We start from the raw sequence: 44143 nt of genomic DNA, 5'->3' as shown, positions 1-44143 counted from the left end.
ACGGATGGGCTTTTTTTATATCTGATAGTTTTGCATTGACCTCACCTGAACATGGCAACACCCCATGTGACATTTTTGTCAGGAACAAAAATGGACAGCGATAGCTGCCCGAAGGGTGAAGTGCAGGGAGGCACTTCATCAAAGTAGTTCACCGATAACGGCTCCTGCGTTATCGGCATACATGACATCCATGTAAATAACGGCCAGGCATTGAATTACCTGCTGTTTAAAAGATGATCTACATGAATAGGTGACAGTTAATACCACCTGCTTTGCCAGAATGCTGTCCATCCATTCCATTGATATAACAAATAAGTTGGGTGTTTTTATGGACGACCATCCGGAGCCTCTTCTGACGCTTGAAGGTTTATTTGACCGTAGCGACGCATCACAAAACTGCACAATAACGGCTCATTTGTTGGTTCTAAAGCTGCCTAGTAAACTGTGAATAGTATGTTCTATAGATGAAGTCAATGATGTCACTTGTCGTTGTTAAGTGATTTGCTCTTAGCTCTGCAAACAAGGTAGTTATCTCAAAAATAGGTAACTTAGCACTTAGATATACTTATCCTGTGCTAGCTCCAGATTTTTATCAAAGCATCATGTTCGGATTTATGAATTTATTATTCAAACAAAGCTTAGAAATAATAATAGTGTCTGTTATATCTTCTATATAGCCAAAATACATCTTAGTCATTAACCAGTCTGTCACTAAATTGAAGTAAAATATGCTTTTTATAATATTGAAATCAAGCAAGGCGATTGATGTACAAAACACTGATTTACTTTTTTATCGCCTGCTTAATAACAGCATGCTCAGACGATAGCCAAGAGCTAGAATTCAATAGTACTCTTCCCCTTCCACTCGCAACAGATGTTGATTACGCTTCTGATATTAAACCAATCATTGAGGAAAAATGCGTCGTTTGTCACGGCTGTTTTGATGCGCCCTGTCAATTGAAAATGGAATCAACAGAGGGGTTCCTACGTGGTGCAACAAAATTAAATGCTTATGACGGAACAAGGCAAGAGCCTATAGTTCCGACAAGGCTGTTTACAGACGCCAATTCAGAAGAAGAATGGCGTAACGCTGGTTTCTATTCAATACTTTCTGGTCAAAATGCTCAGGCGTCATTGTTATATCGAATGCTAGCTTTGGGTAAAACTCATCAATTTAAAGACAATAGTAAATTACCAGAAGAACTTGATATTAGTATTCGTCGCGAAAACCAATGCCCTACCGTCGATAACATTTCTGAGTATGAAAAAAGTTATCCTCTTACAGGCATGCCCTTTGCAGTATCAGGTTTGACAGATGATCAGTTTTCAACAATCAGCGGATGGTTATATCAAGGTGCTAAGGTTTCTGAGGATCAGGTTGAGTTAAATAAAAATGAGATTTCGTCCATAGAAGAATGGGAATCGTATCTTAATCAAACATCAAATCAACGTAAACTGGTTAGTCGGTGGTTATATGAGCATTTATTTTTGGCTCATCTCTACTTTGATGGTAAGCAAGACAACACACATTTCTTTGAACTGGTCAGATCCTATTCACCGCCTGGTGAACCAATTTCTATCGTAAAAACGCGTCTACCAAACTCTGAGCCTGAACATCCGATTTATTATCGACTGAGATTAGTCAAAGGTATTACTGTTCATAAACGGCATATAACACTTTTGTTTGATGACAAGCTCAAGAAGCATATAGAAAAACTTTTTTTCACTGATAAATGGGATGTCGATATATTACCTGGCTACGACTACGAAGCTCGAGCTAATCCCTTTGTTACTTTTTCCGCTATACCAGCAAAAGCACGCTATCAATTCTTACTTGATCATGCTGAATATTTCACACGTACTTTTATCCGCGGTCCTGTATGTCGAGGTCAAATAGCAACAGATGTCATTCGTGATCAATTTTGGGTCATGTATCAAGATCCGGCCAAGGATCTTTTCATCACAGATGCTAAATACAGAAAAAAAGTAGAGCCACTCCTTGGCTTGCCTGGACAAGATGATAACCTGACAGAAACGAAAGAAAACTGGGATAAATATAAAGATAAACGCAATGCCTATTTATCTTTACGAGATCAGCATTATCAAGATGCACCGTTAAACTGGACTTCGACTAAAGCGATTTGGGATGGGGACGGGGATAATACCAATGCTTTTTTAACTGTGTTCAGACACTTCGATAATGCCAGTGTTGTCAGAGGCATGGTCGGGCAGGTTCCTCAAACACTTTGGTGGATGGATTTTCCGCTGTTTGAACGAACATATTATGAATTAGTTGTTAATTTTGATTTGTTTGGCAATGTAGCTCATCAGCTTCAAACACGGCTTTACTTTGACCTAATCCGTAATGGGGCAGAGCATAACTTTCTTCGACTATTACCACGAGACAAACGCAAATCGGTCTTAAATGATTGGTATCAGGGAATGGGGGCGGTAAAGACTTACTTCACATACGCGCCGCTTGATATTGATATCAGAACGGAAGAGACATTTTCCTCTGATGATACTAAAAACGAACTGGCTAATAGACTCTTGACACAGTTTAGTCAGGTTAATGCGGCTGAAAATGATCCTATCAATCGTTGTCAAAATCAGCATTGTTTCAGGATGTCTCAGACAGATTGGAAACAAAAGGCTGATTCATGGTTAAGTCGATTAACGAACGCTTCATTTGTGGAGACGTCGGGGCTTCAGTTCTTACCTGAACTGACTTTTATACGAGTGAAGCATGGTGGTGAAAGAACAGTATATTCTTTAATTCGTAATCGTTACCACAGTAATGTGGCCTTTCTTTTTGGTGAGTCATTACGCTATAAGCCTGAAAAAGACAGTCTAACGGTCTATCCTGGTATTGCTGGTAGTTATCCTAATTTTATCTTTGATATTGAAACAGATGAATTGGAAGTCTTTGAGAAATCGTTAATGGAAGCGAAATCTGAAGAAGCATTTGATGCCTTAGTTCAGAATTGGGGTGTGCGTAGAACACATCCAAAGTTTTGGCAAATCTTTCATGATTTCACTCAATGGCAACGAGAGCAAAATCCAATTGATGCCGGTGTGTTCGATGCAAACCGCTATGAGAATCTGTAAATAAGATCTTAGTGACGTTTCAAATAGTTTTTTGACAGACTAAATAATAAAACTTTAAGTTGTGTTGTGCGAGTCAACCTTGGTCGACTCAAAATGTTGTCATCATTTTGAGCCATTAATGTGTTTAATGTTTCTATTCCTCCTAAAGTCATTGCTCTGATTTCCCAGCCCAATCGTCCCTGAATAGCATTACCAAGCTCAATACCTTCATTCATGGTATTCATAGTTTGTTGAAATAGGTGACGAAGCAGGGGAGCTAATTTCCGGCTATTTGTGGAAGTAATGTCATCCTCAGTCAGTCCTGCTTCGACAAGCATTTGTTGAGGAAGATATATTCTGTCGTTCTCTGCTTTATCTTGCAGAATATCCTGATAAAAATTAACTAGCTGCAAAGATGTGCAAATTGCATCAGATTCACTCAACTGCTGTTGAGTGGGCTGACCATTCAAATGCAGTAATAAACGACCAACTGGGTTAGCAGAGCGTTGACAGTAATCCAGAACATCATCCATCGTTTGATAGCGTTTTTTGACAACGTCCTGCATAAAAGCTGACAGTAAGTCATTAAATAAATAGATGGGTAACTGAAACTTCGTGATGACATCATCAAGCGCGATAAAGATTGGATCATTGCCGGTATATTTTCTGTGATCTATTGCAGTCAGATTTGTGCGATAGCTTTGTAGATTCGCTATCCGTTCAGCTTTGGTGAGATGGCCTTCATCAGCAAAATCATCTGCAGTGCGTGCAAAAGCATAAATAACAGCAATGGGGTTTCTTAGGCGCTTGGGAAGCAAAACTGAGGCGACCGGGAAATTCTCGTAGTGAGACTTTGCAAGTGTTAAGCAAAAATCATACGCTGCAACCAAGTCTTTATTCGATGCCATAACGTGAGAGTTAAATCCAGTTCAGGATTTCTTCCGGTTTATAAACCGTGCCTTTGGCCTGCCAGCTTTCAGGTCGATCAGTACTTTTTAAGTAGCCATAATGGGCGATGAGCGTGTCCATATTCACAACATTGCCTGCCTCAATATCGCGCTGAGCATCACCGATATATAAACAGTTTTCAGGCTTAACCTTAGCTACATTACATGCAAATAGCATCGGATCTGGGTGAGGTTTGCTATGGGCTGTGGTATCTCCACTGACAATACAACTTGCCCGCCCACTTAGGCTTAATGCTTGCATCAAAGGGTCGGTGAGAAATGCAGGTTTGTTAGTAATCACTCCCCATTTTGAACCTGTCTTTTCGATCGTTTGAATAACGTTATCCATGCCATTAAAGAGCTTGGATTCACGAGTGATATGCAAACGATACAGTTCAATAAATCGTGCTTGTATTGACTGATATTCAGGAGCGTCAGGTGTTAGGCCAAAAGCTAGCTTAATCAGTCCTGGACTTCCATCACTCGCGACTGGACGGATGGTTTCCAATGAAAGCGAGAGGGCTTGATGTTCAGCTAGTACCTGATTAAGTGCATAAGCTAAATCTGGGGCGGTATCGACCAGCGTGCCATCCAGGTCAAAAAACACAGCATCGTATTTTGGCATATTAGATTTTTTTGCAGTGGATGAGGTAATTGACCTTTACGTCGCTGCCAAGACTAAACTGTCGAGTCAGAGGATTGTAATTCATTCCAGTGATATCTTTGGTCTTGAGCCCAGCTTGTCGGCACCAAGCAGATAATTCAGCTGGGCGAATAAAGCGTTTGTAGTCATGTGTGCCTTTCGGCAACATTTTCATAACGTATTCAGCTCCTAATACCGCCAGAAGATAGGCTTTAGGGTGACGGTTTAATGTCGAAAAGAAGACATCACCACCGGGTTTCACCATATCGGCACATGCTTGAATAATAGAGGCTGGATCTGGGACATGCTCCAGCATTTCAAGACAGGTGACGACATCATAATGTTCAGGCTGCTGGCTAGCCATTTCTTCAGCTGTGATATGTTGATAGTTAACGGTCAGCCCGGCTTCCAATGCATGGAGTTTGGCGATATTCAACGGCATCTCACCCATGTCGATACCGGTCACATTGGCCCCACTTTTTGCCAGAGCTTCAGAAAGGATGCCGCCACCGCAGCCCACATCGATAACATTGGCATCTGACAATGTTGTTCGTTTTGCAATGTAAGCTAAACGAATTGGATTCAGATCATGCAACGGTTTTGATTGACCTTCCAGGTCCCACCAACTTGATGCTAAAGCATCAAATTTTGCTACTTCATTTAAGTCGACATTTGCTTGAGTTTGGCTCATTGACTCTGTGATCCTATTTTGATTGCCCATTGTTGGGCGTCTTGAATAACTTTTGTTTCATTCAATGTCAGAAGTTGGCGTGAGTTTAATAATTGTTTACCAGCCACCCAGACATCAGTGACTTTATCACGGCTGCTGGCATACACCAGCTGAGATACCACATCATAAACCGGCTGTGTTTCGATATCTGATAACTGAACAGCAACGATATCAGCTTGTTTGCCTACTTCGAGTGAGCCAATTTCTTGCTCCATTCCCAATGATTTTGCTGCATTTATCGTCGCCATTTCTAAGGCCGCGTGTGCTGGTACGGCTGCTGCATCACCCGCCACGGCTTTAGCCAATAAAGCGGTTTGTCGCATTTCTGCAAACATATCCAGATCATTGTTAGATGCTGCACCATCTGTTCCAATAGTGACATTGATGTCATTTTTATGCAGCTCAGCTACCGGACAAAATCCACTAGCCAATTTTAAATTTGATTCAGGGCAATGAGCGATGTGAACACCCGCTTCAGCGCACCACTTTATTTCATCGGAGGTTAGCTGTGTCATATGAACAGCAAGCAGCCTTGGAGAAAGTAGTCCGATGTGTTGCAAACGCTCGAGCGGCCTTACGCCATATTCCTTCAAACTGTGGGCAACTTCATCGGCAGTCTCATGAATATGCATACTGATGGGCATATCCATTTCTTCGGCATTGGTAATGATCTGTTCCAGAGTTTTGTTTGCCACAGTGTAAGGCGCATGCGGCGAATAAATGGTGTTGATTCGAGGGTGGTGACGATAGTGATCGTGTAGTTGATGCCCCTTATGCAAATATTCTTCTACTGAGCTGGCCCAGTTTGTAGGAAACTCAATGACAACAATGCCCAGACTGGCGCGAATACCTGATTTATCCACGATTCTAGCCGTAGCATCGGGGAAAAAATACATATCATTAAAATAGGTCGTGCCTCCACGTATCATCTCCGCGATGGCGAGTGCACTACCTGCTTCAACAAAGGCATCACTGACAAAGGCATTTTCTGCCGGCCAGATATGCTCATTGAGCCAGGTCATCAACGGTAAGTCGTCCGCTAAGCCTCTAAACAATGACATGGGTGTATGCGCATGGTTATTGATTAAACCGGGAATCAAACAATGCTCACTGAGATCATGGATAACATTTGCAGAATAAAGCTGTTTTGCCTGTTCTTGTGGCAGAAGCGCTACAATACGTGCATCCTTGACAATGATGGCGTGGTTTTCTAACACGGTTTGGTCTTTTGTTACTGGAACTACCCAGCGTGCATTGATGATCAGATCGACATTTTCCATAGACTTCGATTATACCGTTGAGCTGAATGAAAACCTATTCTAAACATTTATCATGACAAACTAATCACAACAAAGATTCATCAAGCATGACAGGAGCTTGTTTTGACCAGATTATTACAGACAATTGAACCCATCTTATGGCGTGATGAACAACTCCATTTGCTTGATCAGCGTGTATTACCCCATACCGAGAACTGGTTGACTTACCATGATTCTGATGCCGTGGCAGAAGCCATTAAATTAATGGTGGTGCGGGGAGCGCCGGCTATTGGTGTCACTGCGGCTTATGCTGTGGTATTAGCGGCAAGAGAAGCCTGGTTCAGTGCAGGTGAAAACTGGCAAGAAGCTGTGGAACCAGCACTAAAAAGACTGGCAAGCTCAAGGCCGACGGCGGTGAACTTATCTTGGGCGATTGAGCGTATGAAACAAGCCTGCGCTACATTGTCTAAATATGAATCACCTGAACCAGTTTTGTTGGCGCTGGCCGATCGCATACACCAAGAAGACATTAAAGCAAATAGAACCATGGGGCAGTATGGTGCTGATTTGCTGGATAATGACAGTATCGTGTTAACGCACTGTAATGCGGGGGCTCTTGCCACGGCGGGTTTTGGCACAGCATTAGGCGTTATTCGTCAGGGCTTCCTGGATGGCAAAATTGAGCATGTCTATGTCGATGAAACTCGGCCATGGTTGCAAGGTAGTCGGTTAACGGCATGGGAGCTCATGCAAGAAGGCATTCCGATGACCTTGCAAGCTGATGTGGCTGCTGGCGCATTGATGGCTAGTGGCCGCTTGGACTGGGTTATTGTCGGTGCTGATAGGATTGCTTCAAATGGTGATACAGCCAATAAAATCGGTACATATTCGTTAGCTGTTTTAGCGAAATATCATGGTGTGAAAGTGATGGTGGTCGCCCCGACGACAACAATTGACTGGTCGCTCGAAAACGGTAACCTGATTCCGATTGAACAACGCATGAGTTCTGAAGTCTCAGAAATAGGTGGGCATGCCATTGCGCCGGTAGAGGTGCCTGTTTCGAATCCGGCATTTGATGTCACGCCAGCATCGTTAATTGATGCCATTGTGACGGAAGAGGGCGTGGTCAGTAATCCATCAAAAGAAAAAATGCAGCAACTAAAAAAGGAGGACAAATAATGACGCAAACAGCACTAGTGACAGGAAGTAACCGCGGGATTGGATTGGAACTCTGCCGTCAGCTTAAAGAAAAAGGGATGCATGTTATTGCAACCTGCCGCAAAGCTTCATCTGAATTAAACGCCTTAAATGTCGAAGTCATTGAGGATGTGGAAGTGAGTCAGCCCAAAAGCTTGGCTAAACTGGCTGAGTCATTAGGAAGTAGAAAAATAGATTGGCTAATCAATAATGCTGGTATTGCCGGTGGGATTGGGCTCGGACAAATCGATGAAGAGGCGATTGATGACTTTGTCAGAATGTATCGTGTGAATAGTCTTGGCCCCTTACTGACCACACAAGCACTACTTAAGCATTTGGGACAAGGGAGTAAAGTCGGCATTATTACTAGTCGTATGGGCTCGATTGATGATAATGATTCAGGCGGAAGTTATGCCTACCGCATGTCTAAATCAGCCGTGAACGCTGCCGGGAAATCTCTGTCGATTGACTTGAAACCCAAGGGCATTGCTGTAGCTATTTTACATCCAGGCTGGGTACGTACCGATATGACCGGCCATGGTGGTTTGATTGATCCCGATGAATCAGCAGCAGGTCTAATCCAACGTATGGAAGAATTATCACTCGAAACCAGTGGCACCTTCTGGCACACGAATGGTGAAATATTGCCTTGGTAAAGTTGTGTTGTTAGATGTATTTCTACCCTGAACTGAGCCGACAGCAGCAAGCGAGTCTGCCGGAGTTACTTGCGCCGGCAGTCGCCTTGGAAGCACAATTTCCTGATAGTACCCATCAGTTGTGGCAGTGTGACACCGCGGATGGCAAGATGATCTTAAAGGTCTGCCATCAGCAACGAGTGCAAGACTCCATGTTTTGGCTGGGAATAAACCATCTGTTTCAGCTCGATTTTCCAAACTCTTTAGGGCGCACGCAATCTATCAGTCAGTTTCTGCAACGCGAGGGCTGGTTTGCCGTTCCTGAGGTGGTAGCTGAACAGGCTGGGCATTATGTCTTGGTTCGTTATCTTGAAGGTGTGGATCTGAGTGCAAATCAGATCGATAACACTACTGTAACTCAGCTTGCCCATCACTGGGGCAAATTACATCAACACCTATCTACAAAATGGGGCAGCATTGAAAAGCCCATATTTAGTGCAAATGATTGGCCTATAAGGCTGGAACAGACCATTCAGTTATTATCAGATCGCAATGGTATTCCGATCCCAGCTGACATACTAAAAATGAGTTATGGACAATGTCGAACACTGTCACCAGAGCAGTTTGTGCCGATCATGCCAGACTTTCGCTGGGATCAACTGCGTCAGTGTGATGATGGGACCATAGCCGTCTTGGATTTAGATGCCTTTGTCAGAGCGCCGCGTGAACTCGAGTGGGTGTTACTGGAATATTTACTCAGCCCACAACATGCCAAGCTTTTTGTCGAAATATACACACAGTATCAACCCATTCCTGACCTTTCAGCTTGTCGTCTGAGTTACCGCGTATTGTTATTTTTGATGAATGTTTTGGGTGAGTGCAATCTGTACCAATGGTTAGAGCAGCCACCGTTGTTTGATTTATTTAGCGATAATGTTAGCTAAATAAATCATGCAGTTCTTCGAGTGCCAGCCCATTCAAGCTTTCCAGCTTTAATACGGCGGCATCATAGTGTGGTAAGTGATAATTGGCTGCTGAAGGTACAACAACAGTACGGATGCCTGCGCCTATTGCGGCCGTCATACCCGTGACAGAGTCTTCAAATGCGAGGGTGTGATCAGCTTTTGCGTTGATGCGCTGTAGCGCTAGTTGATAAATGGCGGGATGGGGTTTGCCCTGTTCAACATCATCATCGGCGACATAATTATCAAAAAATGCCGTGATATCTAGCCGCTCTAATACGACGGGAACGAGACGTGCCGGAGCGTTAGTGGCCAGACCAATTTTTAGTCGGTGTTGTTTGAGTTCTTCCAGCAAGTTATGTACACCGGGTAGAGCCTGACCTTTGGTAGCGGTTAATGAGGCAACTTCATCGATCACATCATTTTCGACTTGTTCCATTGAATCCTGACTTAGCGACAAGCCTGCATGTTCAAGCCAGAACTCAGTGGCTTCACGCGTCGTCATGCCCATTGTTTTGGCAGACAGTGCATCGGTGATTTCAACACCTATGGCTGAAAATACACGTCTCTCAGCTTGTTTCCAAAAGGGCTCTGAGTCAATCAGCAGCCCATCCATATCAAAAATAACCGCTTGCATTTAGTGAGTCTGAGCTAGTGGATGTTGACGATATAGCTTGATCCAGTTGGCGAAACCAACGGTAGCAAGCACAGTGTAGATTGAGAACAAGACAACCGTTGCATAATAACCCGTCTGGTAATACAACACGACGGAAGCAGCATCAATAATGATCCAATAAAACCAGTTTTGCAGGACTTTTCTGGCCATCAACCAGGTATTCATCACAGAAAATACGGTGATGCCAGCATCCAGGTACGGACGCTGTGATGCTTGGTTGATATCCAGGTAATAAGCTACTAAAAAGCTAATCACGACGCCTGCTACGATGAATTGTAAATTGGCATTCAATGACCAGCTATGAATGACTAACTCATCATTGTTTTGCTGATGTTGTCGCCATAAAACGAAGCCATAAATCGCCATACCCATGTAATAGAAGTTGAGCAGGGCTTGCATGGGAAGCTGACCCTCCCAAAATAACACGGTGTAGATGAGTGTACTGATAAACGCCATTGGCCAGCACCACTGTGATTCACGCGCCGCCAGAATGACATAAGCCATACCGAGTAATGCGGCGGTCACTTCCCAAGCGGATAAGGCCAGCAGACCATTGATTGCGGCATCTATCATCAGAGAACTCGTTTAATCTTCTACGTGGTAACGATCGTTTCCGATCATTTTCAACACAAACACACTGTGCGGTAATTGTTCAAACACCGCTTCAATTTCACTATCCATGGCATCCATCACATCACGGTATTCACCAAAGATTTGTGTGCTTAGGTTATTCCGTGAAATATTTAGTTTTGGGTTATCTTCCAGCTTTTTGATGAAAGCCAGAATCGGTTCGACAAATTGTTCAGTCAGAGGGTATAAACTGATATCAACTGAGACGCGCATATCTTCTTCCTTAAGTAGTAAAAAAGAGGGCTTTAAAGCCCTCTTTAGATATTAATAGTCGTAACTTAATGTTAAGCCAACAACACGTGGATCACCGTATTGAGTGTAGGTGTGATCGGCATAACCATCTTTAGGATCATTGCCGAAATAAAAACCTCGAGTGTAGTAGTCTTTATCGAACAAATTGCGTCCCCATAATGTGACTTTCCAGTTCTCTTTTTGATATTGTAAGCTGGCGTTATAAATGACATATGAGCTTGATTTGGAGTCGTGGCTATTGGAGTAATAAAACTCATCTTTGCCTTCCATTCCCGCCCGTAGAGTCCAGTTAGTAGCTAACTGAATATCCGTACCTAGACTAAATTGATATTTTGGCGCATGAGCCATCTGGCGACCTTCAGGATTATAGCTACCTAAATCTGGATTATCGTATTCATCAAACACAGCTCTTAATAGGCCTAAAGAAGCGAAGATGCCCACTCTGTCATTAACCTGCCAGTCTGCATCTGCCTCAATGCCCATATTTCTGCCTCTAGCAGCATTGGCAATTGAGTCTTCAAATTCACCCCCACCAACAAACACAGAACTCTTCACTTGAGCATCACGACGGAGTGAATAAAAGGCTGAAACATTAGTAATCAGGTCACCTTCTAGCCAATAAGATTTCAAACCGGCTTCAAGGCTCCACATATATTCGGCATCGAATTTAAGCTGGTTTGTAGGCAGACTATCATTATTATTCACGCCACCCGACTTGTAGCCTCTAGATAAAGAGGTATAAACCATATGGTCGCTATTAATCTCATAATTCAGGCCTAATTTGCCGCCAAATAAATTATCGCTACTGTGAAGGTCAATCGCATTAGTGTCTTTATAGTCCGCTTCAAAATGTTCGATACGTAATCCACTTATAAAAGTCAGTTTGTCTGTTAGATGAGTGTCTAACTGACCAAATAAGGCTGTATTTTTGGTTTCATATTCATTTTTAAGTAAACCTGTATAGTCTGAGACTAAGTGCAAATCTTCATCTTGTGACAGAAAATAGGCGCCGATCGCCCAGTCTGTTGAATTATTAAAGATGCGACCATCTTCATTAGAAAGCGCTTTTAACTCAACAGAATAATTCTCACGCTTACGATTAAAATCCTCTGTCGCAGTAAATACACCAGGATCATACGCTGGGTTAGCCCAGTCCCCATCGTAACTATAAGTAACATCTGAGTTTACGTAAGTTAGATTACTTTGCAGCTGTACTTTACTGTTAGCGCGATAATCAGTTTTGAGTGAAATAGCGTTCGTGTTTTGAGTATCTTTACCGGGTTGATCTGAAATACTGTTGCGACTGTTATCAAGAGTAAACGCGTCATAACCATTATCAATACTGAGATGCAGGAAGTTCAAATCAAATGTGAGATTATCTGTCGCTAGCCATTTTAGGTGACCACGAGCCGTAACTTCATCCTGATTTTGTGTGTCATCTTTACCTAAATAATCATTGTCCATATAGCCATCTGACTGGTGGCTATAAATCGAAAAACGCCCTAACAGCGTATTGTCAATAAGTGGACCACCAACAGCAAGACCAACATTACGGGTGTTATATTCAGCGATACCTGTTTCAAAATGTAAGTCAAACTCATCAGTCGGCTCGGTACTTTGCATATTGATGACACCCGCTAATGCGTTTGTCCCAAACTTGGTACCTTGTGGCCCTCTGAGAATTTCTACGGACTCGATATCAAACAATGTGGCTGCACCACCTGTACGGCTGAAATCAATACCATCAATTAACAAACCAACAGAGGGATTTAATGGCGCCGAGAATTGACTACGCTCACCTATGCCGCGTATCTGAAAAAATTGTCCGCGTGAGGCGCCACTAGAGACATTAACATTAGGTGCGAGATTGAGCACATCTTCGATATGTTGAGCACCACGAGAATCAATAGTGTCTTTATTAATCGTGGTTAAACTCACCGGAGTGTCATGAGCATCGTTCGGACGAAAGTCAGCACTGACGATCATGGAGGGTAAGTCAGCAGGCGTCACTTCAGCCCATATCATGGGAGATGTCATAGCCGTTGTTATGGCTATAGCCAGTGTTTTTGCTTTCATGGTTATCCTTTTTTGAATCAAAAAGGACAGGGGAATAAATCGAGAGACACCAATTCGGTGTAGAGAAAGATCTATTTCAGCCTGTCCCTACGCCAGTATTAACTGGATCAGGTTCGTCGGGTCCGCTTTATGAGAAGCATCTCAGGCTTTCGCCACCCCGAGGCAAATTCACATCACAATTGCTGCTAGTGAGATAGCGTTATTTTAAAAGAGTGCGGCAATTATTACCAGCTTCAGTGGTATTTAATTCAAACGTTTCAAACTACTTCGGCACTCGGTACAAATCCGGAGTTTGCTGTTGATTCGTTGTGTCAACACTTTGCGTTGTTGATTATCAAAACACTGTGGACAATAAAAGCCGTTATCCCCTTCAAATTGATAACAACCCGTAGTTTTATCGATGATAGGCTGAGGCTCATCGTTCTGAGAGCCAGACAGAGTCTGACTGAGAGTGGATAATTCTTTGAACACTTCATCAATCAGATGGTGTTGAGAGGGAGGAAGCTCTGCTAGGGTTTGCTGAAGTAGCGATTTGATCTTTTCAATGGAGGCATTCACGGCTGTTATCTTTTTTAGTCTGTATCAGCATAGTTTAGAGAATGCAGCGCATACAAAAAAGGCATCCGAAGATGCCTTTTTTTTCACTTATTTTTCTAACTTAGTTTTCAAGTCAGCGAGTGTGGATTGATATAAACCCGTTACAGCTTTCTTGGCCGTATCGTCATCCAGCTCTTTGGGTGGGTGTCCATTACCGTGATAAGCGCGGAAAAACTTACCTAACCAAGTGACTTTTGAACCACCATCAGTCGCTTCAACACTGACCCATGATTTATATTTGCTCACAGGAAACGCTGGTACTTCATGCATTTCACCATGGTCATCAACTTCTCCAGCACTACTGATATCGGTAATTTGATACATAAAGCTCATTTTTTCATCATCATACTTTTTGAGCTTTTCAGAAATCGTGGCGCCACCTTTTAATGTGAGAGTGCGAGTCGCTCCTGGTGCATTACCACCCTCAGATTCTGTTGATTCAACAACGGGAATCCAGGCTTCTGCTTTACCGAAATCGTTGATGGCTTGCCAGACAGTCGCTGGGGCAGCATTGATGACAATGCTCTCTTCAACTTGGAGGCGAGGCGCACCGTGTGCAAACACAAGTGCAGGCAAAAACGCCAGTGAAACAACTATTAAATTTAACCATTTTTTCATTCTATTATCCTGATATTTCTCTTAAGTTATTTTGATTGCTGTTTTCAGCAAGGTGCTAAGTTAGCATGGTGTTTGCCTTGAGGGAATGTGAATTTATCCTTGATGGTTAATGGCTTTATCCACCGCTGCTCGATTGAGGTGTGAAGCAAAGAACTCGATAAAGGCGTACATATAGCTTCTAAGATAGCTGCCTTTGCGAATACCCATATGTGTAACGCTCGGTGGAAATAGATGTTTGGCATCCAATGCCTGAAGCGGGGAGTCTTTATCCGGATCAAATGCCATACTGGCGATAATGCCAATACCCATCTCCAGCTCGACATAGGTTTTAATCACATCTGCATCGGTAGCAGTGAAAATGACATTGGGATGAAGACCTTTTTCAATAAAAGCCTGATCCTGTTTGGCGCGACCGGTAAAACCCATCACATAAGTCAGAATTTCATATTGGGCGATATCTTCCAGTCGCAATTTTTTCACTGATAATAAGGGGTGTTCTGGCGGAACAACAACGCAACGATTCCATTCATAACATGGCAAAATAGCGAGCGACTCGAATTGAGCCAGGCCTTCCGTGGCTATTGCCAGATCAACCTTTCCGGTAGCCGCCATTTCACCTACCTCAGTCGGCGTGCCCTGCACCATGTTCAAATGTATATTCGGGTAGCGTTCAGAGAACTTTTTTATCGCACTAGGTAGGGCATAACGAGCTTGAGTATGTGTGGTGCCTATAGACAAGGTGCCAGATTGTTCTGTTTTACTGTCTGCCACTAACTGACGGATATTTTCCACATCCTGCAAAACGCGCTCTGCCATCTCGATAACTGATTGACCAATAGGCGTAATGCCAGTCAAGCGTTTGCCGTGACGCTCGAAGATTTGTAAACCCAGCTCCTCTTCCAACTGCTGCACCTGATTGCTGACACCGGGTTGTGATGCATGTAATGCATTCGCTGCTGACGAGATACTGAGGCCTCTACGTACAATTTCACGTACATACTTTAATTGCTGAATTTTCATCTATATATGTTTTTCTTATAAAGATAGTAAATAATATTCATTGATAGAATATTCTCCTTTGGTAAACTTGTCAGCATTTTCGTAACATACAAGGCGTAAAACAGATGGAATGGGGCTTTCTTCTTGCTGGACTGTTTGTCGGCATCATGGTCGGCATGACCGGTGTAGGAGGCGGGTCTTTAATGACGCCCATCCTCATTTTTATCTTTCATGTACAACCCGCTATTGCGGTTGGTACGGATTTATTATTTGCTGCTATCACCAAAGCGGGTGGTATTTGGTCTTATTGGCGACATGGGGTCGTAAAGTGGTATGTGGTCTGGCGCCTCGCTGCGGGGAGTATTCCGGCAACATTAGCTACTCTATGGTTTATGAATGCCACAGGGATGCATGATGGCAATCATAATGAATTGATTACTAAAGTGCTCGGTGTAGCACTGATCCTGACATCCAGTGCTTTATTATTAAAAGCACCTTTAGGAAGATTATTACGCTCCAAGGAAAACCACCCCGTTGTGAGTGTGCTTTACGATATTCGTGAAAACGAACTAAATAAAGCAATGATTACGGTCATAACAGGTGCGCTTTTAGGTGTCATGGTGACATTATCATCTGTAGGAGCTGGTGCGCTAGGTGCTGTCATTCTATTGTTTTTATATCCTCGTCTGAGAGGGGTAGAAATTGTCGCTACAGATATTGCTCATGCTGTGCCACTTACCTTTGTTGCAGGCCTCGGGCATTCAGCTGTTGGTACAGTAGACTGGACATTATTGATGTATTTATTAGCCGGCTCATTACCTGGCATTTTTATCGGCACCCATCTTGGGGTGCGTATTTCAGACCAGGTAATGCGTCCATTATTAGCGGTAATACTGGTATTGGTGGGCATAAAATGTCTGATATAACGTTGGTGGATTTGACCCTGTTTGGCTGTCCTATGCATTACATCAAAGCCCGTGAAGCATTAAAACACATTGACATAGAGGAATCGGTAGATTTGCTTGTCAATACGGGGGATGCGGTTGATGAAGTATTTAATAGTCTGTCTCAGGATGGACAGGAGTGTGCGATCACCTCTTCAGAGGGATTAACCACAACAATTCGTGTGAGAAGAAAACAATGAGTGAAATAAAACCGGCTTTAGCCGCCAAAATTGATGCTGTGATTGCAGTGTTAAAAGACATTGAGCAGAACTATTTGCCTGCAACGCTGGCGACCAGCTTTGGTGCAGAAGATATGGTTCTGATGGATTTAATCTGTAAGCATGCGCCAGGCATCGACATATTCACTCTGGATACTGGCCGTTTGCCCAAAGAAACCTATGAGCTCATGCAAACATTAAACAGCCACTACGATAAAAAAGTAGAGGTGTATTTCCCTAACACGGCGGATGTTGAGTCGTTTGTGACTCATAATGGACCAAACGCCTTTTACGATAGTGTCGAATTAAGAAAACAATGTTGTGGTATTAGAAAGGTCGTGCCGTTAAACAGAGCTCTATCTGGCAAAAAAGCCTGGATAACGGGTATGCGTCGTTCACAATCTGTAACACGATCAGAACTGCCTGTATCAGAGTGGGATGATGATCACGGATTACAAAAGTTTAGTCCATTGACCGATTGGTCGAATGGTAACGTTTGGGCGTATTTGAGAGCTTACGACGTGCCTTATAACAGCTTACACGATGAGGGGTACGCCAGTATTGGTTGTGCGCCTTGTACACGAGCCATCACCATGGGCGAAGATATTCGTGCCGGACGCTGGTGGTGGGAAGATCCTGAAAATAAAGAATGCGGCTTGCATGTCAAATCTAACTAACCGAGAAAGATAATGACTGAAAAACAATTAACACACTTAAAGCAATTGGAGGCTGAAAGCATCCATATTATGCGTGAGGTGGCAGCAGAGTTTGAGAATCCAGTAATGCTGTATTCGATTGGTAAAGACTCCGCCGTCATGTTGCACTTGGCTATGAAAGCTTTTGCGCCTGGTAAACCCCCATTTCCATTGATGCATATCGATACCACTTGGAAATTTAAGGAAATGATCAAGTTTCGTGATGAAAAGGCTAAAGAGCTGGGTCTCGAACTGATTGTACATACCAACCAAGAAGGCAAAGAAGCGGGTATCAACCCATTCGATCACCCTCGCTATACGGATATTATGAAAACCGATGCCTTGAAAGAGGCGTTGACGAAATACGGTTTTGATGCCGCTTTTGGTGGAGCACGTCGTGACGAAGAAAAATCGCGTGCAAAAGAACGTGTGTATTCCTTCCGTGATAAGAACCATCGCTGGGATCCAAAAGCACAGCGACCGGAACTCTGGAACATCTATAACAGTAAAGTGAATAAAGGCGAAAGCATCCGTGTCTTCCCATTATCCAACTGGACTGAGCTTGATATCTGGCAATACATTTATCTGGAACAGATTCCAATTGTGCCACTTTATTATGCAGCAGAACGTCCGGTTGTTGACTACAACGGCTTGACCATCATGGTCGATGACGATCGTATGCGTATACCTGAAGGCCAAGAGCCGCGCATGGAAAAAGTCCGTTTCCGTACCTTGGGTTGTTACCCACTAACAGGTGCCGTGAAATCGTCTGCAGATACTTTGCCTGAAATCATCCAGGAAATGTTGCTGACAACGACATCTGAACGTCAAGGCCGTGCTATCGATCACGATCAAGCGGGTTCTATGGAGAAGAAAAAACAAGAGGGTTACTTCTAGATGACTACTGAATCAAGTTCATATCAATCAGATAGCCTGATTGCCACAGACATCGAAGCGTATCTGAAGCAGCATGAAAATAAAGAGATGTTGCGATTTTTAACTTGCGGTAACGTGGACGATGGTAAAAGTACGCTGATAGGCCGCCTTCTGCATGACTCGAAAATGATCTACGAAGATCAATTGGAAGCCGTGACGCGTGACAGTGCCAAGTCTGGTACTACCGGCGAACAGGTTGACTTAGCGTTGTTGGTTGATGGTTTGCAAGCCGAGCGCGAGCAGGGAATCACAATCGATGTGGCTTACCGTTATTTCTCTACGACGAAACGTAAGTTCATCATTGCCGATACACCAGGACATGAGCAGTACACACGTAACATGGCGACAGGTGCATCCAGTTGTCAGTTAGCGGTTATCCTGATTGATGCCCGTTATGGCGTACAAACACAAACTCGCAGACACAGTTTTATTGCCTCTTTATTAGGCATTAAACACGTAGTTGTGGCTATCAATAAAATGGATCTGATGGATTATAGTCAGGAAGTGTTTGATAATATTCGCCATGATTACACTGAATTCTCACGAGAATTAGAACTGGAAGATATTCACTTTGTGCCTATGTCAGCGTTGGTGGGCGATAACGTGGTTAATCGCAGTGAGAAAATGGGTTGGTATCAAGGGCAAACCCTGATGGAAATCCTGGAAACCGTCGATGTAGATAAAGATCCGAACTTCGATGATATGCGTTTCCCGGTTCAGTTTGTGAATCGTCCTAATCTGAACTTCCGTGGTTACTGCGGTACTTTGGCATCGGGTATCTTAAAACCGGGTGATGACATCACCGTATTGCCATCGGGTAAAGAGAGTAAAGTGAAGGCGCTTGTCACTTACGATGGTGACTTGGATCATGCCGTGCCTGGCGAAGCGATTACCGTCACATTAGAAAATGAAATCGATGTCAGTCGTGGTGACATGCTTGTACATAGTAATCATCACCAACCACATGTCTCAAGCCAGTTTAAAGCGATGGTCGTGTGGATGACAGAACAACCCTTGGTGCCAAACAAGCAATACAGCATCAAAGTGGGTGTCAATGATGCAGGTGGTGCGTTAACGGGCATTGATTATCAAATTGATGTCAACACGCTTGAGCACAATAAAGCCAGTGAATTGAAACTGAATGAAATCGGCTTATGTGAGTTTTCATTAAACAAGCCCGTTGTGTTTGATTCGTACAAACGCAACCGGACTACAGGGGCCTTCATCATCATTGATCGCCTGACCAATGTCACGATTGGTGCTGGCATGATTACTGATGCGGTATCAAGTAATCACGAAGTGGTCGCTGAAGGTGAATTCTCTGCCTTTGAAATGGAGTTGAATGCACTCATTCGTAAACATTTCCCTCATTGGGATGCGAAAGATTTGAGTCAACTTCTCAAATAATTCACAAAAAGTGGTTCAAGAAAGCCAGTCAGTATTTGCTGACTGGCTTTTTTTATGTCTAAGCGACAGTGAAATGAGTTTCAGACTGACGTGTCATTAATTATATAAATCGATTTTATCAATCAATAATTAAATAATAAACAATTATACAAATCTATTGAAAATCCATAGACTCTGTTGTGTGCAATTGATTTGCCTAACATGATTTGCAGCAGAAAGGATAGAACGATGACCAAAACAATTTTAACGACATCTGCCGGCGCCCCAGTCGCTGATGATGATAATAGTATCAGTGTCGGACCAAGAGGACCTTTGACTTATGACAATCACTACACCTTCGAAAAATTGGCTCACTTCAACCGTGAGAGAATTCCTGAACGCGTGGTCCATGCACGTGGTACCGGGGCTTACGGAACCTTTACCCTCACAAAAAGCTTAAAAGATCTCACTATTGCGGATTTCTTACAGAATGAAGGTAAGAGAACAGAGGTCTTTGTTCGCTTCTCAACCGTAGGTGGTGGCCAGGACTCACATGATTATGCCCGTGACCCACGAGGTTTCGCTGTGAAGTTTTATACTAAGCAGGGCAATTACGACATGGTAGGCAATAATACGCCGGTGTTTTTCCTCCGTGATCCGAGTAAGTTTCCAGACTTTATTCATTCACAAAAAAAGAATCCGCGTACTAATGTGCCTGACCCAAGAATGGCTTATGAGTTTTGGGCTAATTACCCACAAGCATTACATCAGGTGACTATTTTGATGTCTGACCGCGGGATTCCTGCTTCATACCGCAATATGAATGGTTATAGCTCACATACCTATAGTTTCTGGAATGATAAGGGCGAACGGTTTTGGTTTAAATGGCACTTTAAAACTAATCAAGGCATCAAAACACTGAGAGCCGAGGAAGCTGCAGTGGCTGATCCTCATGGAGCACAGCAGGATTTAGTGGAAGCTATTGATCGCGGTGATTTCCCGAGCTGGACAGCCAAAATACAGATTATGACGGAGCAACAAGCGCGGGATGCTGAGATCAATCCGTTTGATTTAACCAAAGTATGGCCACATGATGAATTTCCTTTGGTTGAGGTCGGGCAACTGGAGCTTAACCGCAATGTAGACAATTATTTTGCTGAAACAGAGCAAGCCGCTTTTGCACCGAGTAACTTTGTACCCGGTATCAGTTCATCACCTGACAAAATGTTGCAAGGACGGCTGATAGCTTATCAGGATGCCCACCGTTATCGGGTTGGCGTGAACTACAATCAGTTACCTGTTAATGCGGCAAAATGTCCGGTTAATCATTATCAGCGTGATGGGGCGATGGCGGGGTTAAGTCCTGCTGGCGGTAATCATCATCAGACGAGTGGGGCTAACTACTTCCCTAATGATCGTGATAATGCGCCTAAGCCAGATACAAGTGTAGCGGAACCTGCTATGCCAGTTGAGGCTGGTGCTTGGTTAGATCGGTTTGATACAGATCAAGATGATCATTACACGCAGGCGGGTAATTTGTTTCGTATTATGAGTGAGGATCAGAAACAGCAATTAGCAGACAATATTGCTGGTGGTCTTGGACAGTGTGATGCATCTATTCAGCAGCGTATGTTGGCTCAATTTGAAAAAGCAGACCCGGACTATGCTGCCAGAGTAGCAGCTGCACTAAAGGCTTAATCTAGTCTGAAATGAAAGGGGCGTGAAACACGCCCCTTTTCTATTGATTAGTCTTTTTTACACTACTTAGCTGTTCAAGCCATATGGTTTGTTTTTCTTCTAATGACAAAGCTGCATGGGCTGGGCTGGTGGATGGCAAGCGCTCTGTTGGTATTTTTTGCCATATTTTATCTAACGTTGGCAGAACAGATTTCATATAAATTTGCTCAGCTTTGCCACCATTAAAAAATACAGAATGAATATTCGGGTGTTGCCGAAAAAAGGCATTAAAGTCGTTAGCTTCAATGGAATCCGGTGCAATATTACTGTCCAGACTGCCTGGCCTTTCACAGGCTTTTAATACATCCCATACCGCTATGTGTTGGTGGGTGAGTTGTTCGCAGCGTTGTTGATACGGTAATGATGTCGAGATAGCAAACAGACTTTCCATAATTGGCCAGAAGCCATTACGAGGGTGGGCGTAATATTGCTGCTGACGCAATGATTCTGCACCTGGCATGGACCCGAGGATCAGGATTTTTGCAGACGTTGCTGCAATGGGCGGAAAGCTATAACAGCGCGTTAGATTCTCAGACATTATTGATATAGCTGACCTTTATGGCGAATCCAGCCATGAGGGTGTTTGTTGGCAGGATCATGATGCGTCCAGTGAATGACGCCACCTTTGTCATTCCATTCGTATTCACCAAAAATATGTACTTCATCACCCACGTTCAGAGAGTCAATGCGAGGTGCAAGATCGATGTTATGAGCAATCAATACCGTGAGTTTATCCGGCAAGGTAATGATAAAACGTTGATGACGACTGCCTTTATTATCATCAGTTAGAATCCGACTTACCGTCCCTTTTACTTCAACTAAAACGTCACTTTTCTGTTGTTGATAAAGTGATGAGATCGATGCTGTATCAACTTTATTAACGTTTTGCTGGTGAGGCTGATAATGACTGGCCCCCCAAATTAAAAAACCGAAAGCGATAACCAGCCATAAACGCTGTTTTTGTCGGCTTGCTTTAGACATGCCAAGAACCCTGTTTAGCGATAAATGCGTCAGTATAACGATTTTTATCAATGACAAAGAGCCCACTCTGATAACACTTAAGCATCTGACTAGAAGTCTCAAGATGAAATCAAATGGAATACTGAAAATGACGCGCACAATGAAAAAGTCATCAACAATGCCACACAATAACCGTATATTTCATGGTTGCATTAAATGATAGTAATGACGCGGTATTAATGAATTTATCAATATAGATATTGGTATTTATAATTTCCTGTTATATACCGCGGCGGTTATAATAGCGGGTCCGGTATTTAGAGTTTAGAGAGCTTAAATGTATCAATACGATAAGTATGATCAAACGATGGTTGAGCAGCGGGTAGAGCAGTACCGTGATCAAACACGTCGTTTCTTGGCGGGTGAGCTGACTGAAGAACAGTTCCGTCCTTTACGACTGATGAACGGGCTGTATATCCAAATACATGCACCCATGTTACGTGTTGCCATTCCTTATGGACTGATGTCTTCACAACAAGTTCGTAAAATTGCAGACGTTTCACGCCGTTACGATAAAGGGTTTGTGCATTTCACGACGCGCCAGAATTTCCAAATGAACTGGCCGAAGTTAGAGGATGTGCCAGATATTCTTGCTGAACTGGCCACTGTACAAATGCACGCTATTCAAAGTAGTGGTAACTGCATTCGTAATACGACCTCTGATCAGTTTGCAGGTATCAATGCCAATGAAATAGAAGATCCACGCCCGTGGGCTGAAATTATTCGCCAATGGTCAACCTTCCACCCTGAGTTTGCCTATCTACCACGTAAGTTCAAAATTGCCGTTATTGGTTCTGAAGAAGACCGTGCAGCCACTAAATTGCATGATATCGGCTTACATCTGGTTAAAAATCACGAAGGTGAAGTCGGTTTTGAAGTGCTTGTCGGTGGTGGTTTAGGTCGTACGCCAATCATTGGTCAACAAATCAGACCTTTCCTTGAGAAAAAGGATTTGCTCTCCTATCTGGAAGCGATTCTGCGTGTTTATAACCGCCTGGGTCGTCGTGATAACAAATACAAAGCACGTATTAAAATCACGGTTCGTGAGCACGGTATCAATCATATCCGTGAACTGGTTGAAGCTGAATGGGTACAAATTCGTGATCAACTCGTTTTAGATCAAAAAGAAATTGATCGTGTGAAAGCGTATTTCACAGAGCCTGAATACGATGCTGATGCAGCAGCGGATGACAGTTTTGATAAAGCCTTGGCTGAAGATAATGCTTTTGCACGCTGGGCGAAACAGAATACGTTTGCTCATAAACAGCCCGGTTATCGTGCGGTTTATGTATCACTTAAAGCGCCAGGTGTTGCGCCGGGGGATGTGACCTCTGATCAGCTTGATGTCATTGCTGATCTGGCTGATGAGTTCAGCTTAGGTGAAGTGCGTTCAACGCACACTCAAAACCTGGTGTTTGCGGATGTGAAGCAGGCTGATTTATATGCCTTATGGTTGAGACTTGAGGCTGACAACCTGGCTACACCAAATGTGAATACATTAACCGATATTATTTGCTGTCCTGGACTGGATTATTGTGGTCTGGCTAATGCTAAATCTATTCCTCTGTCTAAACAGATTGCGGAACGGTTTGGTGATCTTGACTATCTTTATGACTTAGGTGATATCAAGATCAAGTTTTCAGGCTGCATGAACGGTTGTGCTCACCAGAGTGTAGGTCACATCGGTATTCTGGGTGTCGATAAGAAAGGTGAAGAATGGTACCAATTCACACTTGGCGGTAGCTCTGAGGCAGATGCCTCTCTTGGAGAGCGTCTAGGTAAGGCGATACCTAAAGAGGACGTAGTCGACACCGTTGGTCATTTATTAGATGCCTATGTCGATTTACGCCATGAAGATGAGTCATTCCTGGCCACAGTTCGTCGTTTAGGTATTGATCCATTTAAGGAGCGTGTATATGCAGATAATTAAAGATCGTGAAATCATCGAAGATAATTGGACACATCTGGATGATGATTCAGATCTGATTGCTGGCAATATTACCGTTTCTTTAGCCCGGTGGCAGGAACAACATGAAACACTGGTGAAACATGAAGGTGAATTAGGCCTTCGTCTGAGCGGTGATGATCCTCTGGAAGAAGTGGTGCCAGATTTAATTCATTTCTCCTTGATCGTTCTCGTGTTTCCTGCATTCACTGATGGGCGTTGTTACTCATTTGCGAGACTGTTACGTGAACGTTATGGCTTTAAAGCTGAGATACGTGCTCAAGGTGATGTGTTATATGACCAGTTGTTCTATATGTCACAGTGTGGAATTAACAGCTTTGAGCTTGCCAATCCCAACCGTATCGACAAAGCCTTGAAGGCTTTTGATGACTTCAGCGAAAGTTACCAGGCAACGGTACTTCGTCCTGAACCACTTTATCGCCGTCGTTAGACACAAGCACACGTCTGTATGGCTGTATATGCAATAGGTGATGTTCAAGGTTGTTACGATGAGTTAGTAAAAATGCTGGATCGAGTTCAGTTCGATCCAGCCCTTGATCAAATTTGGCTGGCTGGTGATTTGGTGAATCGAGGCCCTAAGTCAGCAGAAGTATTAAGGTTAGCAAAGCAGTTAGGTAATAGTTGTATATCCGTATTAGGCAACCACGATCTACATTTACTGGCTAATGCTGCAGGTGTCGTTGAATATCAACATCATTTGGATACGATTGAGCAAGTTCTCTCTGCACCTGACAGAGAAGAGCTCATTACCTGGTTAAGACAACAACCTTTGTTTTATCACGATCCCATCCTAGATTTCAGTATGGTACATGCAGGAATACCTGCAGAGTGGTCAGTGCAAGAATCACAGCAACGATCCGAAGAAGTCGAAGCGGTTTTAAGCGGGGATAATTGGCGTGATTTCTTTCAGCATATGTATGGTAATAAACCTAAACGATGGACGCCTGAGCTGAAAGGCTGGGATCGACTTCGTTTTATCACTAATTGCTTTACCCGTCTGCGTTACTGCCATGAAGATGGTCGAATTGCACTTAAGTTCAAAGGGGCGCCTGAAGATAAACCATTACACCAACGTCCCTGGTTTGAAATGCCCAATAGAATGACGGCCAACGACAGAGTCGTGTTTGGGCACTGGTCTACTTTGGGCGTTGGTCGTTACGGTAATGTGTTTTCATTAGACAGTGGTGCGGTGTGGGGCGAAACATTGACAGCGGTGCGGATTGATCAAGAACCCTATGAATGGGTAACGGTTGAAGCAGATGCTGGTGGTTTACCTTTTCCAAAAAAGTCAGACAAAAAACGTAAACGCTGGTTGTGAGTTATGGTTCGCCATGATTGACGGAAAATGAGTACAATATATTTCATATTGATTAAATTCAGGCTTGTAAAATAATAGTCATGTCACTATCTACATCGCTGTTTTAAAACGGTGTGGGAGAATAAACGCTGGCAGTTGCAATACAGCTATTAGAAATTTGATCGAAAACTGACCGAAACAGTTCAATCTGTTTGGATATAACGGTCTTAAGCAGCCATGGGAGTGATGAAATGGTTAAGTCTATAAAACAAATTGAGGCTGGCAAATAAATGGCCACTGGATTACCCAGAACAAAAGCACGCCGAGCTGCTGTACAAGCGCTCTATCAAGCTCAAGTCAATGGTGAAGCACCACAAAAAGACACACTTGAGTTTGTCACTGCAGAATATGCTGACAAAATTGATAAAAAATATTTTGTGACATTGGTCGACGGCACGATCAAATATCAAAATGAAATTGATGAAGAACTGACACAAGTCATCGACCGTGATTTGGCAAAGATTGATCCGGTAGAAGTCTCCGTGCTTCGTCTCGCCGTATTTGAATTTATGCATCTACCAGAAATACCATACCGTGTCGTGCTGAATGAAGCGGTCGAATTAGCCAAGTCTTTCGGTGGTGAGCAAGGTCATAAATACGTCAACGGCGTCTTAGATAAGATGGGCGCTCGATTACGCTCTCATGAGCACCAAGCAGCGAAAGCTGCACGTCAAAAGAAATAAGTCATACTGGGCAGGTGTCGACGATGCTTGCCTGATGATTAAAAGGTTTTCTGTGTGGCTTTAACTGAGTTTTCACTGATACAACAGTTTTTTGCTGATGCAACACAAAAACGTCAAGACGTGATTGTGGATATTGGTGATGATTGTGCTGTGTTGTCATGTCCTGCAGATAGCGATATAGCTATTTCAATTGATACGCTTGTTTCCGGTATTCATTTTTTCCCGGATGTAGATCCTCACACGCTAGGCCATAAATCATTGGCGGTGGGGTTAAGCGATCTGGCCGCCATGGGCGCTACACCAGCCTGGTTTACATTAGCATTAACGATACCTTCACTTGATGAAAAGTGGTTATCAGCCTTTGCGTCAGGCATGGCGGAGTTAGCCGACCAATATAATATTCAGCTTGTTGGCGGTGACACCACAAAAGGTCCGTTGACTATTAGCATTCAAGTGCATGGTCAGGTGAAAAAAGGGGCTCAGCTTCAGCGTAATCATGCTAAATCAGCCGATAAAATCTATGTCACTGGTACGCTTGGTGATGCGGGAGCTGCTTTGCAGAAACGTTTAGCATCATGGCAGCCTGAGGAGTTATCTGAGGAAGATTGGTCTTTTTTAAATAAACGGCTGGAGCAACCCATACCTCAAGTAAACATCTCCCGAGAAATTCAGCCGTTTGTAAATGCTGCCATTGATATTTCTGATGGGTTATTAGCTGATCTTGGCCATATTCTTGAAGCCAGTGTCAAAGGCGCAAGAATTTACCTAGACAACATACCATTATCACCTAGTCTGCAGAAACTGGATAAAGCCAAGGCTTGGCAATTAGCGATGAGTTCCGGAGATGATTATGAACTTTGTTTTACGGTTCCTGCAGAGCACGTCCAGGCACTTGAAACACTAAATTTAGATATTCAACAGATTGGTGAAATTACGGAAGAACAAAAAATTGTTCTCTTAGATGAACAGGGACAACCATCAGTGTTAGATATCACAAGCAAAGGGTATGACCATTTTGTCTAAAGTCACCTTCACACAATTATTAAAAAGACCAACGGCATTTTTAGCGTATGGGTTTGGTTCTGGCTTGGCTCCAAAGGCACCGGGTACCTTTGGTACGCTAGCCGCTATTCCGGTTTTTTACCTGATGCAACCTTTACCTATTATTAGCTATCTTCTATTGACCGCCTTGCTCTTCGTTCTTGGCGTCTGGTTTTGTCAAAAAACGGTCGACTGGTTACAGCAAGATGATCCTTCTGCCATTGTGTGGGATGAGATCGTGGGATATTTAATTACCATGCTCGCCGCGCCCAGTGGCTGGTTATGGATTGTATTGGGTTTTGTGCTGTTTCGGCTGTTTGATATTTTGAAACCCTGGCCAGTGAGCCTGGCTGATAAAAAACTACATGGTGGTTTTGGAGTGATGCTAGATGATGTTATCGCCGGGTTATATGCTTTGTTGGTACTTCAGCTGATAGCGTACTTTTTCTAACCCGACGATCATCAATATTGCTGCTTTATAGAATAGAGGCGGCATCAATCTGGTGGTTTTGTGTACCATGATGAGCGATTTTTAACGCGCCTAGCGTCGAAGCGATTCTGCCTGTCTCTTCCCAGTCTTTTCCATGCAAAATGCCGTGTAATAGACCAGCACGATATGCATCTCCACAACCGGTTGGGTCAACCACCTGGGCAGCTTTTTGGCAGGCAATCTCTATTCGCTTACCTTCAGTATAGATATATGAGCCCTCAGCACCACGTGTGATAATCAATGCTTCAACATGACGAGCGATTTCTTCTTCTGGCAGTCCTGTGCGGTCCATGAATAACTGCGCTTCATAATCATTAAGAGCGATATAACTGGCTTGTTCTGCAAAGGCCATTAATTCATCACCATTAAACATCGGTAAGCCTTGACCTGGATCGAAGATAAATGGGATTCCAGCGGCTTTTAATTGTTCAGCATGTTGGATCATGCCGTCACGACCATCAGGGGCAATAATAGCCAGTTTAATATCTTTTGCTTCACTAATAGTCGTTTCGTGAGCCAAGTTCATCGCGCCTGGGTGGAAGGCTGTAATCTGATTGTCATCCTGATCTGTCGTGATAAAAGCCTGAGCCGTGTAATGACCTTGTTTAACATGGACATGATCACGTTTAATATTTTTCGCATCCATCCATTCTGCATATGGCGCAAAGTCAGTTCCTACCGTACCCATTGGCACAGGGTTGTCACCAAGTAGTTTCAGGTTATAGGCAATATTACCAGCACAGCCACCAAACTCACGACGTAACTCTGGCACCAGAAAGGCCACATTTAACATGTGCACTTTGTCCGGCAATATGTGGTTTTTAAACTTATCAGGAAAAACCATAATATTGTCGAAAGCGAATGAGCCACAAATAAGCACTGACATAACTTAACTTTCCTTTATTTCTAGATGGGTAGGGTGGGCCTGAATACTGATTTTTCCTCGCATGAATGCTTGCAAGGTATGCCCAATAATTTTATAGCGCCAGCCATGTAATAAAGCACAATCCTGGCCCCGCACCAATGATTCAATATCTTTACGTGTAGCCACTGCAGAAGGGGTGATGGATTGTTCATCACAACTTTTTCTTAATAATGCCATCAACGCATCAATCAGTGCTTCTTGCTGATTACTAAGCGCTGAAGGTCGTTTCAATACAGGCCACTTTTCTTTCGGAATATCTTTTGCTGCGGTGATGACTTTGATGATGGTGTTGCCATACCGGTCTATATCACGCGCTTCTAGGCCACGAATTTTTTTCATTGCATCGAGCGTCATTGGTGTGAAGCGAGCTAAGTCCAGCATCACATCATCTTTCAAAATCCAGCGACGAGGTAAATCAAGCTCAATGGCTCGTTTCTCACGCCAAGCGCCAAGTTCTTGCAGTATGACAAGTTGCTGACTTTTTAATCTGCCAGCACCTTTCACCCTTAGCCAGCTTTGTTGTGGATCTTCCTGATAGGTTTCTATTGCAGTTAATGCCGCAAAGTCATCACTTAACCACTCCACACGACCTGTTCTATTAAGCTCATCAAGGAGTTGTAAATAAACTTGTCGAAGATAGCGAACGTCATCAGCAGCATATTCTACTTGGGCCTCAGAAAGAGGCCGTTGTCGCCAGTCTGTTCTGGCTTGACCTTTATCGAGTTCAACGCCTAGACATTGTTTAACCAAATTGCCATAACCAATTTGATCACCATAGCCGAGAACCGTTGCAGCGAGTTGTGTATCAAACACTTTTGGTGGAAGTGCATTCTGCATCAAGAAAAATAATTCTAAATCCTGTCTTGCCGCATGAAAAACAATGGTCATGTCATCAGAGTAAAACAATGCCATTAACGGTGAGAGGTCTTCAATTGCTAGTGGATCCACACAGGCGATAACATCATGATTCGCCACTTGGATTAAGCAAAGTTGTGGAAAGTAGGTCTTTTCGCGATGGAATTCGGTATCAACGGCAAGCCAGTCGCTGTCGGCTAGCTGTTGGCAAAGTGTTTCAAGACCGGCTTGTGTATTTACAAACTGAATTGTCATGCTGTGTCTTTAGAAAAGGAACACAGTATAGCCAGTTTACTCTTCAATGCATAACCTGACTGGTTGATACCATATCGACAATCGCACTTGTGATAATCTCAGGTTGATGAAGGTGAATATCATGTCCGCTCTGAAACGCAAACAGGTGCTGGCTGTGAGGCGTTAACTTCCATAACTCCTGTTGCAGGTGGACCCAGATCTTTTCGCGACTTTCACCATCCTTTTGGCCTTGCCATTCGCTTTGACCGCGACTGATGACAACCAAAGGCACATCTGGCAGATGCTCGAGATGCTTGACTTGCAACGCACTTTGGTAAAGTGAGGAAATTTCGGTTCGTGCTGCATTTATGGCTCGTTCTTTCAGCATCGACTGCTCAGCCGTGAGCAGATCACTGGATGGTTTTGGCAGGATGATGATGTTTCTCTTTCGGTCGTAGTTTTGCGGCAATTTAATATTGAGTTGTTCGTATTGGTTTTCATGAGAGGCATCGACAAGCACTATACCACTAACGTTGTCAGGATTATTGGCTGCAAACACCCGCATATTATATCCACCAAATGAATGGCCAACCAGGATAAACGGACCTTGCAGATTAGCTTTGTTGACCAAGAGCTCTAACTCATTAGCGATTCTTACACTGGTGCGAGGTTGAGGGCCTGTATCACTCCAGCCGTAGCCTGCTCTATCGTAAACACAGGTTTGAGTGGTTTTGGCCATATCGTTTTGAATATCGAACCAGGCAGTTGAGTCGTCTCCCAATCCGGTATCGATAAGAACAGTGGGAACGCCTTTGCCTTTACAGAGCATGTGCAGTTTATATCCACCGACATCATAACGAACACCCGGTGCTTTTGGATATTGACCTGCAGTCGCCATATTAGTCAACAAAGCACTGAGGACGAACACGATGGTTATGAGTTTCACTGGCATTATCAGCTCCGATAATAATCTTATCTGAGCTTAATTTTATCGATGTGAAGTTTACGTGTAAGAAGATGATTGTTCTTGAATTTTCTGGTTAAGCTCAGTCAGATCAAACGGCCAGTATAGTCGTTGCTGATCAGGAAACTCGACAACAGGTATATGCACACCGAACTGGTTGACCAAATTATCATCATCACCAATTTCAACAAGCTTGATGTTGATGTCATTTATTTTGGATGTTTCTTCCAGCAGCGCTAAAGCTTGTTCACATAAATGACATCCAGCCGTTGTGTATTGGATGACTATCATTATTTTTCTAATAGACGAGGTATCAGGTCGATAAAGTTACATGGTTTATGGCTGGCATTTAACTGATCGTGGAGAATCTCATCCCAACCTGTTATGCAGGCCCCTTTGGAGCCAGGCAGGCAAAAAATAAATTTCCCATTAGCTAAACCGGCAATAGCTCGACTCTGTACTGTAGATGTTTTGATAACATCATACGAACGTGCACGAAATAATTCACCAAAGCCTTCAATCTCTTTATCAAACAAAACTTTCACGGCCTCTGGCGTACCATCTCGTCCTGTAAGACCGGTGCCGCCTGTCGTGATGATGGCGTCGATATCATCATTAACTAACCACTGCGAAATAACAGCTCTTATGCGATAAGTATCATCGGCCACGATATCTCTGTAGCTGACATTGTGGCCATCGGCAGTGGCCTTATCTTGCAACACGTCACCAGAGGCATCATTGTCTTTCGTTCGTGTATCGGATATTGTCAAAATAGCGATATTGATAGGAATAAATTCAGTACCCATTTGCTACCTGTAAAGATTGAAACTATCGGAACAAGTATAATCAGCAACCGGTCTACGGTCTAGAAATCCATAAAATTCTCTAGGAGAAAATGAGATGAAAAAAATTGTATTGGCCTCACTCATAGCGGCAACTCTCAGTGGTTGTGCTGCCAATGACCCTAATCAAAAAACAAAAACAGGTGCCGCTGTAGGTGCTGCCGCAGGTGCATTATTAGGCTATGCGGTAGATGACGGTACAGGTGGTGTGTTAGCAGGTGCTGCCGTGGGTGCATTAGCTGGTGGAGGTGTGGGTTATTACATGGATAAACAGCAGAAGGAAATGGAAGCAGCATTAGCTGATGAGCAAGCTCGCAATGAGTTGAAAATTCAGCAATTAGAAAACGAAACCCTCAAAATTGATATTTCTAGCGAAGTCTCATTTGATTTTGACAGTGCCTCATTGAAGTCAGCATTTACGCCGACATTGAATAAAGTGGCGGACATCTTACAGCGATATCCGAATACCATTATTCATGTCGTAGGCCATACAGACAGCGTCGGTTCAGAAAGTTACAATATGAAACTATCAGAGCGAAGAGCGCAGTCTGTTGTTGATTATTTATCAGCGGAAGGCGTGTCTTCCGATCGTTTATTTGCTATCGGCAAGGGCGAAAGTGAGCCGCGAGCAACAAATGACACGGAAGCTGGACGGCAATTAAATCGTCGTGTTGAACTATTCGTTAAACCCGTTATTGAAGGACAAGAGTCTGAAGCCTATCAAACGCCGTAAAAATAAAACGGCACATCACGCCCCGATTGATCCGGATATCATTTTTGGCCTGCATGCTGTGCAGGCCGCACTTGACGTGCCTGTCAGCCGAGTTAAGGAAATATGGCTTGCTGCCGAACGTCACGATAGTCGTGTTGAGAATGTTCTGAATGCTGCGCAGGAGCAGGGCGTCGTTGTTCATCATTCTGAACGTGAAACACTCGAAAAACTCGCACCGGATGTGCAGCATCAAGGGTGTGTGGCAAAGTGCCGACCCTTAGACAGTCTGGATGAAAAAGGTTTATTCGACTTACTCGATAATCTCGATGAACCACCATTGTTGCTGATTCTTGATGGTGTGCAAGACCCGCATAATCTCGGTGCCTGTCTGCGCACAGCCGAAGCCTCGGGTGCGCACGCAGTTATTGCACCTAAAGACCGAGCATCAGGCTTAACAGCAACAGCGATAAAAATTTCCAGTGGGTCAGCTGAGCGCTTACCTTTTGTTCAGGTCACCAATATTGCGCGGTTGATGCATGAGCTTCAGCAAAGAGGTGTGTGGCTGGTAGGAACTTCAGGTGAGAGTGAGACCAGTCTTTATCAAACAAAACTAACAGGACCTATGGCCATTGTGCTTGGCGCGGAAGGTAAGGGAATTCGTCGCCTAACTCGTGAAAACTGCGATGAGGTGGTCTTCATTCCTATGCAGGGTGAAGCGGAAAGTCTCAATGTCTCAGTGGCAGCTGGTGTCTGTTTATTCGAAGCATTTCGTCAACGTGGCTTGTGATAAGTATCTGAATTCAAGTAAAATGTTCGATTGCTTTTAATTCTGATTTTTCAGAGAAGCAAAACTCCTTGCTTTGTGGCACAGACCATAAAGCTGTTTAAACCGTGAGGAGCTCAAATGAGACATTACGAAATCGTGTTTCTGGTCCACCCTGATCAGAGTGAACAAGTGCCTGGCATGATCGAGCGCTATACCCAAACACTGACAAGCGAAGGTGGTCAAGTCCATCGTTTAGAAGATTGGGGTCGCCGTCAACTTGCTTATCCAATCAATAAAGTACACAAAGCGCATTATGTTCTTATGAATGTTGAATGTGGTGTTGAACAACTGAATGAAGTGACAACTGCATTCCGTTTCAACGACGCTGTGATTCGTCATCTTGTTGTTAACATGGAAGAAGCCGTTACTGAAGCTTCACCTATGATGCAAAAAGAAGACGAGAAAAAATCAGCTTAATACTGCTACAGACTTTTAGGAGAATTTATAATGGCACGTTTTTTTAGACGTAGAAAATTTTGTCGCTTTACTGCCGAAGGCATTAAACAAATCGATTATAAAGATGTAAATCTGTTAAAAAATTACATCACAGAAACCGGAAAAATCGTACCAAGCCGTATCACAGGTACTAAAGCGCGCTACCAGCGTCAGCTTTCAACTTGTGTGAAGCGTGCGCGTTTCCTAGCATTGTTGCCATACTGCGACATGCATAAATAATTGTCTTGATCTAAGCAACTAAACATATCAGCTATGCTGTTTAAAGCTATTGCCTCCTATGCCATGCAAGGCCGCTGGAAAGCGGCGGCAACGACAGCGGTATTGTCTGCGTTAGCGATTATATTTCCTCCTCTGAATTATTTATCGAGTGGGGTGATTTCGTTAACAACATTGAGAATGGGCCCACGCGAAGGTGTGAGGGTCATCTTGGCAACACTGGTTGTTTTTGCTCTTTTGGCTGGATTTTTGGTCGGGCAATTATGGGTTGCAGCTTTAGTTTTGCTGACCAGTTGGTTACCTGTTTATCTTGTAACACTGGTTCTGGGGTACACACGTTCATTTGCGCTGTCACTTTTGACGGCAAGTGGACTGGGCATTTTAGTTGTACTAATGATGCATCTGTTTATCCCTGATACCACCTCATGGTGGCAGCAAATGTTGAGGCCATTTATTGACAATTTAAGTCAACAGCCCAGCTGGCAGTTAAATGCTATGCAGACTGAACAAGTAAGCATACGATTATCGGGCTTGATGACGGGACTAGTCGCGGCAGGCGTCTGTCTGAATGCAATTTTAGGCATTATCATCGGTCGGGCCTGGCAGTCTCAGCTTTATAATCCAGGTGCCTTTGGCGCAGAGTTTAAACAGTTGCGTTTGGGTAAAGCACCTGCTGTTTTTACAGCAGTACTCATGGCTATGGCATTAACTACTTTTGGTCGTTATGTGCCTTGGCTAATGGATTGCTTGCCTGTGATGCTGGTGGTGTTTGGTATCCAGGGATTGGCTATCGTGCATGCTATTGTGACGATAAAACAAAAAAGTAAAGCGTGGTTGATTACAATCTATGTTTTGCTTGTGATTATGTTGCCACAAATGGTAATGATACTAGCTAGTCTTGGTGTAATAGATCAGTGGTTTAATTTACGTGCTCGCTCTGAAAAGAGTGGTACGGGTATTTGAATAAGCAATCATCTGATTGCGTATGAGGGTAGAACGATGCAAGTTATATTGCTAGAAAAAGTTCAAAAGCTTGGTAATCTGGGCGATGAAGTGAGTGTTAAGTCTGGTTTCGGACGTAACTTCTTAGTACCTAAAGGTAAAGCGTTACCTGCAACTAAGCAAAACAGAGAAAAGTTTGAAGCACGTCGTGCAGATCTCGAAGCTGCAGCAGCGAAAGTATTAGCTGAAGCTGAAGCGCGTAAAGCAAAATTAGTGGCTGCCGGTTCTCTTGATATCATGGCTAACGCTGGTGTTGAGGGTAAATTATTCGGTTCAATTACCGCTGCAGATATTGCTGATGCATTAAATGCTGCTGGTGCGGATATTGACCGTAATGAAGTTCGTTTACCGACAGGTCCATTACGTCATACAGGCGAATACAACATTGACATTCAATTGCATGCAGATGTGATTGAAGTGGTTAAAGTCAATGTAAGCTCAGAAGCTGAACTGCAAGCAAAAGCAGAAGCGGAAGAAGCGAAAAAAGCAAGAGAAGCAGCTTTGGAAGAAGCTGAAGCGATTGCTAAAGCTCAAGAAGAAGCGTAATAAAAAATATGGAGGCTGAGCTTGCTGCCTAGCCTCCATTTTTTATTGTCATCATCTCGTTTATGAGAATTGTTTCTTAGTTAATTAGAGGCTATTAACACTGTGGAAGACTTAAATTATTTTGATTCATTTAAGGATTCTGCCACAGAAGCACTGAAAGTGCCGCCTCATTCAATCGAAGCTGAGCAGTCAGTGCTTGGCGGATTAATGCTCGATAACTCTGCCTGGGAACAAGTGGCGGATCTTCTTGTTGAGCAAGATTTCTATCGTCATGACCATCAGTTAATCTATCGGGCAATTGCACAGTTAATGGAGCAGTCACAACCGGTTGATGTGATTACACTGGCTGAGTGGCATGATAAACGTGGTGAGCTGGATCAGGTCGGTGAACTCGCTTACCTTGGCATGCTGGCTCGTAATACCCCAAGTGCTGCCAATATTGCCGCGTATGCTGAAATCGTTCGCGAACGCGCAATCCTTCGTCAATTAATCAAAGTCGGTAACAGCATTGCCAATATGGCGTTTAAGCCTGAAGGCATGAGCAAAGAAGACATGCTCGATATTGCTGAGCGTCATGTGTTTGAAATTGCTGAAAAAGGCGCAAAACGTGGTGGCGGCTTTATTCAGGTGAAAGATGTCTTGAGTAAGGTTGTTGATAGAATTGATAGCTTATTTGAGCAAGATAGTGCAATCACCGGTCTCCCGACCGGATTCCTTGACTTTGATGAACAAACCTCAGGTTTGCAACCAGCGGATTTGGTAATTGTGGCCGGCCGACCATCCATGGGTAAAACTACCTTCGCCATGAATATCGCTGAAAATGGTGCCATACATAGTAAACAACCGGTCGCCGTTTTTAGTATGGAGATGCCTGCTGATGCATTGGCCATGCGTATGTTGTCTTCTCTGGGCAGAATTGACCAGCATCGATTACGTACCGGTAAGTTAAATGACGATGATTGGCCGCGTTTGACATCTGCCATTGCCCTGTTGAATGAAGCCCCTCTGTTCATTGATGATACCCCGGCATTGAGCCCGACTGAGTTGCGTGCACGAGCCAGACGTCTCAAACGTGAGCATGGTTTGAGTCTAATCGTGATTGACTATCTGCAATTAATGCAGGGTAATGCTGGTAAAGCGACTGAAAATAGAGCAACCGAGATTTCTGAAATATCACGATCTTTGAAAGCCTTAGGTAAAGAGCTTGAAGTACCGGTAATTGCTTTATCACAGTTGAACCGAAGCCTGGAACAACGTCCGAATAAACGTCCAGTCATGTCGGATTTACGTGAGTCGGGTGCGATCGAGCAGGATGCCGATCTTATTGTCTTCATTTATCGTGATGAAGTTTACAATTCGGATTCGCCTGATAAAGGTAAGGCCGAAATTATTATTGGTAAACAGCGTAATGGCCCAATCGGTACCGTGGCGCTGACATTCCAGGGCAAATACACACGCTTTGAGAATTTTGCCCCAAGTTACTACGATGATCAGGATAATTACCCGAGCTACGGCGAGGAGTAGCATTGACTTTCCCCTCGGCAACTATTTCTGTTCCAGCTTTACAGCATAACCTTGCACGCGCGAAGCAATCGGCTGCAAACAGTAAGGTGATGTCTGTTATCAAAGCTGATGCGTATGGACATGGCGTCATTACTGTAGCAGAAGCGCTCAAGCAGAGTGATGCCTTTGCTGTTGCCAGACTGTCAGAAGCTGTATCACTTCGACAGCAAGGTGTGACACTTCCAATAGTTATTCTTGAAGGTGTAAATACGGCTGATGATTTTCAGCTTGCAGCACAACTAAGTTTATCGCCAGTGATACATTTAAGCTCCCAAGTCGATGTATTGAACTCTATAACATTGAGTCAGCCATTAAAATTTAACTGGATTATGGTTGATAGTGGTATGCATCGTCTTGGTATTCGACCCGAACAGGTTGAGGCAATCATCAGTGGTTTACATGCGTCAGGCAATATGAACCATGAGCTCGGCTTGATGAGTCATTTTGCAAACTCTGATCTTGTTGGTGACATCCGTAATCAACATCAACTTGAACACATGCTCAGTCTGAAAGAAAAAACGGGCTTGCCAGTGTGTTTGTCTAATTCTGCTGCAGTGTTAGCATATCCCGAGTCACACTTGGACTGGGTTCGTCCCGGTTTAATGTTGTATGGTATTTCTCCATTTGCAGAAACGACGTCTGCTGAACATGGCTTACTGCCAGTGATGCAGTTAACCACACGGTTGATTTCAACTTATGACCTCAATACAGGTGAACAGGTTGGTTATGGTGGCGACTGGACGGCGAAGCAACCTTCCCGCATTGGTGTCGCCAGTATTGGATATGGTGATGGTTATAGTCGTCATTTGTCTAACCAGTCTGAAGTGGTTATTCAAGGTCAACGCTGTCCGGTGATTGGACGTATTTCCATGGATACGATTTGTATCAATCTGACGGATTGTATTCAGGCAAATGTCGGTGATGAAGTGTTGTTATGGGGACGTTCAGAGTTGATGGTGGAAGAGATTGCCAACTATGCTGGCACCATTCCTTATGAACTCGTCACTGTCTTGAGTAAACGCGTTAACAGGGATGTGAAAGATGGCTAAAGTCAAAAAGGTCTATGTTTGCAAAGAGTGTGGCGCGCAAACACCACAGTGGGCGGGACGATGCTCTGACTGTGGAGCGTGGAATAGTCTGGAAGAAGAGATTTATTCCAGTGCGTCTTCAACCGCACAAGCCACAATCAGTAAGCATTCAGGCTATGCTGGTGAGCAAAAAAGTGAAGTGCAGGCGCTGGGAGACGTCACATCAGAACAGGCTGTACGTTGGACTACAGGTTTACCAGAACTTGATCGTGTGCTCGGCGGTGGATTAGTCACCGGTTCAGTCGTCTTAATTGGTGGTGATCCCGGGATTGGTAAGTCGACACTATTATTGCAAGCCATGGCGACGATGGCTGACAGCAGTGGTATCAGTCCTCTCTATATCAGTGGCGAAGAATCCCTACAGCAAATCAGGCTACGTGCTGAGCGTTTACAGTTAGAGCAGGCACCGGTCGATCTATTAGCTGAAACTCACGCAGAACAGATGATTCAGGTAGCTAAAAACCGTAAACCTCAGGTGATGGTGATTGATTCTATTCAAACCGTGTTCACCGAGTTATTACAGTCGGCACCTGGAACTGTGGCACAGGTGCGTGAAAGTGCTGCACAGCTGGTTCGGTTTGCGAAATCTAGTGGTACGACAATGATTCTCGTTGGTCACGTGACAAAACAAGGTGCATTAGCCGGACCTCGGGTACTTGAGCACATGGTCGACACGGTACTGTATTTTGAAGGAGACACCTCAACGCGATTTCGAATTCTCCGTGCCGTAAAAAATCGTTTTGGTGCAGTCAATGAGCTCGGTGTATTTGGTATGACGGAACTGGGACTCAAAGAAGTGAGTAACCCGTCGGCCATTTTCCTGTCTCGGGGTGAGGAGTCGGTACCAGGCAGTATTGTCACAGTGATACGAGAAGGTAGTCGGCCAATGCTCGTTGAAGTACAAGCCTTAGTAGATAGCAGTCCGCTTGGAAATCCGAGGCGGGTGACAGTAGGGCTTGAGCAAAATCGCTTAGCCATGTTGTTGGCTATTTTGCATCGGCATGGTGGCATTACTTGTCATGATCAGGATGTGTTTATTAATGTTGTTGGTGGCGTGAAATTGAGTGAAACAGGGGCAGATTTAGCGGTGTTAGCGGCGATTATTTCTAGCCTGAGAAACAAACCTTTACCGAGAGACTGGGTATTGTTTGGTGAGGTTGGCCTGACGGGTGAAATTCGTCCAGTGCAAGCTGGTGAAGAGCGCATCAAAGATGCGAATAAGCACGGTTTTACTCATGCTGTTGTTCCGGCAGCGAATGCACCAAGAAAAGGCTTAAAAGGAATGAAAGTTCATGCAGTCAAGCATCTTTCAGAAGTGATTAGCATTCTTCGGGATATGACGTCTTAATGCTCATCTATCAAGGCTGATAATTCACGATGCAGAATGGCTTCATCACCCAGATTGAGCTCTATCAAACGTTTCAAATGAGTAATGCTATCCAAACCAATATGTTCACAATCAAAGCCTATCTGCTCATCATCAATATGGGCAACAACGGTCTCCATTTCGATAATGACTTGTGCGTTATCCAGCAATAAATCTAAACGGCATTTATCACCAATCGCAGATTGCCATTGTCCTGGTTTATGAACTAAAAGACCTTTTAATGAAATATCAATGATTTGGCAATTAAGAAACAAATCGCCATTTTCGGTATTGATATGGGCGACAGCATCAAATGGTATACGGCTGAATCGGCGTCTATCCTGAGCGGTTGAATCGGTCATAACTACCCCCTTATTTATAAACTGATACTATCATTGTTTTTGTAAGAGGAATACTCCATGCTTTGGGTAAAGGCACTTCATATTATTTTTGTGGTGACATGGTTTTCGGCGATGTTCTATTTGCCACGTTTGTTTGTGTACCATGCAATGACAGAGGATCAAGCTGGCAAAGACCGCTTTAAGATTATGGAGCGAAAACTTTACCGTGGCATCATGACGCCCAGCGCACTTTTGACTCTCATATTTGGTATCTGGCTTGTCAGTTATTATCCACTCGACCAAATTGCATCAATGGGCTGGTTGCATGCCAAACTGACTTTGGTATTACTGCTATTTGCTTATCATGGAATCTGTGGCTCAATGGTGAGAAAGTTTGCTGCAGATAAAAATGAGCGTAGCCATACCTATTACCGTTGGTTTAATGAGCTACCTGTTCTGGCATTGATTGCTATTGTCATTCTGGTTGTGGTTAAACCATTCTGATAAAAAAAGGGCTCGTAAAGAGCCCTTTTTTTGACTGCTCGAATCAGTTTAATCTGTGTATTCAAATATCTTAACCACACGTTGAACGCCAGCAGAGTTTCTGACAATATTCACTGCTTGGTCTGCTTCAGCATGGCTAACCATTCCCATCAGATAAACTACGCCGCGTTCCGTCACAACTTTAACGTGGAAAGGATCGGTGTTTTCATCAGTGGTCATTTTCGCTTTGATTTTTGACGTAATCCAGGCATCACTGCTACGTGATGGTAAGGCGCTTGGCGCAGCAATCGCCAATTCGTTATGAATGCGTCTTACTTTTGGAATCGCTTTCACTTCTGCCGTCACTTTTTGCTTCAATGATTCGCTCGGGGTTTCGCCCGTCAACAGAACAACACCATTGTAGCTGGTCACATTTATATGACTCTGATTGTAAATTTCTTTGTTGTTATAAATGGCGTAAGACGCTTTAAATTCGATGCCTTGATCATCAATTACACTCCCCGTAGTGCGGCGATCATACGCAACCGATGCGCCTGTAGCCGCACCTGTTGCCACGACGGGTACACAGGCTTGAAGAAACAACGTAGCGGCAGGTATGACTAAGCCTAACCAAGCTGCTTTTTTGAGTTTGTTCATAATGATTTTCCTTGTAATAACCTTGTACTTATATCGTTATAAGTTAATTAAGTTGAAAAGCGTTCTTTACCCATTCAATCTGTAAAGAGGAGTCTGCAGGCCTCACGGCAACAACATCAAATCTAAACTGCTCTTCGGATGAGGCTGTTGTTTGGATGTAATGTTGGGCTGTTAGGATAATTTTTGCCTGCTTTTGCTTGTTCACGCTCTCCAGTGCTGAACCAAAACGTGCATTCTTTCGAAATCGAACCTCGACAAAAACCAAGGTATTCTTTTCTTTCATAATTAAATCGATTTCACCTCCACGGCATTGGTAGTTTTGTTCGATTAAACGCAACCCCTGCTTTTGTAGATACCGTGAAACCTGTTGTTCTATTTGTTGGCCTTTATCCCTGGCAAACATAATTATTTAATAAGCTTTAGCTCACCTTGTTCAAATTTTCCCCACCGCATTTTGCGCGTGACGTGTCCTAGTGCATTGATGGATAAGCTGCCAGTAGCGCCTTCCATCGAACTTGTTGGATCACGGCTCAGCGTATTGAGTTGAGGTATCAACTTGTACGCATCAACGCCAAGAGCATAGAGTCGTATTGCGCTGGTAAAGTTCTCTGGCGACTGATTTTTCAATGATTGGTAAACCGGATCTTCACTCGCTAACTCCTCAAATACCCAAGGAATATCACTGATGACCAAATCATTTAAATCAATATTTTGTTGTGGATCGGCCTGACCACTGTACACATGTGAGGTTGCCAATAGTGGTAATTGACCAGAGCGGTGATATTTGAGCTGAGGTACTAACTGTCGAGCCTTGAGTGGGCGTGCGACTAAAAATAAAAAATCCACACCTTCACGTCGACGTGGTTCAAAGTCGAGTGAGCGACCCAGCGTGCCCTGAAGGGATTTATAACGCTGCTCACTCTCATTCAAGCCCATTAGCGGAATGAGTGTATCCCGGAAATCATTTTCAGCTTCATTGTAGTTCGAGACGATCAATGTACTGCCTCCTTCTTTACGCCATTGCGTAGTGAAGGCTGAGCTAATGCGTTGTCCCCAATCGTTGTATGGGGCGAGCACGATGCTGCGTTTGTAACCTAATTGTTTCGCGTAAGTGGCCACAGCGACGGCTTCATCTTCTGGTGCCAGGCCAAACTGATATAGATTTTGGTAGGACTGATCATCATCTGTGCGGTTTAAAGCCAGCACCGGAATGCTCAGGTCTGGGTGGGTGGCTAATGTTTCTACTGATGATTTTTGTAAAGGTCCAATGACGACACTGGCGTCTTCAGCTACGGCGGCGTCATATTGAGTTAGCACATTATTTTGCCCGCTGATGGCATCAGTCTCGATGTCGTAGAAGTGTAACTGTGCTGTTGAGCCGCTGACATATTGTGCCGCAATAATGGCATCCTTGATAATTTTTGCAGCCTCAACAAATGGACCAGAATGGGGTAATAAAACAGCAATATTATTGATGTCTTTTGGAATATGCGTGCCAGAGGCTAATGTTTTTTGGTAAAGCGCAGGATCGGCTGGATGGTTGGGGTAACTTCTTTTCCAGTCTTCGAGTGCGACAGCCAGCACTTCCGGGTTATCCTGGTATGCTTTTATATTATAGGCCAGTGCAAACCAACCACTATCTTCAGCGGGTGGATAGCCGGGATTGAATAGGTCAAGGGCTTGCGGTGTCATTTGCATTAATGCCTGCCATAAAGCTTCCCGATTGTTCTTTAACGCGTCGGCATCCGTCAGGATTTTTTCCAGTCTCAGATGTGTATTGGCTTTTTCTAACCAGTTTCCGGTCAGAGTATAGGCATCAGCCTGGACCTTAAGCACACTTTTCAGATTCTGAGCGGCTAAGTCTTTTTCCTGAACATTGCTGAGTGCTTTTAGGGCTCCCTCGCCATCACTGTTAAAGAGAGCAATATTGGCACCCAGAATTGCTGCTTCATAGCGTCGAGATGGGTGGAGTAAGCTAAGTTTGATCTGTTCAAGTGCTTGTTGGCTTTGCTCAACTTGTCCTGACTGCCAATACATTTGAGCCGCTTTCAATTGGTAGGCCGCTTGTTCTGTGCCATCATTTGTTAGAGCAAGTTGAGCGTATTCCTCGGCCGCTTCCCGGTATTGTCCCGAAAGTTCTGAAGCGAGCGTTTCAATTTGTGCGGGCTTTGTCATGCCGATAGGTGATTGCACTGGCTGACAAGCCGTCAAGCTCAGGAGGATAATGGCGGATAACCAGAAGCTGCGTTTCAGGGACATAAGGTCATTCTATAATTTAGTCATAGGAGGCATCATCTTACCTGTTCGCGTATATTACGACCACACTGTATTTAAGATTAAGGAAACACTGTGAGCGAGAGCCAAGCAGGTCAATTATTCATTGTCGCTACACCTATCGGTAATTTAAACGATTTTTCAGCAAGAGCGATTGAGGTATTGAAAAGCGTTGATGTCATTGCTGCTGAAGATACACGGCATAGCAAATATCTGTTGCAGCATTATGCCATTCAAACACCCAGTATATCTTTGCATGAGCATAATGAGCAGCAACGCAGTGATGCTCTCTGTCAACGGTTACTAGGAGGTGAGTCTGTCGCCTTAATCAGTGACGCGGGAACACCGTTAATCAGTGACCCTGGCTATCGCTTGGTGACGACGGTAAGAGAAGCGGGAATTCGTGTTACTCCCATTCCTGGATGTTGTGCCTTAATTACGGCCTTGTCTGCGTCAGGTCTTGCTTCTGACCGGTTCAGCTTTGAAGGATTTTTGCCTGCTAAATCGTCAGCTCGTAAACAGTTTATGGAATCGCTTAAGTCCGATACAAGGACCTTAATATTCTATGAAAGTCCACGTCGTCTGGTGTCGGCACTAGAGGAAGCTGTGCTTATTTTTGGTGAACAAAGACGCGCTTGTCTGGCACGGGAGTTAACGAAACTTCACGAGACTATTGAAACGCGATCGTTAATCGAGCTTCTGGCATGGGTAAAAGCAGATGATAACCAGCAGCGTGGTGAGTGCGTTTTATTAATAGAGGGCAGTCAGAATGAGGTCTCTGCAGATGAGCAAGAGGTCCGTCGGCTACTGCAAATTCTGCTGACTGAGCTCCCGGTCAAAAAAGCGGCGGCGATGGTGGCTAACATCACTGGTGGCAGTAAAAATGAAGCCTATCAGCTGGCGTTGAAATTACAGCAGAAAACTTAGCCTTTAGGTAGAATAGCGCACTGAGACGACTTGGCAATCGCACTGATAGTGATATCGGTGAGGAAAGTCCGGGCTCCAAAGGGTA

Annotated in this window: 49 protein-coding genes, 1 other RNA gene and 1 riboswitch (1 of these 51 cut by a window edge); of the genes, 28 read left to right on the top strand and 22 right to left on the bottom strand. The window is 43.9% G+C overall.

The window, feature by feature from the left end; all coding sequences use genetic code 11:
* Positions 1-963: 963 nt before the first annotated feature.
* Positions 964-3108, top strand: coding sequence for a fatty acid cis/trans isomerase (locus B3V56_RS01755; RefSeq protein WP_289281887.1), 2145 nt, complete (start codon positions 964-966; stop codon positions 3106-3108).
* Positions 3109-3116: 8 nt separating this feature from the next.
* Here the strand turns inward: B3V56_RS01755 and hpnC are convergent, their stop codons facing one another.
* From hpnC to B3V56_RS01735, 4 genes are read right to left on the bottom strand one after another with little or no spacing between them, the layout of a single operon-like run.
* On the bottom strand, positions 3117-3995 hold the full coding sequence (hpnC, locus tag B3V56_RS01750) for a squalene synthase HpnC (protein ID WP_289281886.1): 879 nt from the start codon (positions 3993-3995) through the stop codon (positions 3117-3119).
* A 10-nt stretch (positions 3996-4005) separates the two neighbouring features.
* Positions 4006-4659, bottom strand: a complete 654-nt coding sequence (locus B3V56_RS01745; RefSeq protein ID WP_289281885.1) for an HAD family hydrolase — start codon at positions 4657-4659, stop codon at positions 4006-4008.
* A 1-nt stretch (position 4660) separates the two neighbouring features.
* Entirely contained in the window at positions 4661-5368 is a 708-nt protein-coding gene (ubiG, locus tag B3V56_RS01740) for a bifunctional 2-polyprenyl-6-hydroxyphenol methylase/3-demethylubiquinol 3-O-methyltransferase UbiG (protein ID WP_289281884.1), read from the bottom strand.
* Entirely contained in the window at positions 5365-6687 is a 1323-nt protein-coding gene (locus B3V56_RS01735) for a TRZ/ATZ family hydrolase (RefSeq protein ID WP_289283914.1), read from the bottom strand. Before B3V56_RS01735 ends, ubiG begins: the two co-directional genes overlap by 4 nt.
* Positions 6688-6789: 102 nt before the next feature.
* Here B3V56_RS01735 and mtnA point away from each other — a divergent pair, with 102 nt between their 5' ends.
* From mtnA to B3V56_RS01720, 3 genes are read left to right on the top strand one after another with little or no spacing between them, the layout of a single operon-like run.
* On the top strand, positions 6790-7845 hold the full coding sequence (mtnA, locus tag B3V56_RS01730; protein ID WP_289281881.1) for an S-methyl-5-thioribose-1-phosphate isomerase: 1056 nt from the start codon (positions 6790-6792) through the stop codon (positions 7843-7845).
* Positions 7845-8519 (top strand): SDR family oxidoreductase, encoded by a 675-nt coding sequence (locus tag B3V56_RS01725; RefSeq protein ID WP_289245212.1) that lies wholly within the window; start codon positions 7845-7847, stop codon positions 8517-8519. The genes mtnA and B3V56_RS01725 overlap by 1 nt, the downstream gene beginning before the upstream one ends.
* A 14-nt stretch (positions 8520-8533) precedes the next feature.
* Positions 8534-9442 (top strand): hypothetical protein, encoded by a 909-nt coding sequence (locus tag B3V56_RS01720; protein WP_289283913.1) that lies wholly within the window; start codon positions 8534-8536, stop codon positions 9440-9442.
* On the opposite strand, the gene B3V56_RS01715 is transcribed toward B3V56_RS01720, so the two are convergent.
* From B3V56_RS01715 to cysB, 7 genes are all read right to left on the bottom strand, one after another.
* Positions 9435-10097: an HAD family hydrolase gene (locus B3V56_RS01715; RefSeq protein WP_289281879.1), complete on the bottom strand. Its 663-nt coding sequence runs from the start codon at positions 10095-10097 to the stop codon at positions 9435-9437. The genes B3V56_RS01720 and B3V56_RS01715 overlap by 8 nt on opposite strands.
* The gene (gene pnuC / locus B3V56_RS01710; RefSeq protein WP_289281878.1) at positions 10098-10709 is read right to left on the bottom strand and encodes a nicotinamide riboside transporter PnuC; all 612 of its coding nucleotides are present in this window, start codon (positions 10707-10709) and stop codon (positions 10098-10100) included.
* A gap of 12 nt (positions 10710-10721) precedes the next feature.
* Positions 10722-10979, bottom strand: coding sequence for a YkoF family thiamine/hydroxymethylpyrimidine-binding protein (locus tag B3V56_RS01705; protein ID WP_286305523.1), 258 nt, complete (start codon positions 10977-10979; stop codon positions 10722-10724).
* A 51-nt stretch (positions 10980-11030) separates the two neighbouring features.
* Positions 11031-13094, bottom strand: a complete 2064-nt coding sequence (locus B3V56_RS01700; protein WP_289283912.1) for a TonB-dependent receptor — start codon at positions 13092-13094, stop codon at positions 11031-11033.
* A 66-nt stretch (positions 13095-13160) separates the two neighbouring features.
* A riboswitch (TPP riboswitch) is annotated at positions 13161-13264 on the bottom strand.
* Positions 13265-13337: 73 nt separating this feature from the next.
* Positions 13338-13652 (bottom strand): hypothetical protein, encoded by a 315-nt coding sequence (locus B3V56_RS01695; protein WP_289281876.1) that lies wholly within the window; start codon positions 13650-13652, stop codon positions 13338-13340.
* Positions 13653-13739: 87 nt separating this feature from the next.
* Positions 13740-14309, bottom strand: a complete 570-nt coding sequence (locus B3V56_RS01690) for an SRPBCC family protein (protein WP_289281875.1) — start codon at positions 14307-14309, stop codon at positions 13740-13742.
* 93 nt (positions 14310-14402) lie between these two features.
* Positions 14403-15329, bottom strand: a complete 927-nt coding sequence (gene cysB / locus B3V56_RS01685; protein ID WP_289281874.1) for an HTH-type transcriptional regulator CysB — start codon at positions 15327-15329, stop codon at positions 14403-14405.
* 104 nt (positions 15330-15433) lie between these two features.
* Between cysB and B3V56_RS01680 the strand changes: the two genes are divergently transcribed.
* The 6 genes from B3V56_RS01680 (at position 15434) to B3V56_RS01655 (ending at position 21185) form a co-directional block, all read left to right on the top strand.
* Complete coding sequence (locus B3V56_RS01680) at positions 15434-16234, top strand: sulfite exporter TauE/SafE family protein (RefSeq protein ID WP_289281873.1); 801 nt, start codon at positions 15434-15436, stop codon at positions 16232-16234.
* On the top strand, positions 16222-16452 hold the full coding sequence (locus B3V56_RS01675) for a sulfurtransferase TusA family protein (protein WP_289281872.1): 231 nt from the start codon (positions 16222-16224) through the stop codon (positions 16450-16452). Before B3V56_RS01680 ends, B3V56_RS01675 begins: the two co-directional genes overlap by 13 nt.
* A complete protein-coding gene (locus tag B3V56_RS01670) occupies positions 16449-17147 on the top strand; it encodes a phosphoadenylyl-sulfate reductase (RefSeq protein WP_289281871.1) in 699 nt (232 codons plus the stop codon). The genes B3V56_RS01675 and B3V56_RS01670 overlap by 4 nt, the downstream gene beginning before the upstream one ends.
* A 12-nt stretch (positions 17148-17159) precedes the next feature.
* A complete protein-coding gene (gene cysD, locus B3V56_RS01665) occupies positions 17160-18062 on the top strand; it encodes a sulfate adenylyltransferase subunit CysD (RefSeq protein ID WP_286305515.1) in 903 nt (300 codons plus the stop codon).
* Positions 18063-19508, top strand: coding sequence for a sulfate adenylyltransferase subunit CysN (gene cysN, locus B3V56_RS01660; protein ID WP_289281870.1), 1446 nt, complete (start codon positions 18063-18065; stop codon positions 19506-19508).
* A 228-nt stretch (positions 19509-19736) separates the two neighbouring features.
* A complete protein-coding gene (locus B3V56_RS01655) occupies positions 19737-21185 on the top strand; it encodes a catalase (RefSeq protein ID WP_289283911.1) in 1449 nt (482 codons plus the stop codon).
* 40 nt (positions 21186-21225) lie between these two features.
* On the opposite strand, the gene B3V56_RS01650 is transcribed toward B3V56_RS01655, so the two are convergent.
* Together B3V56_RS01650 and B3V56_RS01645 are read right to left on the bottom strand one after the other, a co-directional pair.
* Positions 21226-21762: a DNA-deoxyinosine glycosylase gene (locus tag B3V56_RS01650; RefSeq protein ID WP_289281867.1), complete on the bottom strand. Its 537-nt coding sequence runs from the start codon at positions 21760-21762 to the stop codon at positions 21226-21228.
* Positions 21762-22205 (bottom strand): DUF3465 domain-containing protein, encoded by a 444-nt coding sequence (locus B3V56_RS01645; RefSeq protein WP_289281866.1) that lies wholly within the window; start codon positions 22203-22205, stop codon positions 21762-21764. The genes B3V56_RS01650 and B3V56_RS01645 overlap by 1 nt, the downstream gene beginning before the upstream one ends.
* A gap of 316 nt (positions 22206-22521) precedes the next feature.
* Here B3V56_RS01645 and B3V56_RS01640 point away from each other — a divergent pair, with 316 nt between their 5' ends.
* The 6 genes from B3V56_RS01640 to B3V56_RS01615 all read left to right on the top strand — a co-directional run bounded on the left by B3V56_RS01640 (position 22522) and on the right by B3V56_RS01615 (position 27742).
* Positions 22522-24174 carry a nitrite/sulfite reductase gene (locus tag B3V56_RS01640; protein WP_286305510.1) on the top strand — a complete coding sequence of 551 codons (1653 nt, stop codon included), beginning with the start codon at positions 22522-22524 and terminating at the stop codon, positions 24172-24174.
* Complete coding sequence (locus B3V56_RS01635) at positions 24161-24640, top strand: DUF934 domain-containing protein (protein WP_286305509.1); 480 nt, start codon at positions 24161-24163, stop codon at positions 24638-24640. The genes B3V56_RS01640 and B3V56_RS01635 overlap by 14 nt, the downstream gene beginning before the upstream one ends.
* A gap of 18 nt (positions 24641-24658) precedes the next feature.
* Positions 24659-25528 carry a symmetrical bis(5'-nucleosyl)-tetraphosphatase gene (locus B3V56_RS01630; RefSeq protein ID WP_289245197.1) on the top strand — a complete coding sequence of 290 codons (870 nt, stop codon included), beginning with the start codon at positions 24659-24661 and terminating at the stop codon, positions 25526-25528.
* 269 nt (positions 25529-25797) lie between these two features.
* On the top strand, positions 25798-26250 hold the full coding sequence (nusB, locus tag B3V56_RS01625) for a transcription antitermination factor NusB (protein ID WP_286305507.1): 453 nt from the start codon (positions 25798-25800) through the stop codon (positions 26248-26250).
* 54 nt (positions 26251-26304) lie between these two features.
* Positions 26305-27273, top strand: a complete 969-nt coding sequence (gene thiL / locus B3V56_RS01620; RefSeq protein ID WP_289283910.1) for a thiamine-phosphate kinase — start codon at positions 26305-26307, stop codon at positions 27271-27273.
* Positions 27257-27742 carry a phosphatidylglycerophosphatase A family protein gene (locus B3V56_RS01615; protein WP_286305505.1) on the top strand — a complete coding sequence of 162 codons (486 nt, stop codon included), beginning with the start codon at positions 27257-27259 and terminating at the stop codon, positions 27740-27742. Before thiL ends, B3V56_RS01615 begins: the two co-directional genes overlap by 17 nt.
* Before the next feature lie 25 nt (positions 27743-27767).
* Here the strand turns inward: B3V56_RS01615 and B3V56_RS01610 are convergent, their stop codons facing one another.
* The 5 genes from B3V56_RS01610 to moaB are packed head-to-tail and all read right to left on the bottom strand — an operon-like array spanning position 27768 to position 31565.
* Positions 27768-28667: a carbohydrate kinase family protein gene (locus B3V56_RS01610; protein WP_289281861.1), complete on the bottom strand. Its 900-nt coding sequence runs from the start codon at positions 28665-28667 to the stop codon at positions 27768-27770.
* Between the two features lie 3 nt (positions 28668-28670).
* Positions 28671-29816, bottom strand: a complete 1146-nt coding sequence (gene rnd, locus B3V56_RS01605) for a ribonuclease D (RefSeq protein ID WP_289281860.1) — start codon at positions 29814-29816, stop codon at positions 28671-28673.
* 43 nt (positions 29817-29859) lie between these two features.
* A complete protein-coding gene (locus B3V56_RS01600) occupies positions 29860-30747 on the bottom strand; it encodes an alpha/beta fold hydrolase (RefSeq protein ID WP_289281859.1) in 888 nt (295 codons plus the stop codon).
* A 51-nt stretch (positions 30748-30798) separates the two neighbouring features.
* The gene (locus B3V56_RS01595; protein WP_286305500.1) at positions 30799-31050 is read right to left on the bottom strand and encodes a glutaredoxin family protein; all 252 of its coding nucleotides are present in this window, start codon (positions 31048-31050) and stop codon (positions 30799-30801) included.
* Positions 31050-31565: a molybdenum cofactor biosynthesis protein B gene (gene moaB, locus B3V56_RS01590; RefSeq protein WP_286305499.1), complete on the bottom strand. Its 516-nt coding sequence runs from the start codon at positions 31563-31565 to the stop codon at positions 31050-31052. The genes B3V56_RS01595 and moaB overlap by 1 nt, the downstream gene beginning before the upstream one ends.
* Positions 31566-31659: 94 nt before the next feature.
* Here moaB and B3V56_RS01585 point away from each other — a divergent pair, with 94 nt between their 5' ends.
* The 9 genes from B3V56_RS01585 to radA all read left to right on the top strand — a co-directional run bounded on the left by B3V56_RS01585 (position 31660) and on the right by radA (position 39358).
* A complete protein-coding gene (locus B3V56_RS01585) occupies positions 31660-32334 on the top strand; it encodes an OmpA family protein (RefSeq protein ID WP_286305498.1) in 675 nt (224 codons plus the stop codon).
* A 25-nt stretch (positions 32335-32359) separates the two neighbouring features.
* Positions 32360-33100 (top strand): 23S rRNA (guanosine(2251)-2'-O)-methyltransferase RlmB, encoded by a 741-nt coding sequence (rlmB, locus tag B3V56_RS01580; protein WP_289281890.1) that lies wholly within the window; start codon positions 32360-32362, stop codon positions 33098-33100.
* Positions 33101-33217: 117 nt separating this feature from the next.
* On the top strand, positions 33218-33556 hold the full coding sequence (rpsF, locus tag B3V56_RS01575; protein WP_007146027.1) for a 30S ribosomal protein S6: 339 nt from the start codon (positions 33218-33220) through the stop codon (positions 33554-33556).
* 30 nt (positions 33557-33586) lie between these two features.
* Positions 33587-33814, top strand: a complete 228-nt coding sequence (gene rpsR, locus B3V56_RS01570; RefSeq protein WP_007146026.1) for a 30S ribosomal protein S18 — start codon at positions 33587-33589, stop codon at positions 33812-33814.
* A gap of 33 nt (positions 33815-33847) precedes the next feature.
* Positions 33848-34774 carry a DUF2232 domain-containing protein gene (locus B3V56_RS01565; protein WP_289281858.1) on the top strand — a complete coding sequence of 309 codons (927 nt, stop codon included), beginning with the start codon at positions 33848-33850 and terminating at the stop codon, positions 34772-34774.
* Positions 34775-34810: 36 nt separating this feature from the next.
* On the top strand, positions 34811-35359 hold the full coding sequence (gene rplI, locus B3V56_RS01560) for a 50S ribosomal protein L9 (protein WP_349676198.1): 549 nt from the start codon (positions 34811-34813) through the stop codon (positions 35357-35359).
* Positions 35360-35461: 102 nt separating this feature from the next.
* Positions 35462-36883, top strand: coding sequence for a replicative DNA helicase (gene dnaB, locus B3V56_RS01555; RefSeq protein WP_286305495.1), 1422 nt, complete (start codon positions 35462-35464; stop codon positions 36881-36883).
* 2 nt (positions 36884-36885) lie between these two features.
* Entirely contained in the window at positions 36886-37971 is a 1086-nt protein-coding gene (gene alr, locus B3V56_RS01550; RefSeq protein WP_289283909.1) for an alanine racemase, read from the top strand.
* Positions 37964-39358, top strand: a complete 1395-nt coding sequence (gene radA, locus B3V56_RS01545) for a DNA repair protein RadA (protein ID WP_289283908.1) — start codon at positions 37964-37966, stop codon at positions 39356-39358. Before alr ends, radA begins: the two co-directional genes overlap by 8 nt.
* Here radA and B3V56_RS01540 read toward each other — a convergent pair.
* Complete coding sequence (locus tag B3V56_RS01540; RefSeq protein ID WP_286305492.1) at positions 39355-39738, bottom strand: PilZ domain-containing protein; 384 nt, start codon at positions 39736-39738, stop codon at positions 39355-39357. The genes radA and B3V56_RS01540 overlap by 4 nt on opposite strands.
* A gap of 57 nt (positions 39739-39795) precedes the next feature.
* On the opposite strand from B3V56_RS01540, the gene hemJ reads away from it, so the two are divergent.
* Positions 39796-40221: a protoporphyrinogen oxidase HemJ gene (hemJ, locus tag B3V56_RS01535; protein ID WP_286305491.1), complete on the top strand. Its 426-nt coding sequence runs from the start codon at positions 39796-39798 to the stop codon at positions 40219-40221.
* A gap of 48 nt (positions 40222-40269) precedes the next feature.
* On the opposite strand, the gene B3V56_RS01530 is transcribed toward hemJ, so the two are convergent.
* From B3V56_RS01530 to B3V56_RS01520, 3 genes are read right to left on the bottom strand one after another with little or no spacing between them, the layout of a single operon-like run.
* The gene (locus tag B3V56_RS01530) at positions 40270-40857 is read right to left on the bottom strand and encodes a BON domain-containing protein (protein WP_286305490.1); all 588 of its coding nucleotides are present in this window, start codon (positions 40855-40857) and stop codon (positions 40270-40272) included.
* Between the two features lie 43 nt (positions 40858-40900).
* Entirely contained in the window at positions 40901-41260 is a 360-nt protein-coding gene (locus B3V56_RS01525; RefSeq protein WP_289281855.1) for a YraN family protein, read from the bottom strand.
* Positions 41261-41262: 2 nt separating this feature from the next.
* Entirely contained in the window at positions 41263-43116 is a 1854-nt protein-coding gene (locus B3V56_RS01520; RefSeq protein WP_289283907.1) for a penicillin-binding protein activator, read from the bottom strand.
* 90 nt (positions 43117-43206) lie between these two features.
* Between B3V56_RS01520 and rsmI the strand changes: the two genes are divergently transcribed.
* Positions 43207-44058, top strand: a complete 852-nt coding sequence (gene rsmI, locus B3V56_RS01515; RefSeq protein ID WP_289281853.1) for a 16S rRNA (cytidine(1402)-2'-O)-methyltransferase — start codon at positions 43207-43209, stop codon at positions 44056-44058.
* 21 nt (positions 44059-44079) lie between these two features.
* Positions 44080-44143: RNase P RNA component class A (rnpB, locus tag B3V56_RS01510), an RNA gene on the top strand; it runs 332 nt beyond the window's last position.

The sequence above is a fragment of the Methylophaga sp. UBA2513 genome (assembly GCF_002341285.1).
In the GTDB taxonomy this organism is placed as follows: Bacteria; Pseudomonadota; Gammaproteobacteria; order Nitrosococcales; family Methylophagaceae; genus Methylophaga; species Methylophaga marina.
Note: the sequence above shows the minus strand (reverse complement) of the source record. Positions and strands in the feature narration are given on the sequence as shown.

Coding starts and splice junctions, on each gene's coding strand:
- B3V56_RS01755 (WP_289281887.1), top strand. CDS start 964: ATGGAATCAACAGAGGGGTTCCTACGTGGTGCAACAAAATTAAATGCT.
- hpnC (WP_289281886.1), bottom strand. CDS start 3,995: ATGGCATCGAATAAAGACTTGGTTGCAGCGTATGATTTTTGCTTAACA.
- B3V56_RS01745 (WP_289281885.1), bottom strand. CDS start 4,659: ATGCCAAAATACGATGCTGTGTTTTTTGACCTGGATGGCACGCTGGTC.
- ubiG (WP_289281884.1), bottom strand. CDS start 5,368: ATGAGCCAAACTCAAGCAAATGTCGACTTAAATGAAGTAGCAAAATTT.
- B3V56_RS01735 (WP_289283914.1), bottom strand. CDS start 6,687: ATGGAAAATGTCGATCTGATCATCAATGCACGCTGGGTAGTTCCAGTA.
- B3V56_RS01725 (WP_289245212.1), top strand. CDS start 7,845: ATGACGCAAACAGCACTAGTGACAGGAAGTAACCGCGGGATTGGATTG.
- B3V56_RS01720 (WP_289283913.1), top strand. CDS start 8,534: ATGTATTTCTACCCTGAACTGAGCCGACAGCAGCAAGCGAGTCTGCCG.
- B3V56_RS01715 (WP_289281879.1), bottom strand. CDS start 10,097: ATGCAAGCGGTTATTTTTGATATGGATGGGCTGCTGATTGACTCAGAG.
- pnuC (WP_289281878.1), bottom strand. CDS start 10,709: ATGATAGATGCCGCAATCAATGGTCTGCTGGCCTTATCCGCTTGGGAA.
- B3V56_RS01705 (WP_286305523.1), bottom strand. CDS start 10,979: ATGCGCGTCTCAGTTGATATCAGTTTATACCCTCTGACTGAACAATTT.
- B3V56_RS01700 (WP_289283912.1), bottom strand. CDS start 13,094: ATGAAAGCAAAAACACTGGCTATAGCCATAACAACGGCTATGACATCT.
- B3V56_RS01690 (WP_289281875.1), bottom strand. CDS start 14,309: ATGAAAAAATGGTTAAATTTAATAGTTGTTTCACTGGCGTTTTTGCCT.
- cysB (WP_289281874.1), bottom strand. CDS start 15,329: ATGAAAATTCAGCAATTAAAGTATGTACGTGAAATTGTACGTAGAGGC.
- B3V56_RS01680 (WP_289281873.1), top strand. CDS start 15,434: ATGGAATGGGGCTTTCTTCTTGCTGGACTGTTTGTCGGCATCATGGTC.
- B3V56_RS01675 (WP_289281872.1), top strand. CDS start 16,222: ATGTCTGATATAACGTTGGTGGATTTGACCCTGTTTGGCTGTCCTATG.
- B3V56_RS01670 (WP_289281871.1), top strand. CDS start 16,449: ATGAGTGAAATAAAACCGGCTTTAGCCGCCAAAATTGATGCTGTGATT.
- cysD (WP_286305515.1), top strand. CDS start 17,160: ATGACTGAAAAACAATTAACACACTTAAAGCAATTGGAGGCTGAAAGC.
- cysN (WP_289281870.1), top strand. CDS start 18,063: ATGACTACTGAATCAAGTTCATATCAATCAGATAGCCTGATTGCCACA.
- B3V56_RS01655 (WP_289283911.1), top strand. CDS start 19,737: ATGACCAAAACAATTTTAACGACATCTGCCGGCGCCCCAGTCGCTGAT.
- B3V56_RS01650 (WP_289281867.1), bottom strand. CDS start 21,762: ATGTCTGAGAATCTAACGCGCTGTTATAGCTTTCCGCCCATTGCAGCA.
- B3V56_RS01645 (WP_289281866.1), bottom strand. CDS start 22,205: ATGTCTAAAGCAAGCCGACAAAAACAGCGTTTATGGCTGGTTATCGCT.
- B3V56_RS01640 (WP_286305510.1), top strand. CDS start 22,522: ATGTATCAATACGATAAGTATGATCAAACGATGGTTGAGCAGCGGGTA.
- B3V56_RS01635 (WP_286305509.1), top strand. CDS start 24,161: ATGCAGATAATTAAAGATCGTGAAATCATCGAAGATAATTGGACACAT.
- B3V56_RS01630 (WP_289245197.1), top strand. CDS start 24,659: ATGGCTGTATATGCAATAGGTGATGTTCAAGGTTGTTACGATGAGTTA.
- nusB (WP_286305507.1), top strand. CDS start 25,798: ATGGCCACTGGATTACCCAGAACAAAAGCACGCCGAGCTGCTGTACAA.
- B3V56_RS01615 (WP_286305505.1), top strand. CDS start 27,257: ATGACCATTTTGTCTAAAGTCACCTTCACACAATTATTAAAAAGACCA.
- B3V56_RS01610 (WP_289281861.1), bottom strand. CDS start 28,667: ATGTCAGTGCTTATTTGTGGCTCATTCGCTTTCGACAATATTATGGTT.
- rnd (WP_289281860.1), bottom strand. CDS start 29,816: ATGACAATTCAGTTTGTAAATACACAAGCCGGTCTTGAAACACTTTGC.
- B3V56_RS01600 (WP_289281859.1), bottom strand. CDS start 30,747: ATGCCAGTGAAACTCATAACCATCGTGTTCGTCCTCAGTGCTTTGTTG.
- B3V56_RS01595 (WP_286305500.1), bottom strand. CDS start 31,050: ATGATAGTCATCCAATACACAACGGCTGGATGTCATTTATGTGAACAA.
- moaB (WP_286305499.1), bottom strand. CDS start 31,565: ATGGGTACTGAATTTATTCCTATCAATATCGCTATTTTGACAATATCC.
- B3V56_RS01585 (WP_286305498.1), top strand. CDS start 31,660: ATGAAAAAAATTGTATTGGCCTCACTCATAGCGGCAACTCTCAGTGGT.
- rpsF (WP_007146027.1), top strand. CDS start 33,218: ATGAGACATTACGAAATCGTGTTTCTGGTCCACCCTGATCAGAGTGAA.
- rpsR (WP_007146026.1), top strand. CDS start 33,587: ATGGCACGTTTTTTTAGACGTAGAAAATTTTGTCGCTTTACTGCCGAA.
- B3V56_RS01565 (WP_289281858.1), top strand. CDS start 33,848: ATGCTGTTTAAAGCTATTGCCTCCTATGCCATGCAAGGCCGCTGGAAA.
- rplI (WP_349676198.1), top strand. CDS start 34,811: ATGCAAGTTATATTGCTAGAAAAAGTTCAAAAGCTTGGTAATCTGGGC.
- radA (WP_289283908.1), top strand. CDS start 37,964: ATGGCTAAAGTCAAAAAGGTCTATGTTTGCAAAGAGTGTGGCGCGCAA.
- B3V56_RS01540 (WP_286305492.1), bottom strand. CDS start 39,738: ATGACCGATTCAACCGCTCAGGATAGACGCCGATTCAGCCGTATACCA.
- hemJ (WP_286305491.1), top strand. CDS start 39,796: ATGCTTTGGGTAAAGGCACTTCATATTATTTTTGTGGTGACATGGTTT.
- B3V56_RS01530 (WP_286305490.1), bottom strand. CDS start 40,857: ATGAACAAACTCAAAAAAGCAGCTTGGTTAGGCTTAGTCATACCTGCC.
- B3V56_RS01525 (WP_289281855.1), bottom strand. CDS start 41,260: ATGTTTGCCAGGGATAAAGGCCAACAAATAGAACAACAGGTTTCACGG.
- B3V56_RS01520 (WP_289283907.1), bottom strand. CDS start 43,116: ATGTCCCTGAAACGCAGCTTCTGGTTATCCGCCATTATCCTCCTGAGC.